The 57,530-nt window shown below is 56.5% G+C and carries 53 protein-coding genes, 1 tRNA gene, 1 other RNA gene and 1 pseudogene (2 of these 56 running past the window's edge); 29 read left to right on the top strand and 27 right to left on the bottom strand.

What is annotated here, in order from left to right:
• The 3 genes from zapA to N7V53_RS17350 all read left to right on the top strand — a co-directional run.
• Positions 1-93, top strand: partial view of a cell division protein ZapA gene (gene zapA / locus N7V53_RS17360; RefSeq protein WP_023480874.1) — the 3' portion only. Its footprint begins 237 nt before the window's first position; 93 of the gene's 330 nt are visible here — the last part of the coding sequence; its start codon lies off the left edge, out of view; it ends in the stop codon at positions 91-93.
• Between the two features lie 42 nt (positions 94-135).
• A non-coding RNA gene (gene ssrS, locus N7V53_RS17355) (6S RNA) lies at positions 136-319 on the top strand.
• Positions 320-340: 21 nt separating this feature from the next.
• Positions 341-937 (top strand): 5-formyltetrahydrofolate cyclo-ligase, encoded by a 597-nt coding sequence (locus N7V53_RS17350; protein ID WP_034813673.1) that lies wholly within the window; start codon positions 341-343, stop codon positions 935-937.
• Positions 938-978: 41 nt separating this feature from the next.
• Here the strand turns inward: N7V53_RS17350 and serA are convergent, their stop codons facing one another.
• Both serA and rpiA read right to left on the bottom strand, forming a co-directional pair.
• Positions 979-2,211 (bottom strand): phosphoglycerate dehydrogenase, encoded by a 1,233-nt coding sequence (gene serA, locus N7V53_RS17345; protein ID WP_076769179.1) that lies wholly within the window; start codon positions 2,209-2,211, stop codon positions 979-981.
• A 265-nt stretch (positions 2,212-2,476) separates the two neighbouring features.
• Positions 2,477-3,136 carry a ribose-5-phosphate isomerase RpiA gene (gene rpiA / locus N7V53_RS17340; protein ID WP_023480899.1) on the bottom strand — a complete coding sequence of 220 codons (660 nt, stop codon included), beginning with the start codon at positions 3,134-3,136 and terminating at the stop codon, positions 2,477-2,479.
• Positions 3,137-3,298: 162 nt separating this feature from the next.
• Here rpiA and argP point away from each other — a divergent pair, with 162 nt between their 5' ends.
• Complete coding sequence (gene argP / locus N7V53_RS17335; RefSeq protein ID WP_023480875.1) at positions 3,299-4,192, top strand: DNA-binding transcriptional regulator ArgP; 894 nt, start codon at positions 3,299-3,301, stop codon at positions 4,190-4,192.
• Between the two features lie 39 nt (positions 4,193-4,231).
• Here argP and N7V53_RS17330 read toward each other — a convergent pair whose 3' ends face one another.
• The 8 genes from N7V53_RS17330 to tkt form a co-directional block, all read right to left on the bottom strand.
• Positions 4,232-4,990 carry an oxidative stress defense protein gene (locus tag N7V53_RS17330; RefSeq protein ID WP_279794214.1) on the bottom strand — a complete coding sequence of 253 codons (759 nt, stop codon included), beginning with the start codon at positions 4,988-4,990 and terminating at the stop codon, positions 4,232-4,234.
• Positions 4,991-5,082: 92 nt separating this feature from the next.
• A complete protein-coding gene (gene argO, locus N7V53_RS17325) occupies positions 5,083-5,718 on the bottom strand; it encodes an arginine exporter ArgO (protein WP_279794213.1) in 636 nt (211 codons plus the stop codon).
• Between the two features lie 139 nt (positions 5,719-5,857).
• Positions 5,858-6,718: a small-conductance mechanosensitive channel MscS gene (gene mscS, locus N7V53_RS17320; protein ID WP_279794211.1), complete on the bottom strand. Its 861-nt coding sequence runs from the start codon at positions 6,716-6,718 to the stop codon at positions 5,858-5,860.
• Between the two features lie 188 nt (positions 6,719-6,906).
• Positions 6,907-7,986, bottom strand: coding sequence for a class II fructose-bisphosphate aldolase (fbaA, locus tag N7V53_RS17315; protein WP_279794210.1), 1,080 nt, complete (start codon positions 7,984-7,986; stop codon positions 6,907-6,909).
• Positions 7,987-8,072: 86 nt separating this feature from the next.
• Positions 8,073-9,236 carry a phosphoglycerate kinase gene (gene pgk / locus N7V53_RS17310; protein ID WP_023481068.1) on the bottom strand — a complete coding sequence of 388 codons (1,164 nt, stop codon included), beginning with the start codon at positions 9,234-9,236 and terminating at the stop codon, positions 8,073-8,075.
• A gap of 47 nt (positions 9,237-9,283) precedes the next feature.
• Complete coding sequence (gene epd, locus N7V53_RS17305; protein WP_023480986.1) at positions 9,284-10,303, bottom strand: erythrose-4-phosphate dehydrogenase; 1,020 nt, start codon at positions 10,301-10,303, stop codon at positions 9,284-9,286.
• A 412-nt stretch (positions 10,304-10,715) separates the two neighbouring features.
• Positions 10,716-11,465 carry a phage antirepressor KilAC domain-containing protein gene (locus N7V53_RS17300; RefSeq protein ID WP_023480846.1) on the bottom strand — a complete coding sequence of 250 codons (750 nt, stop codon included), beginning with the start codon at positions 11,463-11,465 and terminating at the stop codon, positions 10,716-10,718.
• Between the two features lie 231 nt (positions 11,466-11,696).
• A complete protein-coding gene (gene tkt, locus N7V53_RS17295; RefSeq protein WP_263753971.1) occupies positions 11,697-13,688 on the bottom strand; it encodes a transketolase in 1,992 nt (663 codons plus the stop codon).
• A gap of 276 nt (positions 13,689-13,964) precedes the next feature.
• Here tkt and N7V53_RS17290 point away from each other — a divergent pair, with 276 nt between their 5' ends.
• Entirely contained in the window at positions 13,965-14,723 is a 759-nt protein-coding gene (locus N7V53_RS17290) for a M48 family metallopeptidase (RefSeq protein WP_279794201.1), read from the top strand.
• Positions 14,724-14,842: 119 nt separating this feature from the next.
• Here the strand turns inward: N7V53_RS17290 and speA are convergent, their stop codons facing one another.
• On the bottom strand, positions 14,843-16,819 hold the full coding sequence (gene speA / locus N7V53_RS17285) for a biosynthetic arginine decarboxylase (protein ID WP_071789546.1): 1,977 nt from the start codon (positions 16,817-16,819) through the stop codon (positions 14,843-14,845).
• An 8-nt stretch (positions 16,820-16,827) separates the two neighbouring features.
• Positions 16,828-16,965 (bottom strand): hypothetical protein, encoded by a 138-nt coding sequence (locus tag N7V53_RS22385; RefSeq protein WP_312119146.1) that lies wholly within the window; start codon positions 16,963-16,965, stop codon positions 16,828-16,830.
• A 684-nt stretch (positions 16,966-17,649) separates the two neighbouring features.
• Here N7V53_RS22385 and metK point away from each other — a divergent pair.
• The 8 genes from metK to ruvX all read left to right on the top strand — a co-directional run bounded on the left by metK (position 17,650) and on the right by ruvX (position 24,836).
• Positions 17,650-18,804, top strand: a complete 1,155-nt coding sequence (gene metK, locus N7V53_RS17275; RefSeq protein WP_023480766.1) for a methionine adenosyltransferase — start codon at positions 17,650-17,652, stop codon at positions 18,802-18,804.
• Between the two features lie 403 nt (positions 18,805-19,207).
• Positions 19,208-20,602, top strand: coding sequence for a sugar porter family MFS transporter (locus N7V53_RS17270; RefSeq protein ID WP_023480709.1), 1,395 nt, complete (start codon positions 19,208-19,210; stop codon positions 20,600-20,602).
• Positions 20,603-20,685: 83 nt separating this feature from the next.
• Positions 20,686-21,192, top strand: a complete 507-nt coding sequence (locus tag N7V53_RS17265; protein ID WP_071789543.1) for a SprT family zinc-dependent metalloprotease — start codon at positions 20,686-20,688, stop codon at positions 21,190-21,192.
• Positions 21,193-21,279: 87 nt separating this feature from the next.
• Positions 21,280-21,978 carry a deoxyribonuclease I gene (gene endA, locus N7V53_RS17260; protein ID WP_279794199.1) on the top strand — a complete coding sequence of 233 codons (699 nt, stop codon included), beginning with the start codon at positions 21,280-21,282 and terminating at the stop codon, positions 21,976-21,978.
• A 67-nt stretch (positions 21,979-22,045) separates the two neighbouring features.
• Positions 22,046-22,777 (top strand): 16S rRNA (uracil(1498)-N(3))-methyltransferase, encoded by a 732-nt coding sequence (rsmE, locus tag N7V53_RS17255; protein ID WP_023480745.1) that lies wholly within the window; start codon positions 22,046-22,048, stop codon positions 22,775-22,777.
• Positions 22,778-22,790: 13 nt separating this feature from the next.
• A complete protein-coding gene (gene gshB / locus N7V53_RS17250; RefSeq protein WP_270221498.1) occupies positions 22,791-23,738 on the top strand; it encodes a glutathione synthase in 948 nt (315 codons plus the stop codon).
• 118 nt (positions 23,739-23,856) lie between these two features.
• On the top strand, positions 23,857-24,420 hold the full coding sequence (locus tag N7V53_RS17245) for a YqgE/AlgH family protein (RefSeq protein WP_279794197.1): 564 nt from the start codon (positions 23,857-23,859) through the stop codon (positions 24,418-24,420).
• Positions 24,420-24,836 carry a Holliday junction resolvase RuvX gene (ruvX, locus tag N7V53_RS17240; protein ID WP_023480823.1) on the top strand — a complete coding sequence of 139 codons (417 nt, stop codon included), beginning with the start codon at positions 24,420-24,422 and terminating at the stop codon, positions 24,834-24,836. The genes N7V53_RS17245 and ruvX overlap by 1 nt, the downstream gene beginning before the upstream one ends.
• A 131-nt stretch (positions 24,837-24,967) precedes the next feature.
• Here the strand turns inward: ruvX and N7V53_RS17235 are convergent, their stop codons facing one another.
• Positions 24,968-25,660: a transcriptional regulator gene (locus tag N7V53_RS17235; protein WP_023480979.1), complete on the bottom strand. Its 693-nt coding sequence runs from the start codon at positions 25,658-25,660 to the stop codon at positions 24,968-24,970.
• 67 nt (positions 25,661-25,727) lie between these two features.
• Between N7V53_RS17235 and N7V53_RS17230 the strand changes: the two genes are divergently transcribed.
• The gene (locus N7V53_RS17230) at positions 25,728-27,986 is read left to right on the top strand and encodes an FAD-dependent oxidoreductase (RefSeq protein ID WP_279794195.1); all 2,259 of its coding nucleotides are present in this window, start codon (positions 25,728-25,730) and stop codon (positions 27,984-27,986) included.
• Here N7V53_RS17230 and N7V53_RS17225 read toward each other — a convergent pair.
• Complete coding sequence (locus N7V53_RS17225; RefSeq protein ID WP_279794193.1) at positions 27,983-28,963, bottom strand: type IV pilus twitching motility protein PilT; 981 nt, start codon at positions 28,961-28,963, stop codon at positions 27,983-27,985. The genes N7V53_RS17230 and N7V53_RS17225 overlap by 4 nt on opposite strands.
• A 17-nt stretch (positions 28,964-28,980) precedes the next feature.
• On the opposite strand from N7V53_RS17225, the gene N7V53_RS17220 reads away from it, so the two are divergent.
• Genes N7V53_RS17220 through hemW form a run of 5 tightly spaced genes read left to right on the top strand, consistent with a single transcriptional unit; the run spans position 28,981 to position 32,288 of the window.
• Positions 28,981-29,685, top strand: coding sequence for a YggS family pyridoxal phosphate-dependent enzyme (locus N7V53_RS17220; RefSeq protein ID WP_279794192.1), 705 nt, complete (start codon positions 28,981-28,983; stop codon positions 29,683-29,685).
• Positions 29,686-29,703: 18 nt separating this feature from the next.
• A complete protein-coding gene (locus N7V53_RS17215; protein ID WP_279794190.1) occupies positions 29,704-30,270 on the top strand; it encodes a YggT family protein in 567 nt (188 codons plus the stop codon).
• A complete protein-coding gene (yggU, locus tag N7V53_RS17210; RefSeq protein ID WP_042713571.1) occupies positions 30,267-30,557 on the top strand; it encodes a DUF167 family protein YggU in 291 nt (96 codons plus the stop codon). Before N7V53_RS17215 ends, yggU begins: the two co-directional genes overlap by 4 nt.
• Before the next feature lie 8 nt (positions 30,558-30,565).
• A complete protein-coding gene (locus N7V53_RS17205) occupies positions 30,566-31,159 on the top strand; it encodes an XTP/dITP diphosphatase (protein ID WP_023480913.1) in 594 nt (197 codons plus the stop codon).
• Positions 31,152-32,288, top strand: coding sequence for a radical SAM family heme chaperone HemW (hemW, locus tag N7V53_RS17200; RefSeq protein ID WP_279794189.1), 1,137 nt, complete (start codon positions 31,152-31,154; stop codon positions 32,286-32,288). Before N7V53_RS17205 ends, hemW begins: the two co-directional genes overlap by 8 nt.
• Before the next feature lie 80 nt (positions 32,289-32,368).
• On the opposite strand, the gene wzz(fepE) is transcribed toward hemW, so the two are convergent.
• The 4 genes from wzz(fepE) to trmB all read right to left on the bottom strand — a co-directional run bounded on the left by wzz(fepE) (position 32,369) and on the right by trmB (position 35,629).
• The gene (wzz(fepE), locus tag N7V53_RS17195; RefSeq protein ID WP_279794188.1) at positions 32,369-33,475 is read right to left on the bottom strand and encodes an LPS O-antigen length regulator Wzz(fepE); all 1,107 of its coding nucleotides are present in this window, start codon (positions 33,473-33,475) and stop codon (positions 32,369-32,371) included.
• 335 nt (positions 33,476-33,810) lie between these two features.
• Complete coding sequence (locus N7V53_RS17190) at positions 33,811-34,527, bottom strand: DUF2884 domain-containing protein (RefSeq protein ID WP_023480977.1); 717 nt, start codon at positions 34,525-34,527, stop codon at positions 33,811-33,813.
• Between the two features lie 56 nt (positions 34,528-34,583).
• Complete coding sequence (locus N7V53_RS17185; protein ID WP_023480838.1) at positions 34,584-34,910, bottom strand: YggL family protein; 327 nt, start codon at positions 34,908-34,910, stop codon at positions 34,584-34,586.
• A complete protein-coding gene (trmB, locus tag N7V53_RS17180) occupies positions 34,910-35,629 on the bottom strand; it encodes a tRNA (guanosine(46)-N7)-methyltransferase TrmB (protein ID WP_279794187.1) in 720 nt (239 codons plus the stop codon). The genes N7V53_RS17185 and trmB overlap by 1 nt, the downstream gene beginning before the upstream one ends.
• Before the next feature lie 142 nt (positions 35,630-35,771).
• Here trmB and mutY point away from each other — a divergent pair, with 142 nt between their 5' ends.
• The 4 genes from mutY to N7V53_RS17160 all read left to right on the top strand — a co-directional run bounded on the left by mutY (position 35,772) and on the right by N7V53_RS17160 (position 39,809).
• The gene (gene mutY, locus N7V53_RS17175) at positions 35,772-36,824 is read left to right on the top strand and encodes an A/G-specific adenine glycosylase (protein ID WP_279794186.1); all 1,053 of its coding nucleotides are present in this window, start codon (positions 35,772-35,774) and stop codon (positions 36,822-36,824) included.
• Positions 36,825-36,848: 24 nt separating this feature from the next.
• Positions 36,849-37,124 carry an oxidative damage protection protein gene (locus N7V53_RS17170; protein WP_020455176.1) on the top strand — a complete coding sequence of 92 codons (276 nt, stop codon included), beginning with the start codon at positions 36,849-36,851 and terminating at the stop codon, positions 37,122-37,124.
• Positions 37,125-37,228: 104 nt separating this feature from the next.
• A complete protein-coding gene (gene mltC, locus N7V53_RS17165; protein WP_023480727.1) occupies positions 37,229-38,311 on the top strand; it encodes a membrane-bound lytic murein transglycosylase MltC in 1,083 nt (360 codons plus the stop codon).
• 244 nt (positions 38,312-38,555) lie between these two features.
• Complete coding sequence (locus N7V53_RS17160; RefSeq protein ID WP_279794185.1) at positions 38,556-39,809, top strand: nucleoside permease; 1,254 nt, start codon at positions 38,556-38,558, stop codon at positions 39,807-39,809.
• 408 nt (positions 39,810-40,217) lie between these two features.
• Here N7V53_RS17160 and citG read toward each other — a convergent pair whose 3' ends face one another.
• The 8 genes and pseudogenes from citG to N7V53_RS17120 form a co-directional block, all read right to left on the bottom strand.
• Entirely contained in the window at positions 40,218-41,048 is an 831-nt protein-coding gene (gene citG / locus N7V53_RS17155) for a triphosphoribosyl-dephospho-CoA synthase CitG (RefSeq protein ID WP_279794184.1), read from the bottom strand.
• Positions 41,026-41,565: a citrate lyase holo-[acyl-carrier protein] synthase gene (gene citX, locus N7V53_RS17150; RefSeq protein ID WP_279794182.1), complete on the bottom strand. Its 540-nt coding sequence runs from the start codon at positions 41,563-41,565 to the stop codon at positions 41,026-41,028. Before citX ends, citG begins: the two co-directional genes overlap by 23 nt.
• The gene (gene citF / locus N7V53_RS17145; RefSeq protein ID WP_279794181.1) at positions 41,562-43,091 is read right to left on the bottom strand and encodes a citrate lyase subunit alpha; all 1,530 of its coding nucleotides are present in this window, start codon (positions 43,089-43,091) and stop codon (positions 41,562-41,564) included. Before citF ends, citX begins: the two co-directional genes overlap by 4 nt.
• Positions 43,092-43,101: 10 nt before the next feature.
• Positions 43,102-43,977 (bottom strand): citrate (pro-3S)-lyase subunit beta, encoded by an 876-nt coding sequence (citE, locus tag N7V53_RS17140; protein ID WP_023481022.1) that lies wholly within the window; start codon positions 43,975-43,977, stop codon positions 43,102-43,104.
• Positions 43,974-44,267 (bottom strand): citrate lyase acyl carrier protein, encoded by a 294-nt coding sequence (citD, locus tag N7V53_RS17135; protein WP_042716827.1) that lies wholly within the window; start codon positions 44,265-44,267, stop codon positions 43,974-43,976. Before citD ends, citE begins: the two co-directional genes overlap by 4 nt.
• 19 nt (positions 44,268-44,286) lie before the next feature.
• Positions 44,287-45,306, bottom strand: a complete 1,020-nt coding sequence (gene citC, locus N7V53_RS17130) for a [citrate (pro-3S)-lyase] ligase (protein WP_279794178.1) — start codon at positions 45,304-45,306, stop codon at positions 44,287-44,289.
• A 16-nt stretch (positions 45,307-45,322) separates the two neighbouring features.
• Positions 45,323-46,185, bottom strand: a pseudogene (locus tag N7V53_RS17125) (fumarylacetoacetate hydrolase family protein).
• A gap of 22 nt (positions 46,186-46,207) precedes the next feature.
• Positions 46,208-47,572, bottom strand: coding sequence for a 2-hydroxycarboxylate transporter family protein (locus N7V53_RS17120; RefSeq protein WP_023480841.1), 1,365 nt, complete (start codon positions 47,570-47,572; stop codon positions 46,208-46,210).
• 335 nt (positions 47,573-47,907) lie between these two features.
• Here N7V53_RS17120 and N7V53_RS17115 point away from each other — a divergent pair, with 335 nt between their 5' ends.
• Positions 47,908-49,542: a sensor histidine kinase gene (locus tag N7V53_RS17115; RefSeq protein WP_279794176.1), complete on the top strand. Its 1,635-nt coding sequence runs from the start codon at positions 47,908-47,910 to the stop codon at positions 49,540-49,542.
• Complete coding sequence (locus N7V53_RS17110) at positions 49,532-50,224, top strand: response regulator (RefSeq protein ID WP_042716834.1); 693 nt, start codon at positions 49,532-49,534, stop codon at positions 50,222-50,224. Before N7V53_RS17115 ends, N7V53_RS17110 begins: the two co-directional genes overlap by 11 nt.
• 24 nt (positions 50,225-50,248) lie before the next feature.
• On the opposite strand, the gene N7V53_RS17105 is transcribed toward N7V53_RS17110, so the two are convergent.
• Entirely contained in the window at positions 50,249-52,384 is a 2,136-nt protein-coding gene (locus tag N7V53_RS17105; RefSeq protein WP_279794175.1) for an ornithine decarboxylase, read from the bottom strand.
• A 398-nt stretch (positions 52,385-52,782) separates the two neighbouring features.
• Here N7V53_RS17105 and N7V53_RS17100 point away from each other — a divergent pair, with 398 nt between their 5' ends.
• From N7V53_RS17100 to N7V53_RS17085, 4 genes are all read left to right on the top strand, one after another.
• On the top strand, positions 52,783-53,502 hold the full coding sequence (locus tag N7V53_RS17100) for a DUF554 domain-containing protein (RefSeq protein WP_279794174.1): 720 nt from the start codon (positions 52,783-52,785) through the stop codon (positions 53,500-53,502).
• A 105-nt stretch (positions 53,503-53,607) separates the two neighbouring features.
• Positions 53,608-53,683, top strand: a tRNA-Phe gene (locus N7V53_RS17095).
• 846 nt (positions 53,684-54,529) lie between these two features.
• On the top strand, positions 54,530-54,730 hold the full coding sequence (locus tag N7V53_RS17090; protein ID WP_279794173.1) for an MbtH family protein: 201 nt from the start codon (positions 54,530-54,532) through the stop codon (positions 54,728-54,730).
• Positions 54,731-54,781: 51 nt separating this feature from the next.
• Positions 54,782-57,530 carry the beginning of an amino acid adenylation domain-containing protein gene (locus tag N7V53_RS17085; protein ID WP_347882231.1) on the top strand. The gene runs 10,652 nt beyond the window's last position, so only the first 2,749 of its 13,401 coding nucleotides appear in the window; its start codon is at positions 54,782-54,784; its stop codon lies off the right edge, out of view.

Below are 57,530 nucleotides of genomic sequence, written 5' to 3'. Positions count from 1 at the left end.
GAGCAGCGTATTAAGATGTTACAGCAGACCATTGAACAGGCTTTACTTGATCAAGGTCGCATAACGGAAAGACCGGGGCCGAAGTTTGAATAATACTTCAAGGTCAACTATGGTAGATTGACAGTGAAGTTAAAAAATTCTCTGAGATGTTTGCAAGCGGGCCAGTCCCCTGAGCCGATATTTCATACCAACAGAGTGTGGCGATCCATGGTTGGTGAGCATGCTCGGTCCGTCCGAGAAGCCTTAAAATCATGACGACACATTCACCTTGAACCAAGGGTTCAAGGGTTACAGCCTGCGGCGGCATCTCGGAGATTCCCCTCTTCTACCAACAACGACCATGACGCAACTGCCCGATTCACTTCCGTCACGACAAGCAATACGCAAACAGATTCGTCAACGCCGACGAGAAATCACCAGCGCCCAGCAGCGCCATTTCGCTGAACAAGCCGCACTGCGCATGATGGCCTGGCCGCCTGTTGTCATGGCACGCACCGTTGCCCTGTTTCTCTCCTTTGACGGCGAGCTCGATACACAACCGCTGATCGAACAGCTCTGGCGAAGCGGCAAACGCGTTTATCTTCCCGTATTACACCCCTTCAGTCCCGGTAATCTGCTCTTTTTGCACTACCATCCGCACAGCGAACTGGTGACCAATCGTCTGAAAATTCAGGAGCCGAAGCTGGACGTGCGTGATGTCCTTCCACTGAGCCAGCTTGACGTGCTGATCACGCCGTTAGTCGCCTTTGATGAACAGGGGCAGCGCCTCGGCATGGGCGGCGGGTTCTACGACAGAACGCTGCAAAACTGGCGCGCGTATGGCGTGCAGCCGGTCGGTTATGCCCATGATTGCCAGCGCGTCGAGAAGTTGCCGGTGGAGGAGTGGGATATTCCGCTGCCTGCGGTGATCACACCATCAACGGTGTGGGAGTGGTAGGTTGTTCCCCTCCCGGACGGGAGAGGAACAGCTAACGCAACTTAGAACAGCAGACGGGAACGAATGGTGCCCGGAATCGCTTTCATGCTCTGTAGCGCGGTCTGCGCAACCTCTTCTTCCGCTTCGATATCAACCACTACATAGCCCATATGCGGCGTAGTTTGCAGATACTGCGCCGCAATGTTGATGTTCTGGCTGGCGAAAATCTGGTTAAGTGCCGTCAGCACGCCAGGGCGGTTTTCATGGATATGCAGCAGACGACGACCGCCGTGCAGCGGCAGAGAAACTTCAGGGAAGTTTACCGCCGAGAGCGTGGAGCCGTTATCGGAGTACTTAATCAGCTTACCGGCAACTTCCAGGCCGATATTCTCCTGCGCTTCCTGCGTTGAACCACCGATGTGCGGCGTCAGGATAACGTTATCAAACTCGCAGAGCGGCGAGTCGAACGGATCGCTGTTGGTCGCCGGTTCGGTCGGGAAGACGTCAATCGCTGCGCCCGCCAGGTGCTTACGTTTCAGGGCATCGCACAGCGCCGGAATATCAACCACCGTGCCGCGTGCCGCGTTGATCAACAGTGCGCCCGGCTTCATCAGCGCCAGTTCCTCTTCGCCAATCATATTTTTCGTTGAGGCGTTTTCCGGCACGTGCAGGCTAACCACGTCGCTCATGTTCAGCAGATCGGAGAGATGCTGCACCTGGGTGGCGTTGCCGAGCGGCAGTTTGTTCTCGATATCGTAGAAGAAGACGTTCATCCCCAGCGATTCAGCAAGAATACCAAGCTGCGTGCCAATGTGGCCGTAGCCAATGATGCCGAGCTTTTTGCCGCGCGCTTCATAGGAGCCAACCGCCAGCTTGTTCCAGATACCCCGGTGCGCTTTGGCGTTCGCTTCCGGAATGCCGCGCATCAACAGCAGCAGTTCGCCGATCACTAACTCCGCAACGGAACGGGTGTTGGAGAAGGGGGCGTTAAAGACTGGTACACCGCGTTTGGCTGCTGCTTCCAGGTTCACCTGGTTGGTGCCGATACAGAAACAGCCGATGGCGACCAGTTTTTCCGCCGCGGCGATGACATCTTCAGTCAGTTGAGTACGGGATCGCAGGCCAATGAAGTGGGCGTCGCGGATGGACTCTTTCAACTGCTCGCTGTCCAGTGCGCCCTTGTGGAATTCGATGTTGTTATAACCCGCCGCGCGGAGGCTTTCGACCGCTTTCTGGTGCACCCCTTCGACGAGCAGAAATTTAATCTTGTCTTTCTCCAGTGATACCTTTGCCATTTACCCGACCCTGTTTTATGTCTGACTGTGATGTTGTGCGGAGGAAAACCGCGTTAGCCAACATATCAAAAAAAACTATCGCGGCAATATGAACGTTTGCGTCACCGCTCTGAAGAAATGTCATCCAGCGGGAAATGGCAGAGAAAAATGCTGGAAAAGCAGAAGCTCGCGGCAGGGATGCGAGACGAAGGGGAAAAACGTGACAGATATCACCGAATTTAACGATATCAGATTTTTACCGGGAGACAGCCGTCCCCCGGCCAGATCATTTCACGATGGTTTTGACGCCATCCGGGGTGCCAATCAGCGCCACGTCAGCCCCACGATTCGCGAATAAACCCACCGTGACCACACCGGGAATATTGTTGATGGTGTTCTCCATCGCGATGGGATCGAGAATTTCCAGACCATAGACATCGAGGATGACGTTGCCGTTATCCGTTACCACATTCTGGCGATACTCCGGGCGACCGCCCAGCTTGACCAGCGTTCGCGCGACCGCGCTGCGCGCCATCGGGATCACCTCAACCGGCAGCGGGAATTTGCCGAGGATCGGCACCTGCTTTGAGGCATCTGCGATACAGATAAACTTATCCGCGACTGAAGCAATGATCTTCTCACGGGTCAGCGCCGCGCCGCCGCCTTTGATCATTTGCATCTGATCGTTGATCTCATCCGCGCCGTCGACGTAGATCCCCAGGCGATCGACCGCGTTAAGATCGAAAACGGTAATGCCTAAGCTTTTCAGCTTCTCGGTTGAAGCGTCCGAGCTGGAAACCGCGCCTTCAATCTGCCCTTTCATGGTACCCAGCGCGTCAATAAAGTGTGCCGCGGTGGAGCCGGTGCCTACGCCGACAATGGTGCCGGGTTCAACATAGTGAAGTGCTGCCCAGCCCACTGCTTTTTTGAGTTCATCCTGCGTCATGGTCGTTCGCCTGTGGTGTGAAATTTCAGGCGCATTATAAATAGGCTCTGCCGAAAAGTCCCTGTGACCTGTGTCACAATACGCGACAACCATTTTCGTCTGCCACGACGGGAAATTTATGTCATAGTGCGAAAGACTATTTTTCAGGAGATTGCCCGAGCAATGAAACGTCCGGATTACAGAACACTACAGGCACTTGATGCAGTTATTCGTGAGCGTGGGTTTGAGCGTGCTGCGCAAAAGCTCTGTATTACTCAATCCGCCGTGTCACAGCGTATCAAGCAACTGGAGAACATGTTCGGGCAGCCATTGCTGGTGCGTACCGTACCGCCGCGTCCCACCGAGCAGGGGCAAAAACTTCTGGCGCTGTTGCGCCAGGTTGAGCTGCTCGAAGAGGAGTGGCTGGGCGATGAGCAAACCGGTTCTACGCCGCTGCTGCTGTCGCTGGCGGTTAACGCCGACAGTCTGGCAACCTGGCTGCTGCCCGCACTGGCACCGGTTTTAGTCGACTCCCCGATTCGCCTCAATTTGCAGGTGGAAGATGAAACCCGCACCCAGGAGCGCCTGCGTCGCGGTGAAGTGGTAGGTGCGGTGAGTATCCAGCCTCAGGCGCTGCCAAGCTGCCTGGTGGATAAACTGGGCGCGCTCGATTACCTGTTTGTTGGCTCGAAAGAGTTTGCCGAACGCTACTTCCCCAACGGCGTAACGCGTTCCGCGCTGCTAAAAGCGCCTGCGGTGGCGTTTGACCATCTCGACGATATGCATCAGGCCTTTTTGCAGCAATATTTCGATCTGCCGCCCGGCAGCGTCCCCTGCCATATCGTTAACTCATCGGAAGCCTTTGTGCAGCTGGCGCGCCAGGGAACCACCTGCTGCATGATCCCACATCTGCAAATCGAAAAAGAGCTGGCGAGCGGTGAGCTTATCGACCTGACGCCGGGTCTGCTGCAACGCCGTATGCTCTACTGGCACCGCTTTGCGCCGGAAAGCCGAATGATGCGCAACGTCACCGACGCGCTGCTGGCGTTCGGTCATCGGGTACTGCGACAGGATTAAGAGAGACCCTCTCCCCGAACGAGGAGAGGGAGGCCAGCGTTACTTCGCGGCTGGCGTGGACTGCGGTTGCTGCTGCTGTTGTTGCGCCTGATTAGGCTCAATCTGGAAAACCACATCCACCTGATCGTCAAACTGAATGGTCGGCTGTTCGTAGGTCTCCTGAGCCGCAGTCTCCGCTGGTGCATCAGCCTTCATCATGCGTACCATCGGGCTCGGCTGATAGTTAGAGACATGGTAACGAACGCTGTAGACCGGGCCGAGTTTGGCATTGAAACCGGCAGCCAGCTGCTGCGCCTGACGTGTCGCGTCATCAATCGCCGCTTTACGGGCTTTATCCTTGAAGGATTCAGATTGCGCAACGCCCAGCGAGACGGAGCGGATCTCGTTCAGACCCGCTTTCAGCGCGCCATCAAGCAGCGAGTTCAGCTTGTCCAGTTCGCGCAGCGTCACTTCCACGGTGCGCACAGCGCGATAGCCTTTCAGAATGCTTTTGCCATTCTGGTAGTCGTAATCGGGCTGGGTGCGTAAGTTCGCAGAGTTAATATCTTTACGGGCGATGCCGTTTTGCTCAAGGAAGCTCAGGTATTGCGCAACGCGATCGTCCGCCTGCTTCTTGGCTGAGGCCGCATCTTTCGCGGCGACGTTCACTTCAATCGCCAGGGTGGCGATATCGGGGGTCGCATCCACGCTTGCCGTACCCGTTGTGACAATGTGCGGGCCATCCGGCAATTCACTGGCCTGTACCGCCATTGCGCTGAAACCTACCATTGCCGCCAGGGCTATCACTTTACGTTTCACAGGTACTCCTCCATGTTACTCAATTACGTCCCGTGCACGGACGCCTGGCAGCAAGCTTAGCCACTTACGCCTGATTGTCCATCGGACTTACCTTAACTGAATAATCCTTGCAAATGGTTCACACCTTCCGCCGCCAGTTTCAGCGCGATAAACCACATTACCAGGCCGACCAGAATATTGATAACCCACTGCGCCGTGGCGGTGCGCAAACGCGGCGCGAGCCAGGCGGCCAGTAGCGCAAGGCTGAAGAACCAGAGAAAAGAGGCGCTGATGGTGCCGAGGGCAAACCAGCGTTTCGGCATCTCCGCTAACTGCCCGCCAAGGCTGCCGAGCACCACAAAGGTATCGAGATAGACATGGGGATTGAGCCACGTAACGGCCAGCATGGTGGCGATGATCTGCCCACGCCCCTGGCGAAGCGCCTGCGCATTTTCCAGCTCGATATCACGAGCAAAAGCGGTTTTCAGCGCGCCAAAGCCGTACCACAGCAGAAAAAGCACGCCGCCCCAGGTAACCAGCGCCAGCAGCCACGGCGACTGCATCAGTAACGCACTGCCGCCAAAGACGCCAGCGCAAATCAGCGCAACATCGCTCAGAGTACAGAGCAGCGCCGTCATTATGTGATACTGCCGACGGATCCCCTGATTCATCACGAATGCGTTTTGCGGCCCCAGCGGCAAAATCAGAGCAGCACCCAACATAAGCCCTTGTAAATAATAAGATAACACGTCCAACTTCCATTCGGTTTATTGCAGAAAGCTGACTATAACGCGCAGGGATTATTAGGTGAAATTGATAATTTTAATCCGTCATTAACCAGGCTAATGGCGACAGATATAAAAAAGGCCGACAGCGTCGGCCTTGTGCTTACTCGTCAGGTTGCTCTTTAACCCGTTTTAAATTCACATCCATTTGCGGGAATGGGAAGCTAATCCTTTCCTCATCGAAACGGCGCTTGATGGTCTCCAGTACATCCCAGTAGACGTTTTGCAAATCGCTACTTTTACTCCAGATACGCACCACAAAGTTAATCGACGACGCGCCCAGCTCGTTGAGGCGTACCGTCATCTCACGGTCTTTGAGGATACGGTCATCGGCCTGGATAATCTCGGTGATGAGGCTTTTAACCTGGTCGATATCCGAATCATAGGCCACGCCAATAATCAGCTCGTTACGGCGCACCGGCTCGCGGGAGAAGTTAATGATGTTGCCCGCGATGATTTTACCGTTTGGGATGACGATAATGCGGCCATCCGGCGTGCGCAGGGTGGTCGAGAAAATCTGCACCTGCAGTACCGTGCCGGCAACGCCGCCCAGATCGACATACTCACCAGAGCGGAACGGACGGAAGGTCACCAGCAGCACGCCAGCCGCGAGGTTCGAGAGCGACCCCTGCAATGCCAGACCAATAGCCAGGCCGGCGGCACCGAGCACCGCGATCACCGACGCCGTTTGTACGCCGACGCGCCCCAGCGCGGCAATCAGGGTAAACGCGATAATACCGTAGCGCACCAGCGCGGAGAGGAAGTCCGCAACGGTGGCGTCGATGTGTCTTGCACGCATCACCCGGTTAATGGCGTTTGAAATAACGCGCGCCACAATCATACCGACGATGATGATGGCGATCGCCGCCACGATATTAACGGCATAGCTCAACAGCAGCGCCTGGTTATTTACCAGCCAGGAGCCCGCGTTGTTGATGCTATCGACAACGTGAAGATCTTCCATATTGTGCTTCCTTCTATTGTTCCAAAACGGAAAAAACGCCCCTTGCCAAAAGGACAGCCCCCTAAAGGGTAAACAAAAAGAGGCGCTTTCGCCAAATAGTTAACATTTGCAGGCGAATAGCAGCTTATTGAATTCGCAATAAAAAAGGCCCGCAAAGTGCGGACCTTTTCAGAAAAGAGCGGCGTAAATTACAGAACGTCTACTGCGTTCAGCTCTTTAAATGCCTGCTCCAGACGCGTCACCATGCTGGTCTGCGCTGCACGCAGCCATACGCGCGGATCGTAGTATTTCTTGTTCGGCTGGTCTTCGCCTTTCGGGTTGCCCAGCTGGCTCTGCAGGTAGCCTTCGTTATCTTTGTAGTACTTCAGAATACCTTCCCAGGTTGCCCATTGGGTGTCGGTATCGATGTTCATTTTGATAACGCCGTAGCTTACGGAGTCTTTGATTTCCTGAGCAGAAGAGCCGGAACCGCCGTGGAACACGAAGTTCAGGCTGTTGTGCGGCAGGTTATGTTTCTTAGAAACATACTCCTGAGAGTCGCGCAGGATAGTCGGGGTCAGTTTAACGTTACCCGGCTTGTAAACGCCGTGAACGTTACCGAAAGAAGCCGCGATGGTGAAACGCGGGCTGATGGCGTTCAGCTTGGTGTAAGCGTAGTCCACGTCTTCCGGCTGGGTGTAGAGAGCAGATGCGTCCATATGGCTGTTGTCGACGCCATCTTCTTCACCGCCGGTGCAGCCCAGTTCGATCTCGAGGGTCATGCCCATTTTGGACATGCGCTCCAGGTACTTGGAGCAGATCTCGATGTTCTCTTCCAGAGACTCTTCAGACAGGTCGATCATGTGAGAAGAGAACAGCGGTTTGCCGGTAGCAGCGAAGTGTTTTTCACCCGCTTCCAGCAGGCCGTCGATCCACGGCAGCAGTTTTTTCGCGCAGTGGTCAGTGTGCAGAATAACCGGCACACCGTAGTGTTCTGCCATCTGGTGAACGTGATGCGCGCCAGAGATAGCACCCAGAATAGCCGCGCCCTGAGGAACGTCAGTTTTCACGCCTTTGCCCGCGATGAACGCCGCGCCGCCGTTGGAGAACTGTACGATTACCGGTGCGCGAACTTTCGCAGCGGCTTCCAGAACGGCGTTGATGGAGTCAGTGCCCACGCAGTTAACTGCCGGCAGAGCGAAGTTGTTTTCTTTAGCTACCTGGAACACTTTCTGAACGTCATCACCGGTGATCACGCCAGGTTTTACGAAATCAAAAATTTTAGACATGTTACGTAGTCCTGTATCTTTGGCCTGGAAAAATGCGTGCCTTTTAGCGCGCTGAAATTAAGGCGGGTTACCCCGCCCTGCTGATCTTACTGCTTAGCGCGCTCTTCGAGCATGGCTACTGCCGGCAGAACTTTGCCTTCCACGAATTCGAGGAATGCGCCGCCGCCAGTGGAGATGTAGGAGATCTTGTCAGCGATACCGAACAGATCGATAGCAGCCAGCGTGTCGCCGCCGCCTGCGATGGAGAACGCGTCGCTGTCAGCGATGGCGTTCGCCACGATTTCAGTACCCTTACGGAAGTTCGGGAACTCAAAGACGCCAACCGGACCATTCCACAGAATAGTTTTGGCGTTTTTCAGGATTTCAGCCAGTTTCTGTGCGGAAACGTCGCCCAAATCCAGAATTTGCTCATCATCTTTGATGTCATTAACGGATTTCAGCGTCGCGTTAGCGGTTTCGGAGAACTCGGTTGCCACGCGCACATCGGTCGGAACCGGGATATCGCAGGTGCTCAGCAGACGTTTGGCTTCATCAACCAGATCCGCTTCGTACAGGGATTTACCAACGTTATGGCCCTGAGCCGCAACGAAGGTGTTAGCGATACCGCCGCCAACAATCAGCTGGTCAGCGATTTTGGACAGGGAATCCAGCACGGTCAGTTTGGTAGAGACTTTAGAGCCACCAACGATAGCTACCATCGGACGAGCCGGCTCTTTCAGCGCTTTACCCAGCGCGTCCAGCTCTTCTGCCAGCAGCGGGCCTGCGCACGCGACATCAGCAAATTTACCGACACCGTGAGTAGAAGCCTGCGCGCGGTGCGCAGTACCAAAGGCGTCCATCACAAAGACGTCACACAGCGCGGCGTATTTCTTCGCCAGCGTTTCGTCGTCTTTCTTCTCGCCTTTGTTGAAGCGTACGTTTTCCAGCACGACCAGCTCACCGGCAGCGATTTCAACGCCATCCAGGTAATCTTTTGCCAGGCGAACCGGGTTGGAGAGTTTGTCTTTCAGATAGTTAACTACCGGAAGCAGAGAGAATTCTTCGTTGTATTCACCTTCGGTCGGGCGACCCAGGTGAGACGTTACCATCACTTTCGCGCCCTGTTTCAGCGCCAGTTCGATGGTCGGCAGAGAAGCACGGATACGCGCATCGCTGGTCACTTTCCCTTCTTTAACCGGTACGTTCAAATCCGCACGGATTAGAACGCGTTTACCAGCCAGATCCAGATCGGTCATCTTAATTACAGACATGGTGAATCCTCTCGATGATTCTTAAGTTTTGTAGACACTCGCGTGCCTTACCTGAAACTCACTGCAGCTATTGCTAACGTTGTGTCGAGCATACGGTTAGCAAAGCCCCATTCGTTGTCGCACCACACAAGGGTTTTAATCAGGTGCGAACCACTGACCCGGGTTTGCGTGCCATCGACAATGGCGCTGTGCGGATCGTGGTTAAAATCAATTGAGACCAACGGTAATTCCGTATAGTCAACTATACCATGAAATGTTCCCTGCGCTGCTTTTTGCAGCAACTGGTTGACTTCACTCGCTTTTACCGGCTTTTTCACCGTTACGCTTAAATCAATCGCGGTGACGTTAATGGTCGGTACGCGCACCGCAATCGCTTCGAATTTGTCATTAAACTGCGGGAAAATGCGCGAGATGCCCGCCGCCAGTTTGGTATCGACCGGGATGATTGACTGGCTGGCTGCGCGTGTACGGCGCAGATCGGCATGATAGGCGTCAATCACCTGCTGATCGTGCATCGCCGAGTGGATTGTCGTTACCGTTCCCCACTCAATGCCGTAAGCCTCGTCGAGCAGTTTGATCACCGGAATAATACAGTTCGTGGTGCAGGAGGCGTTGGAGACAAGGTGATCTTCCGGACGCAGCGTCATATGGTTCACGCCAAAAACGATGGTTGCGTCGAGATCGCTGCTGCCGGGATGAGAGAAGAGCACTTTTTTCGCGCCTGCCGCCAGGTGGGCTTCGCCATCTTCACGGCTGCCATAGACGCCGGTGCAATCAAGCACGATATCAACGCCCAGCTCGCGCCACGGCAGCGCTGAAATCTCGCTTTCGTGCAGGATGCGAATGGCATCGTCGCCAATAAATAGCTGCTCCCGCTCCTGGCGCACATCCCAGGCAAAACGCCCGTGGCTGGTGTCGTATTTCAGCAGATGCGCGATCCCCGCGGCGTCCGCCAGTTCATTGATTGCCACCACGGTGATCTCGGCGCGACGCCCTGATTCGTATAGTGCCCGAACCACGTTGCGCCCGATGCGACCGAAACCGTTAATCGCTATGCGTAGGCTCATAACTCTCCTGCAAGGCCAGCCCGCCTGAAGTGGATGACAGAGTAATCCAGTCGCCACCAGAGGGGAATCCTCGCCTGCCTGAACTGCGTCTGTTTGCTTATTTGTCGAACATTTAGCCGACTGAAACGCTTCAGCTAGAATAAGCGAAAGCTGGAATAAAAGGAATGATTGTCCAGACGGATTCGCCAGTAATCTGACTTGCATCACATTTTTGCTGGAATAATTGACGGAAAAAGGCAGGGTTTAGCTGAGGACCAGAAAAGCGAACCAAGGGGAGAGAAAAGCGTCCATGCTGGTTTATCAGACGGGAGAGTGTGTTGTGAAGCATTAAACAAGCCGGGCTGATAAGGGCTACTCTGAACCCGTTTCACTCCCCCACTTCTGCGATAAAACGCCGTGCACTAAACGCGGCTTAAAACCAGCTGCGCTCCGGCACCTGCGGTTCGGTACGATCCGCGCGCGGCATTTCAACTGGCTGCGAAGAGAGCTCTTTCGCCCACAGATCGGCTACCCATTTCACGCCCTTCGCGGTGAAGCGCGCCTGCGACCAGCTGTGGCTATTTTCGCCCACGCCGCCATGCACGGTGAAGTAACCCGCATCGATATGGTACTGCGGCGGCATCAGCGCGCCGTTAACCCGCTGCATGATATTGCGCTCCAGCAAAAAGCGGCGGAACTGCGGCTCTTTCACGCGCAGCATTTTGCACAGCTGGCGGAAACCGAGCGACTCTTCAACCCGCACATACTGGTCGAAAAACTCCGCTTTAGGCGCGGTAATGGCAAGCTGCGCTTCCGCACGCTGGCGTTTTTCATACTGCTCCGCCCAGGCGCGTGCCGCTGCGGCAGGATTGGTAAAATCCGGCAGGCCGACGGTTTTTTCGCGCTCCTGCCAGCGATCGAGCATTTCGGCGGTAAAAGCCGGAGAAAGGCGTGAAACCGTCAACAGTGAGTCGCGCTTATTGAGCAAAAACTCCTGCCGCATTTCGCCCTCGCGCTCGTAAGCATTGGCACTTACCGGCTGGGAAAGACGTTGCGCAGTTTCCAGGCTTTTAACCATCCGTTTGACTTCGGCATGGGTTACGCCCGTCAGCTTCGCGATTTCGCGGCTGCTGATGGTCGACGCGGCAGCCTGCGAATTGAGATGTTCACCAGAGATCAGCATGTTCACTCCTTACTCAAACTCACATCAGTTAAGGTGAGGAAATAGTATACAACTTACTGGATAGATATCCAGTATATTTTTTACACATAGATCAAGGGTGCTTTAAGAGCGTTCAGTAAAAAAAGGAGAGCATGGTGAGGGCATAACGTAGACGTGCCGGAGGGCGATGACGCCAGCTCCGGCACGGGATAGTGCAGACCCGGTAAGCGAAACGCTACCGGGTAATGGGGATTACAGCAGCTCTTTCGCTTTGGCGACCACGTTATCCACGGTGAAGCCAAACTCTTCGAACAGCAGCTCTGCCGGCGCAGACTCACCGAAGGTGGTCATGCCAACAACCGCGCCGTTCAGGCCAGTGTATTTGCACCAGAAGTCGGCGATACCGGCTTCCACCGCCACGCGCGCGCTGACCGCTTTCGGCAGCACCGCTTCACGGTAAGCAGCATCCTGCTTGTCGAAGGTGTCGGTAGACGGCATGGAGACCACGCGCGCTTTCACGCCTTCAGCCGTCAGACGTTCCCATGCAGCAACGGCCAGCTCCACTTCAGAACCGGTGGCGATGAAGATCAGCTGCGGCTGACCGTCACAATCTTTCAGCACGTAACCGCCGCGAGCGATATCCGCCAGCTGCTGCTCGGTACGCTCCTGCTGCGCCAGGTTCTGGCGAGAGAGGATCAGCGCCGTCGGGCCGTCGTGACGCTCAACGGCATATTTCCACGCAACCGCAGACTCTACCTGGTCACACGGACGCCAGGTGCTGACGTTCGGGGTCAGGCGCAGAGAAGCAACCTGCTCAACCGGCTGGTGCGTCGGGCCATCTTCACCCAGACCGATGGAGTCGTGGGTGTAAACCAGCACCTGACGCTGCTTCATCAGCGCCGCCATACGTACCGCGTTACGCGCATACTCGACGAACATCAGGAAGGTGGAGGTGTACGGCACGAAACCGCCGTGCAGAGAGATACCGTTGGCAATCGCGGTCATACCGAACTCGCGCACACCGTAGTGAATGTAGTTGCCTGCGGCATCTTCATTGATCGCTTTCGAGCCGGACCACAGGGTCAGGTTGGAAGGCGCGAGGTCAGCGGAACCGCCGAGGAACTCCGGCAGCAGCGGGCCAAACGCTTCGATAGCGTTTTGGGAAGCTTTACGGCTGGCGATTTTCGCCGGGTTCGCCTGCAATTTGGCAATGAACTCGTTGGCTTTCGCCGCGAAATCTTCCGGCATCTCGCCTTTCATACGACGAGTGAACTCAGCGGCCAGCTCCGGGAACGCTTTCGCGTAAGCGGCGAACTTCTCGTTCCACGCAGACTCTTTCGCCTGACCCACTTCTTTCGCATCCCATTGCGCGTAAATCTCAGACGGGATCTCAAACGGTGCGTGTTTCCAGCCCAGCTGTTCGCGGGTCAGTGCCACTTCCGCGTCACCCAGCGGCGCGCCGTGGGAGTCGTGGGTACCGGCTTTGTTCGGCGAGCCGAAACCGATAATGGTTTTGCACATCAGCAACGACGGTTTGTCGGTGACGCTGCGTGCTTCTTCAACGGCGCGTTTGATGGCATCAGCGTCGTGGCCGTCTACGCCGCGAACAACGTGCCAGCCGTAGGCTTCAAAGCGTTTTGCGGTATCGTCGGTGAACCAGCCTTCAACGTGGCCATCGATAGAGATGCCGTTGTCGTCATAGAACGCAACCAGTTTACCCAACTTCAGCGTACCGGCCAGCGAGCAGGCTTCGTGGGAGATGCCTTCCATCATGCAGCCGTCGCCCATAAAGGCGTAGGTGAAGTGGTCAACAATGTCATGACCCGGACGGTTGAACTGGGCGGCCAGCGTCTTCTCGGCAATCGCCATACCGACTGCGTTTGCAATCCCCTGCCCCAGCGGGCCGGTGGTGGTTTCAACGCCAGCGGTGTAACCCACTTCCGGGTGACCCGGAGTTTTGGAGTGCAGCTGGCGGAAGTTCTGCAGTTCGGTAATCGGCAGATCGTAGCCGGTGAGGTGCAGCAGGCTGTAGATCAGCATCGAGCCGTGACCATTAGACAGCACAAAGCGGTCGCGGTCAGCCCATGCAGGATTCGTCGGGTTATGGTTCAGGAAATCACGCCATAACACTTCGGCGATGTCTGCCATGCCCATCGGGGCTCCCGGATGACCGGATTTGGCTTTCTGTACCGCGTCCATGCTCAGCGCACGAATAGCATTGGCAAGCTCTTTACGTGAGGACATTTTGACTCCAGATCGGACTGTTAAGGGCTAATCCCGTAACGACTTGACGACAGCGCGTTTTGGGCTACGCCGGAAAAAAGTGCCAACAATGTAACCCAAGCGGGTAATCATGTACATGGAGCATCCTTTTGCGCTTCAGAAATCTCTGGAAGCCGCTCGCAAGTTGCGCAATCTCCTCGCCCGTCCAACACTCTCTTCTTTATACTGGCGCTCACCGCCCTCTCGTGTAGAAGAACGGCGGAGCAAAAACGACTCAACCATTGCGGAAGATAATAAATGAAAATTCGCCCAGCCCTCCTTGCTCTGGGAATGACAACCCTGCTTGCCGGTTGTCAGAACATGGATTCAAACGGTTTTCTCAGCTCCGGCGCAGAAGCCTTTCAGGCTTACACCCTGAGCGATGCGCAGGTTATTGCCCTGAGTGACGACGCCTGTAAGCAGATGGACAGTAAAGCGACCATCGCACCAGCAAGCAGCGAATACAGCCAGCGTGTGAACAAAATTGCCGCCGCCCTTGGCGACAACATCAACGGCCAGCCGGTGAACTACAAGGTGTATGTCACTAAAGACGTTAACGCCTTTGCCATGGCGAATGGCTGCATCCGCGTTTACAGCGGCCTGATGGATATGATGACCGACAATGAAGTCGAAGCGGTAGTTGGCCACGAAATGGGCCACGTTGCGCTCGGCCACGTGAAGAAAGGGATGCAGGTCGCGCTCGGTACCAATGCGGTGCGCGCAGCGGCAGCCTCGGCGGGCGGCGTGGTCGGTAGCCTGTCCCAGTCGCAGCTTGGCGCGCTCGGGGAAAAACTGGTCAACTCACAATTCTCCCAGCGTCAGGAGTCGGAAGCGGATGACTACTCTTACGACCTGCTGCGCAAGCGCGGCATCAACCCGGTTGGTTTAGCCACCAGCTTCGAAAAACTGGCGAAGATGGACCAGGGCCGTCAAAGCTCAATGTTTGACGATCACCCGGCCTCAGCAGCCCGTGCCCAGCACATTCGCGACCGTATGGCCGCAGACGGCATCAAGTAAAGAATAAAGGAGGCGCTTGCCTCCTTTTTATTACGCTCCGTCAGCGGAGATAAAAAAATCCCCTCCGGGCAAGGCCGGGAGGGGATTAATTTCATTGCGGCTTACGCCGTGAGGTGAGGTTACTCATCTTCCAGATAGGTATAGCCGTAAAGACCCGCTTCGAACTCTTCGAGGAACTGCTGCTGCAGCGCATCGTCCAGCCCGGTCTCTTTAACCTGATCGCGGAACTGGGTTAACAGCTTGCCCGGATCGAGCTGCACGTACTCCAGCATATCGGCCACGGTATCGCCTTCGTCAGAAAGCTCCACTTCCACGCTGCCATCCGGGAAGACAAACACGTCAACCGCTTCGGTATCACCGAACAGGTTGTGCATGTTGCCGAGGATCTCCTGATAGGCGCCGACCATAAAGAAGCCCAGCATAGGCGGGTTCTCCGGATCGTACTCCGGCATCGGCATCGTTGTGGCAATGCCGTCGCCGTCGACATAGTGATCGATAGCACCGTCGGAATCACAGGTAATATCCAGCAGCACCGCGCGGCGCTCCGGCGCATGATTCAACCCTTCCAGCGGCAGCACCGGGAAGAGCTGATCGATACCCCACGCATCCGGCATCGACTGGAACAGGGAGAAGTTGACGTACATCTTGTCCGCCATACGTTCCTGCAGTTCGTCGATAATCGGACGGTGCGCGCGATTGCTCGGATCGAGCTGCTTCTGCACTTCATGGCACATGTTCAGGTAGAGCTGCTCTGCCCACGCGCGCTCTTGCAGGCTAAAGGTGCCGGAAGAGTAACCAACGTGAATATCGTGCAGATCCATCTGGCTGTCATGCAGCCACTCGCGCAGCGAACGGCGCGTCCCAGGCTCGTGCATCTCCTGCCAGGTTTCCCACATGCTTTGCAGCGCGCGCGGCGCATCTTCCGCTGGCGGAATAGCCGGGGTGTATTCGTTGCGCTCAACGCCAATGATATTAGAGACCAGCACCGTATGGTGCGCGGTGACCGCGCGGCCCGATTCGGTGATCACCGTCGGGTGCGGCAAACCGTGCTCTTCGCAGGCATCGCCAATCGCCCAGATAATGTTGTTGGCGTACTCGTTCAGGCCGTAGTTAACGGAGCAGTCGGATTGCGAACGGGTGCCTTCATAATCCACGCCCAGACCGCCGCCGACATCGAAGCACTGAATATTTACGCCCAGCTTGTGCAGTTCAACGTAGAAACGGGCTGATTCACGCACGCCGGTGGCGATATCGCGAATATTGGCCATCTGCGAACCGAGGTGGAAGTGCAGCAGCTGAATGCTGTCCAGACGACCGCGCTCACGCAGGATCTCAACCAGTTGCAGCACCTGCGTCGCCGCCAGGCCAAACTTCGACTTTTCACCGCCGGAGGATTGCCATTTTCCGGAGCCTTGCGATGCCAGACGCGCTCGCACGCCAAGGCGCGGAATAACGTTCAGGCGCTCGGCTTCTTCCAGCACGATGGCGATTTCGCTCATCTTCTCGATTACCAGATAGACCTTGTGGCCCATCTTCTCGCCAATCAGCGCCAGGCGGATGTATTCACGGTCTTTATAGCCGTTACAGACGATCACCGAACGGGTCATGCCCGCATGGGCGAGTACCGCCATCAGTTCCGCTTTGGAACCCGCTTCCAGCCCCAGCGGTTCGCCGGAGTGGATCAGGGATTCGATGACGCGACGGTGCTGGTTAACCTTGATCGGGTAAACCAGGAAGTAGTCGCCGTTATAGCCATAGGATTCACGCGCGCGTTTGAAGGCGGCGTTAATCGAGCGCAAACGGTGTTGCAGGATCTGCGGGAAGCAGAAGAGCGCCGGTAAACGCTGGCCCTGCGCTTCACGCGCTTTCACCAGCTGTGCCAGATCGACACGCGCCTCGGGGACATCTGGATCGGGGCACACGCTGATGTGACCCAGCTCGTTGACGTCGTAGTAGTTATTGCCCCACCAGGCAATATTGTAAGTCCGTAGCATCTTGCTGGCTTCCTGGGAGCTCATCGCTACCTCCTGCATGGAACGTAGTGCACCGTGTTCGCCTGCTGACGAAGGCGAAACTGAAGAGATGTCGTCAGACATTGCGAACCTCACTTAAGCAAAGTGTATACCCTGTGAACGTCACGCTGCTCATTGGCAAGGCGAAGCGACACGGGGATGAAATAGTTGACTACTATCGCAGTGACACATAGCGATAACAACCCATAAACAGCCATGATTTTCGGCATAACATGCCAAAGCACCGACTGCGCGACCGGTTTCTGGTTCATATGATAGTAAAACATCTGTCCGGACCCGAGTATGACAGCCCGGCGAAACCACGAGAAAACTCCTGATACTCAGGAGAGCCCTTGTTCAGTTATCACAATGCCTTACCGGCCCTGGAGTCCTGAGAAGCGCCGAAATGGGGATAACATCGGCTGGTTTGCAGATTAGAGATGCGAATGACGGGAAGTGCATGCACGTCAGAACGACGCGGCAGAATATTCGGAAAACGACGGTTCATTATTTCGTATCACCTCCACGCAAGCCATGACGACCCGCGACAAGCCAAAGCCATTAAATACACTGCTTAACCCGGCTGGAAGTGGCGACACAGCAGCGATGCCGTGCGCTTTTTTGATGAGCCGCGCGCGGCGTTTTATACCGATAACCGGGTGAAAAAGCAAAATAAAAAAGCTGTTATTAGCCCTTTGCCGGGAAAATTTTCCGTCACTATAGACCTCAGGTTATGGAATACATCAAAAAACGCTGGCAATGGGATGAATAAGTAACCTAAAATAGCCGTCCAGATGTTAATCCGTCCAGACCGATTAACACTCAGACTTCTTGTGTCATCTTTGCGTAGCCACCGCGAAGAGAGCCGAACACAGAATTCGATCTAACCGAATTACACCAGGTGAAAATTTATTATGGCAAAACACCTTTTTACGTCCGAGTCCGTCTCTGAAGGGCATCCTGACAAAATCGCTGACCAAATTTCCGACGCTGTGCTGGATGCAATCCTCGAGCAGGACCCTAAAGCGCGCGTCGCTTGTGAAACGTACGTGAAAACCGGCATGGTGCTGGTCGGTGGCGAAATCACCACCAGCGCATGGGTGGATATCGAAGAGATCACCCGTAATACCGTGCGTGATATCGGCTATGTTCACTCTGACATGGGCTTTGACGCCAACTCTTGCGCCGTACTGAGCGCAATCGGTAAGCAGTCTCCGGATATCAACCAGGGCGTTGACCGTGCCGATCCGCTGGAGCAGGGTGCGGGCGACCAGGGCCTGATGTTTGGCTATGCGACCAACGAAACCGACGTGCTGATGCCAGCCCCGATCACCTACGCTCACCGTCTGGTTGAACGCCAGGCAGAAGTGCGTAAAAACGGCACCCTGCCGTGGCTGCGTCCGGATGCGAAGAGCCAGGTCACCTTCCAGTACGACGATGGCAAAATCGTCGGCATTGATGCTGTAGTGCTCTCTACCCAGCACTCAGAAGATATCGACCAGAAATCGCTGCAGGAAGCGGTGATGGAAGAGATCATCAAGCCGATCCTGCCGACCGAGTGGCTGAACGCCTCTACCAAATTCTTTATCAACCCGACCGGCCGTTTTGTTATCGGCGGCCCGATGGGCGACTGTGGTCTGACCGGCCGTAAAATCATCGTTGATACCTACGGCGGCATGGCCCGTCACGGCGGCGGCGCATTCTCCGGTAAAGATCCGTCGAAAGTTGACCGTTCCGCAGCGTACGCGGCGCGTTATGTAGCGAAAAACATCGTTGCTGCTGGCCTTGCCGACCGCTGTGAAATCCAGGTCTCCTACGCCATTGGCGTGGCAGAACCGACTTCGATCATGGTTGAAACCTTCGGCACTGAGAAGGTCTCCACCGAGCAGTTAACGCTGCTGGTGCGTGAGTTCTTCGACCTGCGTCCGTACGGCCTGATTCAGATGCTGGATCTGCTGCACCCGATCTACAAAGAGACCGCTGCATACGGTCACTTCGGTCGCGAATCTTTCCCGTGGGAAAAAACCGACAAAGCCGCGCTGCTGCGCGATGCTGCCGGTCTGAAATAATCCACTGACCGCACCGCTATAAAGGCCAGCCTTGCGCTGGCCTTTTTCATTTTTATGCGCTTTGCGACCATCCCCCCCATTTGTGCAGCTATACTCACTCTGCCCGTAACTATTTCATTTGAAAGCGATTACATCAGACGCTCAACGAAATCCTCCCCTTCTCTCACCGGCTGAAACGGTCACGCGTCATAATTGTTACATTACGCTTCGGTTTAGTCTGAAATAACGGCCTGCAATTAACCATTCATTGTCAAGAATCCTATAATCCTCAACACTTTTATTTACATTCGTGGCCTGCCCGAAATGTAACCGATTACACTCATGTGATGCATATCACGACTTTTCGCTTATGAGTGACCTAACTTTTATCACGATAAAATTCATAACATGAATGGAGGGCATAATGCCTGACAATAAGAAACAGAAGCATTCCAACAAGGCCATGACCTTTTTTGTCTGCTTCCTCGCAGCACTGGCAGGATTACTTTTTGGCCTGGATATTGGCGTGATTGCGGGCGCACTGCCCTTCATCACGGAAGATTTTCAAATCAGCTCGCACACTCAGGAGTGGGTGGTGAGCTCAATGATGTTTGGTGCTGCCGTCGGCGCAGTCGGCAGCGGCTGGCTCTCCTGGCGTCTCGGGCGTAAAAAGAGCCTGATGATCGGCGCGGTGCTGTTTGTTATCGGCTCTCTCTGCTCTGCCGCCGCACCGAACGTCGAGTTCCTGATCGTTTCACGCGTGCTGCTCGGCCTGGCGGTTGGTATCGCCTCTTATACCGCTCCGCTCTACCTCTCTGAGATCGCACCGGAAAAAATCCGCGGCAGTATGATTTCGATGTATCAGCTGATGATCACCATCGGTATTCTCGGCGCGTACCTTTCTGATACTGCGTTCAGCTACAGCGGCGCATGGCGCTGGATGCTGGGCGTGATCATCATTCCGGCGGTGCTGCTGCTGATTGGCGTCTTCTTCCTGCCGGACAGCCCGCGCTGGTTCGCCGCGAAACGCCGCTTTAACGATGCTGAACGAGTGCTGCTGCGCCTGCGCGATACCAGCGCCGAAGCGAAAAACGAACTGGATGAGATCCGCGAAAGCCTGAAAGTGAAGCAGACCGGCTGGGCGCTGTTTAAAGAGAACAGCAACTTCCGCCGCGCGGTCTTCCTCGGCGTGCTGCTGCAAATCATGCAACAGTTCACCGGCATGAACGTCATCATGTATTACGCGCCGAAAATCTTTGAACTGGCGGGTTACACCAACACCACCGAACAGATGTGGGGAACGGTAATCGTCGGTCTGACCAACGTGCTGGCGACCTTTATCGCTATCGGTCTGGTGGACCGCTGGGGCCGTAAACCGACGCTGGTGCTGGGCTTTATGGTGATGGCCGCCGGTATGGGTATTCTTGGCACGATGCTGCATATGGGCATCCACTCGCCGTCTGCGCAGTACTTCGCTGTCGCCATGCTGCTGATGTTTATCATCGGCTTCGCCATGAGCGCCGGTCCGCTGATTTGGGTACTCTGCTCCGAAATCCAGCCGCTGAAAGGCCGCGATTTTGGTATCACCCTCTCCACCGCCACTAACTGGATCGCCAACATGATTGTCGGCGCGACCTTCCTGACGATGCTGAACACGCTGGGCAATGCCAACACCTTCTGGGTGTACGGCGGTCTGAACGTGCTGTTCATTATCCTCACCCTGTGGCTGGTGCCGGAAACCAAACACGTTTCGCTGGAGCATATCGAGCGCAACCTGATGCGTGGACGTCCGCTGCGTGAAATTGGTTCCCGTGACTGATTAACGCCCTTCAGGCTTCCTCTGCGGAGGAAGCCTTTTTTGCTTATTGCACTCCCGTCCCGCCCATCCTATTCTCTGCAGTTATGAAAACACCCCGCCTCCCCATCGCCCTCCAGCAAGCTGTTATGCGTAGCCTGCGGGATAAACTCGCCCTCGCTAACCAGAAGCTTGAGCGTGACTACCCCGAACCGAAACTGGTCTATCAACAGCGCGGCACTGCCGCCGGTACGGCGTGGCTTGCCGACTACGAAATTCGCCTCAACCCGGTGCTGTTGCTGGAAAACCAGCAAGCCTTTATTGATGAAGTGGTTCCCCATGAGCTGGCGCACCTGCTGGTGTGGAAACACTTCGGGCGCGTTGCGCCGCACGGCAAAGAGTGGAAGTGGATGATGGAGAGCGTGCTCGGCGTGCCTGCGCGGCGAACGCATCAGTTTGAGCTGGAATCGGTGCGGCGCAACACCTTCCCCTACCGCTGTAAATGCCAGCAGCATCAGCTGACCCTGCGTCGCCATAATCGGGTAGTGCGCGGCGAGGCGATCTACCGCTGCGTGCGCTGCGGCGAGCCGTTAATGGCTGAAGCGGCTAACTGATTCCATTAAGAAGTTTTATGCGCTAACTGATTGCATCAGGAAGCACCTTCCGCTACGTTGCGAGCTCGTTTTGACAGGGAGTTCGCTATGTTCCGTTTTATACCTTTTCTCTTCACGTTGCTGGCAGTGCCTGCCCTGGCCGCCAACGGTATCAACAACTTTTCCCAGGCCAAAGCAGCCGGTGTGAAAGTGAATGCTGACGCGCCGGGTGATTTTTACTGCGGCTGTAAAATCAACTGGCAGGGCAAAAAAGGGGTCGTCGATCTCGCCTCCTGCGGCTATAAAGTGCGAAAAAATGAGAACCGCGCCAGCCGCATAGAGTGGGAGCATGTGATGCCCGCCTGGCAGTTCGGCCACCTACGTCAGTGCTGGCAAGATGGCGGGCGCAAACAGTGCGCCAAAGATCCGGGCTACCGCAAGATTGAGAGCGATATGCATAACCTGCAACCCGCCGTGGGCGAGGTGAATGGCGATCGCGGCAACTTTATGTACAGCCAGTGGAACGGCGGTGAAGGGCAGTATGGTCAGTGCGAGATGAAGGTCGATTTCAAAGCGAAGCTGGCTGAACCACCGGCGCGCGCACGCGGTTCGATTGCCCGCACCTACTTCTATATGCGCGATCAATACCAGCTACCGCTCTCACGCCAGCAAACCCAGCTTTTCACCGCGTGGGATAAGCTCTATCCGGTCACTGCGTGGGAGTGCACGCGCGATGAGCGTATCGCGGCCATTCAGGGCAACCATAACCCGTATGTGCAGCGCGCTTGCATGGCGCGAAAGAGCTAACCTACACTAGCGCCATTGTTAACATCCGCCCTGCCGTGCGGGGCGGTAATCTGAACGGATCTAAAACATGCGCATTCCCCGCATCCATCACCCAGAATGTATTCAGCCGGGCAGTGAAATTGCCCTTAGCGAGGATGCCGCCAACCACGTCGGCCGCGTGCTGCGTATGGGCCCGGGCCAGGCGGTGCAGCTTTTCGACGGCTCCAACCAGGTTTTCGAGGCAGAAATCACCCATGCCGATAAAAAAAGCGTGCGCGTCAGCGTGCTGCGCGGCGAAGTGGACGATCGTGAATCGCCACTGCATATTCACCTGGGCCAGGTGATGTCGCGCGGTGAAAAGATGGAATTCACCATCCAGAAATCGATCGAACTGGGCGTAAGCCTCATTACGCCACTTTTTTCTGAGCGCTGCGGCGTTAAACTGGACGCCGAACGCCTGAACAAGAAGCTGCAGCAGTGGCAAAAGATCGCCATTGCCGCCTGTGAACAGTGCGGGCGCAACCGTGTTCCGGAGATCCGCCCGGCCATGGATCTCGAAGCCTGGTGCGCCGAAGAGGAGAGCGGTCTGAAGCTCAACCTCCATCCGCGCGCCAGCCAGAGCATTAACACCTTGCCTCTGCCCGTCGAGCGCGTGCGTCTGCTGATTGGCCCGGAAGGCGGTCTATCCGCCGATGAGATCGCCATGACCGCGCGCTACCAGTTTACGGATATTTTGTTAGGTCCCCGCGTGCTACGCACCGAGACAACGGCGCTTACCGCCATCACCGCGCTTCAGGTTCGCTTCGGCGACCTGGGTTGAAAGGAGAAGCAGAATGATTAAGCTCGGCATCGTGATGGATCCCATCGCGGACATTAACATCAAGAAAGACTCCAGCTTCGCCATGCTGCTGGAAGCACAGCGCCGCGGCTACGAGCTGCACTATATGGAGATGGCCGATCTCTACCTGATTAACGGTGAAGCCCGCGCCCGCACGCGTACCCTCTCCGTCGAGCAGAACTACGACAAATGGTATGAATTTGGCAGCGAGCAGGATATCGCGCTGGCGGATCTCGACACCGTGCTGATGCGTAAAGATCCGCCGTTCGACACCGAGTATATCTACGCGACCTATATCCTTGAGCGCGCGGAAGAGAAAGGCACGCTGATCGTTAACAAACCGCAGAGCCTGCGCGACTGTAACGAAAAACTCTTTACCGCCTGGTTCCCGGATCTGACGCCGGAAACGCTGGTCACCCGCGATAAAGCGCGGCTGAAAGCCTTCTGGCAGAAGCACACCGACATTATCCTTAAGCCGCTGGACGGCATGGGCGGCACCTCGATTTTCCGCGTCAAAGAGGGCGATCCGAACCTCTCGGTAATCACCGAAACTCTGACCGAACTGGGCACTCGCTACTGCATGGCGCAGAACTACCTGCCAGCCATTAAAGAGGGTGACAAACGTGTGCTGGTAGTCGATGGCGAACCGGTGCCGTACTGCCTGGCGCGCGTGCCGCAGGGCGGAGAAACTCGTGGCAATCTGGCGGCCGGTGGTCGCGGCGAACCGCGTCCGCTGACCGAGAGCGACTGGGAGATTGCGCGTAAAGTCGCGCCGGTGCTGAAAGCCAAAGGGCTTATCTTCGTCGGTCTCGATATCATCGGCGATCGCCTGACCGAAATTAACGTCACCAGCCCGACCTGCATCCGTGAAATCGAAGCCGAATTCCCGGTCTCCATCACCGGTATGCTGATGGACGCTATCGAAAAACGTCTGGCTAAATAAGTGCCACACAGGGTGCGAGCGAGAGCCCGCGCCCTTCCCGCTTTATCTCGTGACAGCACCCTGCTTTCCCCCCATACTACGTTGTCGCTTTTTTGAACCAGGAACAGAACCTCTGACAATGAATTTACAGCATCACTTTCTTATTGCCATGCCTGCTCTCCAGGATCCCCTCTTCCGGCGCTCCGTTGTCTATATCTGCGAGCACAGCGAGGAAGGGGCGATGGGGCTTATCATCAATAAGCCGCTGGAAAACCTGACGGTAGAGGGCGTGCTTGAAAAACTGAAAATCGAGGCCGTCGATCGCGACCCGGCGATCCGTCTTGATAAACCGGTGTTGCTTGGCGGCCCGCTGGCGGAAGATCGCGGCTTTATCCTGCACACCCCGCCAGGCGGTTTTGCCTCCAGCATTCGCGTCTCGGACAACACCGTGGTCACCACCTCGCGTGACGTGCTGGAGACGCTCGGCACCAGCGAACAGCCTGCTGAGGTGATGGTCGCGCTGGGTTACTCGTCGTGGGATAAGGGGCAGCTCGAAGAGGAGATCCTTGATAACGCGTGGCTTACCGCGCCGGCGGATCTCAACATCCTGTTTAAAACCCCCATCGCCGATCGCTGGCGCGAAGCGGCAAAGCTTATCGGCATCGATATTTCGACCATGCCGGGCGTCGCGGGGCACGCCTGATGAGCGGCACACTGCTGGCGTTTGATTTTGGCACCAAAAGCATTGGCGTGGCCATCGGGCAGCGCATTACCGGGACGGCGCGCGCGCTGACGGCGCTAAAAGCGCAGGACGGCACGCCGGAGTGGAAGCGGATCGAAAACCTGCTCAAAGAGTGGCAGCCGGAAGCGGTGGTGGTTGGTTTGCCGCTTAATATGGATGGCACCGAGCAGCTGCTCACCGCCCGCGCCCGCAACTTTGCCAATAAAATCCACGGCCGTTTTGGCGCAAAAGTGATCCTGCATGATGAACGGTTAAGCACCGTTGAAGCGCGTTCGGGGCTGTTTGAACGCGGCGGATTCCGCGCCCTTGATAAAGGCAGCGTCGACTCAGCGTCGGCGGTGATTATTCTCGAAAGCTACTTCGAGCTGCACCCGTAACCCTGCCCGTTCTCCCCTCTCTTTTCTCTTAGCCGCGATCGCCTCGCGGCTTTCTGCCGATCCTTCTCACACTTTCCAGTCCCGCTTTTTGCATTCCCGCCAATGTTTCTATAAAAGAAACATAAAGGCCATCAGGGTTTCTCGGTTAAGCGCTGAGCCAGTTCGTGCAGGGCGTCTAAGCGCGTCTCAACAACCGCATCGTCAACCTGCCACAGACCGGCAAACGCGAGCGCTGCGGAGTGGGCGCCAAGCGGTTTCGCCATCGACACTTCACCGTCGTCGTGATGCCACACCACGTGCCCCTGCGCGCGCTGCTGGGCAACATGCGGGCCAAGCTGCTGCCACTGCTCCGGCGTAAAGCGCTGTTGCAGCGCCTCGTCGCTCTCTGCCGCCAGCAACGACATGCCGATGACCGACTGCCAGGCAGGCAGCATATGGAAACCGGCCAGCGCCTGGCTCACCTGGCTGCCGGGTTCAGAGTGGTAGATATAGATCACCTGATCCTCCCACAGCACGCCCATCGCCACGACGATATCTTTCGGGGCGTAGCTTTCCAGCAGCGGCAGCGCGTGGGAGAAGAGCGCCGAACCACGAATGGCCTGCGCCGCCAGCGCATGAATGCCGGGGCCGGGAAGGTAGCGACGCTGCGCATCCTGCATGGTCAGGCCAATGGAAGCCATGGTCATCAATAACCGGTTTACGCGGGTGGTGTTAATGCCCATCAGACGCGACAGCTCACGACAGCCAATGGCGCGATCGCTGGAGACGAGGTACTGCAGGCAGCGAATGCCATCAATCAGACTTTGGTTCGGTTGAGAAGACATTGCAGGGTTCGCTTTTCAGTTGGCTGGAAAAAACGATTCTACCGTCAGTCAAAAAGGAAACAAGATAATGAAAATCTTTCCTCACACCGATGCCAGAGCTTTTCCGACCCGGCAACTGCACGCCGATCTGGTCGTCGCGGGCGGCGGGCTGGCAGGGCTGTGCGCCGCGCTGGCAGCAGCGCGCGACGGTTTGGATGTGGTGCTGATCCAGGACAGACCGGTGCTCGGCGGCAACGCTTCCAGCGAAGTGCGCCTGTGGGCAAACGGCGCAACATCGCATATGGGCAACAACAACCGCTGGGCGCGCGAAGGCGGCATTATGGGCGAGATCATGGAGGAGAACCTCTGGCGCAATAAAGAGGGCAACCCGGTGATGTTTGACCTGGTGCTGCTCGACCTTGCCAGAAGCCAGCTGGGCCTGACGCTACTGCTCAATACCGCCGTGTTTGAGGTGGAAAAAGAGGCGCAGACCATCACTCAGGTGAAAGCCTTCAACCCCATCAATGAGACCTTTTATAGCGTCAGCGCCGCACAGTTTTGTGATGCCACCGGCGACGGCGTGCTCGGCTATCTGGCGGGTGCCGAATATCGTGAGGGCGCAGAAGAGGCAGAGGAGCTCGGGGAGAAAATGGCACCCGGCGACAACTTCGGCCACAAGCTCGGCCACTCCATCTACTTCTACACCAAACAGACTGACGGGCCGGTTAACTTTGTTCCCCCCTCCTTCGCGCTGAAAGATATTACCGCCATCCCACGTTATAAACGCCTCACCTCCACCCTTAACGGCTGCGATCTCTGGTGGCTTGAGTGGGGCGGGCGTCTTGATACCGTGCATGAGAGCGAAGAGATCAAATGGGAGCTGTGGAAGATCGTCTGGGGCGTTTGGGATCACATCAAAAACTCCGGCAACTTCCCGGAAGCGGAGAAGATGACCATCGAGTGGGTCGGCGCGATCCCCGGCAAGCGCGAAAGCCGCCGCTTCGTGGGCGACCATCTGCTGAGCCAGCAGGATATTATCGAGCAGCGCGACCACTATGACGCTGTGGGCTATGGCGGCTGGTCGATCGATCTGCATCCGGCGGACGGCGTCTACAGCACCCATGACGGCTGCCGTCAGTTTCACAGCAAAGGCACCTACACCATCCCGTTTCGCAGCATCTACAGCCGCTCGCTGGATAACCTGCTGCTGACCGGGCGGATTATCTCCGCATCCCACGTCGCCTTCGGCAGCGCCCGCGTGATGTGTACCTGCGGCCTGCTCGGCGAGGTGGTGGGCCGCGCCGCCGCGCTTTGTCATGCGCGCGGCCTCACACCGCAGGCCCTGGCACAGCGTGAGCATATCGGCGCGCTGCAACAGCAGTTGCAGCTTAACGGCTGCTATATCCCGCGCCAGTGGCTCAACGACCCGGCGGCAGGTGCCAGCGTCACGGCCAGCAGCGAGTACAGCCTGACGGCGCTCGCGCCCAACGGCAACTGGCATCCGCTGGCGGAGAGGATGGCACTGCTGCTGCCTGTCCCGGCGGGCCATACCGTGCCCTCCATCACCCTGCGGCTGCGGGCAAAGCGGCCGACGGAGCTGACGGTCTCGCTGCTCGGCAGCGTCCGTGCCGGTAACTTCACGCCCGATTGCCACTTTGAGGAGCAGGTGCTGAGCGTGGCTGGCGAAGGCGAGCAGACCATCACCTTCCAGTGGCAGAGCGAACGCAACCAGTACGTTTTTCTCGCCTTCGCCGCCCATGAAGAGGTTGAGATCGCGCTTACCGATGCGCGTCTGCCGGGCATCATGACGGTGTTTAACAGCCTTAATGCGCGCGTTGCTAAACACACCCGCCAGGTCGCCGATGGCGATTACGGCGTCGACGAATTCGACTTCTGGCTGCCTCGCCGCCACCCTGCGCAGATCATGCCCGCCCTGCGCTGCGATCCGCCGATTGCCGCCTGGGGCATGCAGAATGTGCTCAACGGCCGCCTGCGCCCCGAGCAGCAGATCAACGCCTGGTCCCCGGCGATGGATGACGCCGCACCGGAGATCGTCTGGCGCTGGGATAGCCCGCAGGCGATTAACCAACTGACGCTGGTGCAGGACAACGATTTCGATAACGCCATGGAGTCCGTGCAGATGGGACACCCGCTTGCCGTCACGCCGCACTGCATTACGCACTATCGCCTGTGGGCTGACGAGTGGCTGCTGGCAGAGGTTGATGATAATCACCACTCCGTCTGCCAGCACCGTTTCACCCGCCCAATCACGGCAAGCAGCGTCAGGCTGGAGATCATCGCCACCGCAGGCGCGCTGCCCGCAGTTTACGCACTGCATCTTCACTAAAGCCGCCCTTCGCGCACCCGCTGCTGCTGGCTCTGCGCGAAGGTCTGCATCCCCTGCTGCTGCCCGGTTTGCATCACGCCGGGCAGCTGATGGGTTTTGCCTTCGCGAATAAGGTTCGCCACCGCCGGGGTGTTAATCAGCAACTCAAACAGCGCCACGCGCCCGCCCTGCTTATCTGCCTCCAGCCTCTGCGCCAGCACCGCCTGCAAGCTGCCCGCCAGCTGGCTGCGCACCGGCTCCTTTTCTTGTGCCGGGAAACTATCCACCAGCCGCTCGACGGCCTGCGCCGCGCCGCGCGTGTGCAGGGTCGCCAGCACCAGATGCCCGGTTTCGGCGGCGGTCAGGGCCAGGCGGATCGTCTCGCTATCGCGCAACTCGCCAAGCAGGATCACATCCGGATCCTGGCGCAGCGCTGCACGCAGCCCGTCGGCAAACGAGGCGCAGTGTTGACCTATCTCGCGCTGCTGGATCAGGCTGTTGCCGCTCTGGTGCACGAACTCAATGGGATCTTCCAGCGTCACAATATGCCCCCCGGCCTGATGATTGAGGTGTTGCACCATCGCCGCAAGGGTTGTCGATTTACCGCTACCGGTCGCGCCAGTGACGAGGATCAGACCGTTCTCCCGCGCCAGCAGTTCAGTCAGCGCCGCCGGAGCAGAGATATCGCTAAGCTGCGGGCAGCGCTGTGGCAACAGGCGCAGCGCTAATGATATGCCGCCGTGGCGGGCAAACGCGCCTGCGCGCAGCCGCCTGCCGCCAGCGGTGGTGAGCGCAAAATCCACCTGTCTCGTTTCGCGCCACTGCTGCTGTTGCAGGGAGGTCAGCTGCCCGCTGAGCAGTGCGCTGATGTCGGGCTGGTCAAAAGGCGCAGCGGTAAGCTGCCCGTGCTGTCGCCAGCGCGGTGGACAACCACTGCACAGGTGTAGATCCGAGACATTATGCTTTACACTAAGCGCCACTATTTCTTCTATATCCATTACGCCATCCTGGAATCATGAACGATATCGCGCATAACCTGGCACAGGTCCGGGACAAAATCTCCGCTGCGGCGGCACGCTGCGGCCGGGCTTCAGAAGAAGTTGCGTTACTTGCAGTGAGTAAAACCAAGCCTGCGAGCGACGTCGCAGAAGCGATCGATGCCGGACAACGTGCGTTTGGCGAAAACTATGTGCAGGAGGGGGTGGAGAAGATCCAGCACTTCCAGCAGGCGGGCATCAGCGGGCTGGAGTGGCACTTTATCGGCCCGTTGCAGTCCAACAAAAGCCGTCTGGTAGCGGAGCACTTCGACTGGTGCCACACTGTCGACCGTCTGCGCATCGCCAGCCGCCTTAGCGAGCAGCGCCCGGCAACGCGCGCGCCGCTAAATGTTCTTATCCAAATCAACATCAGCGATGAGCAGAGCAAGTCCGGTATCGCCCTGAGCGAACTGGATGAGCTTGCCGCGCAACTCGTTGAACTGCCGGGCATCTGCCTGCGCGGGTTGATGGCGATCCCGGCACCGGAAGCGGAGCACGAACGGCAGTTTGCCGTGGCACGGCAAATGGCTGTAGCATTTGAGGCGCTTAAAACGCGCTATTCAACGGTCGATACCCTGTCGTTGGGCATGACGGATGATATGTCCGCAGCCATCGCGGCGGGCAGTACGATGGTGCGCATTGGTACCGCCATTTTTGGTGCGCGCGATTACACAAAAAAGTAAGAGAAACTGAGGAACGCCATGAAGACGTTGACTTTCCTGCTCTCAACAGTGCTTGAACTCTACACCATGGTTCTGCTGTTGCGCGTCTGGATGCAGTGGGCACGCTGTGATTTTTATAACCCTTTTTCGCAATTTGTCGTTAAAGCCACCCAGCCGATTGTCGGGCCGCTGCGCCGCATTATCCCGGCGATGGGGCCGCTGGACAGCGCCTCGCTGCTGGTCGCTTTTGTGCTGAGTTTTATCAAGGCGATCGTGCTGTTTATGGTGGTCACCTTGCAGCCGATTATCTGGATATCTGCCCTGCTGATTCTGGTCAAAACCATCGGCCTGATGATTTTCTGGGTGCTGCTGGTAATGGCAATCATGAGCTGGGTCAGCCAGGGCCGCAGCCCGGTTGAGTACGCGCTGATCCAGCTGACCGAGCCGCTGCTGCGCCCGATCCGCAATCTGCTACCAGCAATGGGCGGCATCGACTTCTCGCCGATGATCCTCGTGCTGCTGCTCTATGTGCTCAATATGGGGATTGCCGAACTGCTGCAATCTACCGGTGATATGCTGCTGCCGGGGCTGTGGATGGCACTATGAGTGCCGTTGTATCCTCTCAGGACGGGCTGGTTTTACGGCTTTATATACAGCCGAAAGCCAGCCGCGACGCGATTATCGGTTTGCATGGCGACGAAGTAAAAGTCGCCATCACCGCCCCGCCAGTGGATGGCCAGGCCAATGCGCACCTGGTGAAATTTCTCGCTAAACAGTTCCGCGTTGCGAAAAGCCAGGTGCTGATCGAAAAGGGCGAACTGGGCCGCCATAAACAGATTAAAATCGTTCATCCGCAACAGATCCCGACGGAAGTCGCGGCGCTGATAAATTAGGATCCGCTATGCAAAAAGTTGTCCTCGCCACCGGTAATGCCGGTAAAGTGCGCGAGCTTGCCTCGCTGCTCAATGATTTCGGCCTCGATGTGGTCGCACAAACCGAGCTGGGCGTCGAATCCGTTGAAGAGACCGGGCTGACCTTTATTGAAAATGCCATTCTGAAAGCCCGCCATGCGGCAAAAGTGACCGGTTTACCGGCCATTGCCGATGATTCGGGGCTGGCAGTCGATGCGCTGGGCGGCGCGCCGGGGATCTACTCCGCACGCTACGCTGGCCTTGAAGCCAGCGATCAACAGAACCTGGAAAAACTGCTCGACGCGCTGCAGAGCGTGCCGGACGGCGAGCGCCAGGCGCAGTTCCACTGTGTGCTGGTCTATATGCGCCACGCCGACGATCCGACGCCGCTGGTTTGCCACGGTAGCTGGCCTGGCGTCATTGCCCGCGCGCCTGCGGGCAGCGGCGGCTTTGGTTACGATCCTATCTTTTTCGTCCCCTCCGAAGGCAAAACCGCCGCGGAGCTGACGCGCGACGAGAAGCGCGCCCTCTCCCATCGCGGTCAGGCGTTAACCCTGTTACTGGAAGCAATGCGTAATGGCTGATTTGCCGCCTCTGAGTCTCTATATCCACATTCCCTGGTGCGTGCAGAAGTGCCCCTACTGCGACTTCAACTCCCACGCGCTGAAGGGTGAAGTGCCGCACGACGACTATGTCCAGCATCTGCTTGCTGATCTGGATCGTGATGCCGCATACGCCCAGGGACGGGAAATAAAGACCATCTTTATCGGCGGCGGTACGCCAAGCCTGCTCTCCGGCCCGGCGATGCAGACCCTGCTTGACGGCGTTCGCGCGCGTCTGCCGCTGGCGAGTGATGCGGAAATTACCATGGAGGCGAACCCCGGCACCGTTGAGGCTGACCGCTTCGCCGACTACCAGCGCGCCGGCGTTAACCGTATTTCGATTGGCGTGCAGAGTTTCAGCGAAACCAAGTTGCAGCGCCTCGGGCGTATTCACGGCCCCGAAGAAGCTAAACGTGCCGCACATCTGGCAAGCGGGCTGGGGCTGCGCAGCTTCAACCTCGATTTAATGCACGGCTTGCCGGATCAATCCGTTGACGAAGCGCTCGACGATCTGCGCCAGGCCATCGCCTTAAACCCGCCGCATCTGTCGTGGTATCAGCTTACTATCGAACCCAATACGCTCTTCAGCTCGCGCCCGCCGGTGCTGCCGGATGATGACGCGCTGTGGGATATCTTCGAGCAGGGGCACCAAATCCTGACGGCCGCCGGTTATCAGCAGTATGAAACCTCGGCCTATGCCAAACCGGGCTATCAGTGCCAGCACAACCTGAACTACTGGCGCTTTGGCGACTATCTCGGTATCGGCTGCGGTGCGCACGGCAAAGTGACCTTCGCGGATGGGCGCATTTTGCGTACGGCGAAAACGCGTCATCCACGCGGCTATATGCAGGGAAATTACCTTGATAAGCAGCATGATGTAGAAGAGCAGGATAAACCGTTCGAGTTCTTTATGAACCGTTTCCGCCTGCTGGAGGCAGCCCCGCGGGCAGAGTTTTCCGCATATACCGGGCTGGATGAAGAGATCATTCGTCCGCAAATTGAGCGGGCGGTGGCGCTCAATTATCTGACCGAGAGCGCAACGCACTGGCAGATTACCGAGCACGGTAAGCTGTTCCTCAATTCATTGCTTGAGTTGTTTCTTAATGAGTAACATGAAGTGAGAGACAAAATTAAGGGGAAATATTATTTCCCCTTAATTATTTTAGCGATGTGATTATTTACAGATCAAGATTACAGCAATTTCCGCTGCTGCATACCGTGGCGCAATAAGACGATGCCAGAGGAGATAATGCCACCAAGAATGATCGCCAGCGCGATAACAATGGCTTTACCTGGGCCATCTTTTTTCATCGGGAACGACGGTGAAAGTTGATATTTAAAAGGAGAGAACTCCACATCTTTAATATTCACTTTCTCAAGCTGCGCCAGATGATACTCACGGTTACGGAAGTCTGCATTCAGCTCGGTAAAATCTTTCATCGACTGCTCAATGCGCAGTTTTTCAGAGATACCGTCAGCACCCAGCGCAATAGAGAAGTCCGGATCGTCCTGTACCGCCTGGCCATTGCTGTAGACCGGACGTTTGATGCCGGCAGCATTCGCCACTTCAAGCGAGTAATTCAGACGCTTTAGTTTTGCCTCGTGAACGTTGGCAATGCGGGCGCGATCCATCTCCAGCACATTTTTCTCGACGTTTTTCCTCAACTCAATATCGTTACGCACGGTTTCAAGCGTTTCGCTCACCACTTTGGCGGTAATGAAGTTGATGTAATCTGTCAGCACCTGCTGCGCTTCATCGGCCTTTGGCGCCGTGAAACTGAGCGACCATGAGGCGTACGGGGTATCTGTAGGACTTCCCGATTTATCGTTATTGGTAATTTTGAGATTGCCAGCCACCAGCGCCAGTGCGCGCCGCAAATCATACTGATCGAGATTGCTCTGCTCAAGTTGGCCCAGCACCAGCGGAGATGTCGCCAGGAACTCCTCTTTCAACGACTGTGAAGCAAATTTCTTCAGGAAGAGGTTATAGACATCATCCGGCGAAACGGAGCTCTTCACATCAAGCACTTGCAGGGTCATTAACGCTCGCTGCAGTTCAGCCCACTGAATCTTTTCTGCCGGCGTAATCTCGGCCTGGCTGGTCCATTTTTGCGGCAATAACGCGCTAATAAAGAAGCCACAGACGGCGAAAAGTATCACGGTCGCAATAATGAATTTTTTGCCTCGCCATAAAAGGCTGAAGAGATAAAGCAGATCAACCTCATTCTTTTTAAGGTTAAGAGCAGAGTCTTCATAAAACGAAGCGTCGCTTCGCGGCTGTAAGTTTATTGATGACATAGATTACTTATGCAGGAGAGATATCCGTAATTGAGGCGGCGATATTAGCATCAACAAGAACATTCTGAAAGTATGAAAATGGTACGCTGCTCACGAAAAAGATTTATATCTTAAGTAAAACCCCAAGATATGGTAGGTAAAAATAGAGCATTTGCAGTTGCTTTTATCTTAAAGCATTTATTAGCAGCGGCGGCGTGTATAAAACATCAGCGTAATTAGATTATTGCGCAATGGGATAGCGCGAGAGATAAAAATAAACAGAAGTTAAACAACTAAGAATATATTTCGCGAAACGGCGACTTTTTGCGAATGCAGAAAAAAGCCGCCGTGAAAAGTTACTTCAGGGAGGAGGTTAACGCTTTGCGGCTCTCTTCAAGCGAAACCACGCGCTGACAGACATCTTTGCCAAACTGCTGGAAGTCAGCTTCCTGATTTTTCCATTCGTTCTGGATAGAGGTTTGTAAGCCGCCGAGATTGCCGAGCACATTCTGCAACGGGTTGCCGCCGCTCTTCATCACCGCTTTCGCGCCCATTTCGTTAATGCTGTCCTGCAGAATGCCGCCCATCGCCTGGTTGACTAACTGCTGACCATCGGCGCGCACTTGTTCAATCGCCTTGTAGTGGAACGTCAGGCCGTCACTGCGATGCTCGATAATGCGATTCATCTGCTCTTTGAGCTGCGCGTCGAGTTTGGTGAGGCGGTTACGCATGCTGCTGCTCTCCCCCACCTCTTTGACGATGATCTTATCCAGCGCAATGCGGTTTTTCTCTACGCGAGTCAGCGCGCCGTTGTCGATCCACGGCAGGGCGCTGCGTAACTCGGCCTGATAATCTTTTGCCTGCTCGCGCTGGGCAGCGCTAAGGGAGGGCTGTTTGCCGTTAAACATCACATTGCCCTCTGGCGTGATCACCAGATTGCCGTTTTCGCCCTTCACCTGCACGGTTTGCGGGCTGATAATCACATCGTCACGCGGCGTGACGCTGCACTGATAATCTGCCTGCGCCGCGAAAGCTGTAAGGGTGAGCGTTGCCGCCAGCAGCGTTTTACGCATTCTATTAACTCCTGTAGAGACAAAATGGGCCAGCAGATGCTGGCCCTTATGTTTGTTTAGTCCCACCAGACGTCGAAAAGTTCGCTGGTGCGTACCGCTTCGAGCTTCTGCTCCTCCAGCCACTTACGCACAAGGGCCTGATGCTCTTCGGTGCATTTGCCAATCTCTTGCAGGCAGATTAACCCTTCCCACGCCAGATAGCCGCTGCCATCAAACGCCAGTTTATTCGGCGCAATCACCTGCTTAATGAAGTTATCAACGGTGCTGTCGATCTGCTCTTCGGTGGTACCTTCCGGGAAACGCCACGCGACGGAGAAACCCACTTCCTGGAATTCGTCGATATGCATCTTTTTACGCAAGCGACGGCTGCGGTTCTTTGCCATTATTTCACCCTCTCGAACATTAAGTCCCATACACCGTGACCAAGACGATGGCCACGCTGTTCAAATTTCGTTACCGGGCGCGATTCCGGGCGCGGCACATAGTCGTTGCTGGCCGACAGGTTCTTATACCCGTCGATGGAGTTCATCACCTCCAGCATATGTTCTGCATAGGCTTCCCAGTCGGTCGCCATGTGGAACACGCCGCCCAGCTTGAGCTTGCTCTTCACCAGCTCGGCAAAGGGTACCTGCACAATACGGCGCTTATTATGACGCGCTTTATGCCACGGGTCCGGGAAAAAGAGTTGCACCATGTTTAAGGAGTTATCCGGGATCATGGTGTGCAGCACTTCTACCGCGTCGTGACACATTACGCGCAGGTTCTCGACGCCCTCTTCGTGAGCGGAAGAGAGGCAGGCACCGACGCCCGGCGAATGCACTTCAATGCCGAGGAAATCCTGCTCCGGGCGCGTTTTCGCCATTTCGACCAGCGAAGCGCCCATGCCGAAACCGATCTCCAGCGTTACCGGCGCGCTACGACCAAACAGCGCGGTAAAATCGAGCGGCTGTTCGGTAAACTCAACGCCCATCACCGGCCAGTAATTGTCCAGCGCGTGCTGCTGACCCTTCGTCAGACGCCCCTGGCGACGGACAAAGCTACGAATGCGGCGCAGCGGGCGGCCATTTTCATCAAATTCCGGTGAAATGACGTCGTTATTCATAAAGTTTTCTGCTCGTGAGAGTGTTCAGGAAACGGGCATTATCCAAAGTTCATGGCATGATGCAAGCACCGGAAAGTTCCGGTTTACAGTGCATCGCCGCTGTGCTGCAATCTTCGCCCCTGATAAAGCGATTCTGGTGACCATGCAAGCGTCTCAATTCTCAGCCCAGGTTCTGGACTGGTACGACAAATTTGGGCGGAAAACCCTGCCCTGGCAAATTGAAAAGACGCCCTACAAAGTATGGCTGTCAGAAGTGATGTTGCAACAAACCCAGGTCGCAACGGTGATCCCCTATTTCGAGCGCTTTATGGCGCGCTTCCCGACGGTGACTGATTTAGCCAACGCGCCGCTGGATGAAGTGCTGCATCTGTGGACCGGGCTCGGTTACTACGCCCGCGCGCGCAATCTGCATAAAGCCGCGCAGCAGATCGCCACGCAGCACAATGGCCGTTTTCCTGAAACCTTCGAAGAAGTTGCCGCGCTGCCAGGCGTTGGCCGCTCGACGGCGGGCGCGATCCTCTCTTTATCCCTCGGCAAGCACTTTCCCATTCTCGATGGCAACGTGAAGCGCGTGCTGGCCCGCTGCTATGCGGTGGCTGGCTGGCCGGGTAAGAAAGAGGTGGAGAAACGGCTGTGGGAGATAAGCGAACAGGTGACACCGGCGAAAGGCGTCGAGCGCTTTAACCAGGCGATGATGGATCTTGGTGCCATGGTCTGCACCCGCTCAAAACCGAAGTGCGAACTCTGTCCGCTGCAAAGCGGCTGTATTGCTTACGCCACGCACAGCTGGAGCAGCTATCCGGGTAAAAAGCCGAAGCAGATCCTGCCCGAGCGCACCGGTTATCTGCTGCTGATGGAGCATGAAGGCACGGTTTATCTTGAACAGCGCCCGCCGAGCGGGCTGTGGGGCGGCCTCTTCTGTTTCCCGCAGTTTAGTGATGAAGCGGCGCTGCGCGACTGGCTGGCGCAAAGAGGGATTAGCGCGGATACTCTCAGCCAACTTGTCGCGTTCCGCCACACTTTTAGCCATTTCCACCTCGATATTGTGCCGATGTGGCTTCCTGTGTCCTCCTTTGCCGCGTGCATGGATGAAGGCGCAGGTCTTTGGTATAACTTAGCGCAACCGCCATCCGTCGGTCTGGCGGCTCCGGTGGAACGCCTGATACAGCAATTACGCGCCGAAGCGGCATCTTAACGGCGCGCAAAAAGAGGAATGATTATGAGCAGAACCATTTTTTGTACCTTCCTGCAACGCGAAGCGGAAGGGCAAGACTTCCAGCTCTATCCGGGCGACCTGGGTAAACGCATTTATAACGAGATCTCGAAAGAGGCCTGGAAGCAGTGGCAGCAGAAGCAGACGATGCTTATCAATGAGAAGAAACTCAACATGATGAACGTCGAGCACCGTAAATTGCTGGAAGAGGAGATGGTCAATTTCCTGTTTGAAGGCAAAGACGTGCACATTGAAGGCTACACGCCACAAGAAAAAAAATAGGCGTCGTGGTTTAAACCCGCCGGCAGTGCCATAAATCCAGGGAAGGCATTGCCGGTTCGCGAGCGTCTCAGGCGCTGTAATCAAACACAACTGCATCCGGAATGATGAAAAAATTTTTAGCGCTAGCGATGATCGCGCCGTTGCTGATCTCTTGTTCCAGCTCTAATAAATCCGGCGAAGACTACAACGAAGCCTGGATCAAAGACACCAACGGTTTTGACATTTTGATGGGCCAGTTCGCCCACAATATTGAGAATTTATGGGGCTTTAACGAAGTACTGATCGCAGGCCCAAAGGATTACGTTAAGTATACCGATCAGTACCAGACGCGAAGCCACATCAACTTTGATGAAGGGACGATTACGGTTGAGACCATCTCGGCGACCGATCCGGCGGCGCACCTGCGCGCGGCGATCGTTAAAACGCTGCTGATGGGCGACGATCCCGGCTCTATCGACCTCTACTCCGATACCGACGACATCACGATCTCCAAACAGCCCTTCCTCTATGGCCAGGTGCTGGATAACAACGGCGAAGCGATTCGCTGGCAGTGGCGCGCGGAAAAATATGCTGATTATCTGCTGCAAACGCGGCTGAAAACCCGCACCAGCGGCATCCGCGTGATCTCCAGCATCACCATAAACCTGGTGCCGAACCACCTCGATAAACGTGCGCATAAATATATGGGCATGGTGCGCAAAGCGTCGCATAAGTATGGCGTCGAAGAGTCGTTGATTCTGGCAATTATGCAGACGGAATCCTCCTTCAACCCCTATGCGGTGAGCCGCTCCGATGCGCTCGGTTTGATGCAGGTGGTGCAGCACAGCGCCGGAAAAGATGTCTTCCGCGCGCAGGGTAAATCCGGCACGCCGGACCGCAGCTATCTCTTCGATCCGCAGAGCAATATTGATACCGGCACCGCTTATCTGGCGATGCTGAACAATATCTATCTTGGCGGTATCAGCAACCCGACCTCACGGCGCTATGCGGTGATCACCGCCTATAACGGCGGCGCGGGCAGCGTACTGCGCGTCTTCTCGGCGGATAAAGTGCAGGCGGCGAATATTATCAACACCATGTCACCGGGCGACGTGTATGAAACCCTTACCACCCGTCACCCTTCTGCTGAGTCACGCCGCTATCTCTACAAAGTGAACGCCGCGCAGAAAACCTACCGCCGGAATTAACGCCCCTTGTGGTTTATGCCTTTTACCTTCGCGGGTAAAAGGGCATAAGCCCGCCTTCTGGCCCTCGCAATCGGTTGCGTAAAAGCGTGATCAAGATCACTTAATAAGAATGCAATCAGACGAAGATTGCATTTTTCTGTCGTACGTAACAAACAATGCCGCCGCAAAGTGATAAAGTGCCGCCGAAATTCGCAGTATATCTGCCCATTACAACGACAACCGTCTCCTTTGCGAGGAAATTAGCATGAATCTTAAGCTGCAGCTGAAAGTAATCATCTTTCTGCAGTTCTGCCTGTGGGGCAGTTGGCTGACGACACTTGGCTCTTACATGATCGTGACCCTGAAATTCCAGGGCGCGGAAGTCGGCGCGGTCTACAGCTCCCTCGGTATCGCCTCGCTGTTTATGCCAACGCTTTTAGGCATCGTCGCCGATAAGTGGCTCAGCGCGAAATGGGTTTATGCCCTCTGTCATCTGGTCGGTGCGATCACGCTGTTTATCGCCGCAGGCGTCACCACGCCGGGCGCGATGTTTGCCATTATTCTGCTCAACTCGCTGGCCTATATGCCGACGCTGAGCCTGGTGAACTCCATCTCCTATTTCCGTCTTAAATCCGCCGGGCACGATATCGTCACCGATTTCCCGCCGATTCGTATCTGGGGCACCATCGGCTTTATCCTCGCCATGTGGGCGGTGAGCTTCTCCGGCTTTGAGTTAAGCCATATGCAGCTCTACATTGGCGCGGCGCTGTCGCTGCTGCTGAGCGTGTTTGCGCTGACGCTGCCGCACATTCCGGTAGCTAACAGCAAGCAGAAGCAGACCTGGGTGGAGATGCTCGGCCTGAATGCCTTTGCGCTGTATAAAAACAAACGTATGGCGATCTTCTTTATCTTCTCCATGCTGCTGGGCGCGGAGTTGCAGATCACCAATATGTTCGGCAACACCTTCCTGCACAGCTTCGACTCGAACCCGCTGTTCGCTAACAGCTTTATCGTTACCCACGCGTCGGTAATGATGTCGATTTCGCAGATTTCGGAAACCGTCTTTATCCTCGCCATTCCGTTCTTCCTCAGCCGTTACGGCATTAAGAACGTGATGATGATCAGTATCCTCGCCTGGGTGCTGCGCTTTGGTCTGTTCGCTTATGGCGACCCAACGCCGTTCGGCACCGTGCTGCTGGTGCTGTCGATGATCGTGTATGGTTGCGCCTTCGACTTCTTCAACATCTCCGGCTCGGTGTTTGTTGAGAAAGAGGTTAACCCGGAAATCCGCGCCAGCGCGCAGGGTATGCTGCTGATGATGACCAACGGTTTCGGCTGTATCCTCGGCGGGATGGTGAGCGGCAAAGTGGTGGAGATGTACACCACCGCCGGTCTTACCGACTGGAAAACCGTGTGGCTGATCTTCGCCGGTTACTCGCTGGTGCTGGCCGTCGCCTTCGTGATGCTGTTTAAGTACAAGCATGTGCGCGAGCCATCTGGCGTGACGCAGAAAGCGTAAACAGAAAACCCGGCCAAGCGCCGGGTTTTTTTATGGGTATCATTTTGTGGGCCTGATAAACGTAGTTTTTGTAGGCCGGATAAGCGCAGCGCCATCCGGCATTTGTACCCATTGCCGGATGGCGGCGATGCCTTATCCGGCCTACGAAACCACATCTTCCGGCACGGTGCCATTGCACCACCCGTAGGCCTGATAAGCGCAGCGCCATCAGGCATTTGTACCCATCGCCGGATGGCGGCGATGCCTTATCCGGCCTACATAACACCGCTATCAGGCATTGCCACCCATTGCCGGATGGCGGCGATGCCTTATCCGGCCTACGTAACACCACCATCAGGCATTGCCACCCATTGCCGGATGGCGGCGTTGCCTTATCCGGCCTACGGAACCATCGGATACCTTGGCGGGTTACGGGATCATCGCCAGCACATATGCCACCGCCAGCAGATCGGCGCTGCCGCCGGGGCTTAAATGCCGTGCGATCAACGCCTGGTCCATCTGGCGTAAATCATCGGCCTCCCATCCGGTGGCTAATAGCTGCTGCGCATAAGCCTGCACATAACGCAGCCCCGCCAGGCCGCCGCGCGACACCAGGTTGCTGTCGCGGTTAACCGCCATCAGCCTGAGCAGCGCGTGCTGCAAGCGCCGCTCCCCCTGCTCCTGCTGCCAGAAGGGCAACACCGCACGACGCACGGTAATAAACCCCTGCTCCGCCTCGCCGCGCGCGCCGGTCAGACCATAGTCGCGAAACTGCTTTTCCCCGGCCGTGATCGCCTGTGCCCGCCCGGCAAGCTCGCGCGCCACCAGCCCGCAGCAAATCGCGCTCACCTCATCACAAAGCGCATCCGCGCTCAGTTGCCAATCCAGCCCCCGCAACCGCCCGGCGGCAAACGACAGCAACCCGAGTGAGAAGATGCCGCCCTTGTGGGTATTCACCCCATGGGTGGCGGCAAACATCGCCTGCTCACAAGCAATCCCCATCGGTCGAATCAGCCGTAACTGCGCCGCCGCCGGTTTATGGGCATTATCAAAACCCGCCTGCTCGAAGCGGGCAAACCACGGCGTAATGGCGTCGATACTGGCGAGAAACAGCGCGTAATCCATATCGCGGTGCGCGCCGCTGTTTGCCCTGTCCACCAGCCCCGGCTTCGGGGTGAGATCCAGCTCCATGCGCAGCGCCCGCGCCGCCAGCGCAGGCACAAACGCCACCACGGGTTTAGTCGCGAGTAAACCAGCCATTGATCAGCTCCTCAACGCGGCTCACTACCTCATCCAGCGGATGACGGCGGGAGCGGGCGCAGCTGTGCGCCGGTTCATCGCACACCAGACAGCGGCGGGTGCTGCGATCCAGTGAATGGCGGCCAACCTGGCCGTTTTGCGGGCAGAAGATATCAAAATCCCACAGCCTGCCGAGCGGATGGGTCTGCTCCAGCTCAATGCACTGCGCTTTCAGCTCCGCCGCCGGATGGGCCACGCACCACATTGCTTCTGCGCCGGTCGGCAACCAGAGCACCTGGCGGTCGAGCATCTGCCAGCCGCGCTGCCACAGCATCTGGTCGCAGGCCTGTAACGCCACGCCCATAGTGTTGCGATAGCGCATCGTATCTTTCACCGTGCCCGGGGTAACCAGCGTCAGGGAGATAATCGGTTGTTGATAGTGGCGAAGCCACTCAGCCTGGCGCGCGGCGCGATTCTCTTTCGCCGCCAGCAGCGCCTCAAGGCTGACACCCGCACGCTCGGGAGTCATCGTGGTCATAGCTCCTCCTCTTTTACCTGGCGCACAACGTCAATCACGCTGCCGTCGCGATAGCGGATCACCCCGACAATGCGGTCGGTAAAGGCGATCGGTTTTGGCTCGCCGGTAAGCGAAATCGCCCGCTGATGGAGCGCCTCGATATCGACCACTTTCAGCCCTGCCGCCACTAAACGTTCGCGGACTTCCGGGCGCGCCGGGTTGACCGCAATGCCGTGATCGGTGACCAGCACATCAATACTCTCCCCCGGCGTCAGGCGGGTGGTCACGCGCTTCACCACCGTCGGAATGCGGCTGCGCAGCAATGGGGCTACCACAATGGTCAGGTTCGCCGCCGCTGCCACATCGCAGTGGCCGCCGGACGCGCCGCGCATCACGCCATCCGAACCGGTAATGACGTTGACGTTAAAATCGATATCGATCTCCAGCGCGCTGAGGATCACCACATCTAACTGGTCGCAGCTTGCCGCTTTACCGCCGGGATTGGCGTAAACGTTGGTCGAGATCTCCACATGGTTGGGATTACGGCGCAGCGAAGCCGCCGCTTCGCCGTCAAAGCACTGGGTATCCAGCAGCTTCTCAATCAGCCCCTTCTCATGCAGTTCTACCAGGCTGCCGGTAATGCCGCCGAGGGCGAAACGGGCTTTTACGCCGTGGCGCTCCATCTTCTCGGCCATAAAGCGGGTCGCCGCGGTCGATGCCGCACCGGAGCCGGTCTGCATCGAGAAGCCGTCGCGGAAATAGCCGGAGTGCTCAATCACATCCGCCGCATAGCGGGCAATCATCAACTCTCGTGGATTACTGGTGACGCGCGCGGCGCCGACGCTGATTTTCACCGGATCGCCCACGCTCTCCACTTTGACAATCAGATCCACCCGATCCTGGCTCAAACTGGCGGGCATATTGGGAAACGGCACCACTTCTTCGGTCAGCAGCACCACTTTATCGGCAAATTCAGCGTCAACCATCGCGTAGCCGAGCGAGCCGCAGCAGGATCTCCCCTGCGTACCGTTGGCGTTACCGAAGGCATCGCTGCACGGCACGCCGAGAAAGGCGACATCGATCTTCAGCTCGCCATCCTGCAAAAGTTTTACCCGTCCGCCGTGGGAGTGGATCTGTACCGGCTCCGCCATCAGCCCGTGGGAGATGGCATCCGCCAGCTTGCCGCGCATGCCGGAGGTGTAAATTTTGCCGATCACGCCGCTCTGAATATGCTCAATCAGCTCATCGTTACAGGTCATCAGCGAACTGGAGGCGAGGGTCAGGTTTTTGAAGCCGAGGCGCGCAAGGGTTGCCACCACGGTATTGATCACCCGGTCGCCTTCGCGAAAGGCGTGATGGAAAGAGATGGTCATGCCATCGCGCAGGCCGCTGCGCCTAATCGCCTCTTCCAGCGAGGCGCAGAGTTTACGGTTTAGCCTGGCGTCGTCATCCGCCAGCCACGGTGTGGCGCTGTGGGCGGTATCGAAGGGTTTTAATTCACGCAGATGGGGAAAGTTGACGTGAAGCAGCTCAGTTTGGTGGTTCATGGTTTTCTCCTTAACGACGCACGCCGGACGCCGCCGCGCGTTCCAGCACCATCTGCGCATGGTTAATAATGGGGGCGTCGATCATTTTGCCATTCAGGGAGACGACGCCAAGGCCGTTACGCTCCCCCTCCTCTGCCGCTTCAATCACCACTTTGGCGTGATCGACTTCCTGCTGCGTCGGCGCATAGGCGTTATGCAACAGGTCGATCTGGCGCGGGTTAATCAGTGATTTACCGTTAAAGCCCATCTTGCGCACCAGCTCCACTTCACGCAGGAACCCGGCTTCATCATTGACGTCTGACCACACCACGTCGAAGGCGTCGATACCGGCAGCGCGGGCGGCGTGCAGCACCGCGCAGCGGGCATAGAAGAGTTCGGTGCCGTCGCCGCGCTCGGTCTGCATATCCATCACATAATCAAAGGCCGCCAGCGCAATGCCGATCAGCCGCTGCGAACTGCGGGCAATCGCCACGGCGTTAATCACGCCAATTGCCGACTCAATCGCCGCCATCACGCGGGTCGATCCCACTTCCCGCCCGCAGGCAAGCTCAATGCGCTCCAGGTGGCGCTCGAGTTCGTAGATATCCTCCGGACTGTCGGTTTTCGGCAGGCGCACCACATCAACGCCCGCGCGCACCACCGCTTCGAGATCCGGCAGGCCAAACGGGGTATTCAGCGGGTTGATGCGTACCACGGTTTCAATATCCTGATACATGGGATGTTGCAGAGCATGAAAGACCAGCAGGCGCGCGGTATCTTTTTCGCGCAGGGCAACCGCATCTTCGAGGTCAAACATGATTGAATCGGGGCGGTAGATAAAGGCGGTGGAGAGCATGGCAGCGTTAGCGCCCGGCAGAAACAGCATGCTACGACGAAGTTTTTTCACAGCAGTGTCCCCCACGCGATCTCCTTCTCTTCCGCAGCGCGCAGCACGGCGCTTTGCAGACGGGCGCGGATCACGCAATCCAGCGCGCCTTTATCTTCAATAATGATTAAGCCCTGGCGAATCTCCATCGCGCGCAGCGTCTCATTCACCACGCGGCGGATCTGATCGCCAAACTGCTTGATCACTTCACTGCGCACCACCACCTCCAGCTCACCGTCGGTAGGGGCGATTTTCACCATCAGGTCGCTGGATTCGAGGGTCCCCGCCAGCGCCTCCCGTACAATTTTCATAGTTATAAGTCCTGATTTTTTAAGCGACTTCCACGCCGTAATGGGCTTCAAGATGCGCGAAAGTGGTATCTGGTACGATTTCCCGAATGCGGGAAAACTGGTGTGTTTTTAATAAACGGCGCACTTCGGACGCCGAAATTGCCGTGCCCGCGGCTTTAATGCGTGGGATCTCCACCACCTCAACCGCGCCCGCCAGCATCTGGTGCATGGTGTTGTTGTACTGGCGAGTAACGGTGCAAAAGGGTTCGCTGCCGATAAAGCGGTGGGTAATGCCAAGCGCGGGGGCGATATGGTTACGAAAGATAAGCAGGTCGATTTCGCTCCACGCCTGCTGCACTTTGCCGGTCTCTTTCAGAAAGTAGGCCGGAAAGGTGGCGCGGGAGATGATGTACTGCGAGCCTTCATGCACCGTGACATTTGCCAGATGCGCCACGCCCGCTTTCACCATCTTCAGCCGCGCGGCGAAGGGGAAGAACGAGGCATCTTCACGCACCACAAACAGATGCAGGGCATCGCAGGCTTTCGCCGCCTGCTCCACCAGATGGCGGTGGCCGAGGGTAAAAGGGTTGGCGTTCATCACGATGGCACCAGTGCGTTTACCCGCCAGCCGTTTTGCCCGCAGCGATCGGCAGTAGCGCTCAATGCCCGAGGGTGTGTTCTCCATCAGCACCGCGTTATTGCCGCTCTGGACGATGGGCCAGAAACCGCTGTGCTGAAAGCGCTCCCGGTTGCAGGGGCGCGTGCAGAGAAAGAGGTGGAAGTGGCCGCGCGCCAGCGCCAGGTTCTCCACTTCCGCCAACAGCCGGGCGCTGAGGTTTTCGCCGCGAAGCTGCGCATCAACCGCCACGCATTTGATGACGTTCGCGGCAAGGCCTGCACACCCCACCAGTTGCTCTCCCGACCAGGCTTCAACGAAGGTCGTGATGTCGCTGTCCATGCCTAACCCGCTGTCGGCTAATAGCGAGCGGATGCGCTCAAGCCTTGGCGTGTTACCGTTGACTTCCGCAATGCGGAAGTCGATGGAGGGTCGTGTGTGCATCTGTTGGCCTTCGTCCTTAGTGCGCTGCCGCCAGCGCCTGCTCCGGCGCTTCCACGATCACATTGCTGAGATGCCCGATCTTCTCGATCTCCACTTCGATGCGATCGCCCGCCTTCATAAACAGCGGCGGGGTGCGCTTTTTACCCACGCCGCCCGGTGAGCCGGTGATGATCACATCACCCGGCGTCAGGCTGGTGAAGGTGCTGATGTATTCAATAAGCTCAGCGACCTTGTGGATCATGCTGGCGGTGGTGTCATCCTGCACCATGCGGCCATTGAGCCAGGTGCGGATGGCGAGCGTGTGCGGGTCGGGGATCTCATCGGCGGTGGTCATCCACGGGCCAAATGCCCCGGTCTGGCGCCAGTTTTTGCCGGCGGTAAACCAGCTGTGCTGCCAGTCCCGCGCTGAGCCATCCATATAGCAGCTGTAACCCGCCACATGGCTTAAGGCCGTTTCGCGGGCAATATTCTCCCCGCCTTTACCGATAATCACCGCCAGTTCGCCTTCGTAATCGAACTCGCTGGAGTGGCGCGGTTTCACCACCGGTGCGTTATGGCCGGTTTGCGAATCGGCAAAGCGCACAACAGCGTCGGTGCCGAATTATGCTGGTCGAACTCTTTGCGCTTTTCGGCGTAGTTCATCCCGACACAGAGGATTTTCCCCGGGTTATCAATCACCGGCAGAAAGTCGATCTCATCAAAACGCAGATCGGCGGCTTCTTCGCTGTAGCGCGCGGCCTGCGCCAGCCCATCTGCGGCGAGCAGCGCTTTTAAATCGGCGTAGCGGTCACCCAGGCGCTGGCCGAGGTTGATGACGCCCTCCGCGCTGACGATGCCGTAGCTGCGGATACCCTGGTGAACAAAGCTTGCGAGTTTCATATCAGTTCCTGTAATTCCTGAATCAGACGAGGAAGTTGCCGAGCACCAGCAGCGAGATGGAGACGTTGATGGCTCCACCGATGCGGGTAGCGATCTGTGCGAACGGCATCAGGCTCATACGGTTACCTGCGGTAAGAATGGCGACGTCGCCGGTGCCGCCCTGCCCGCTCTGGCAGCAGGAGACGATGGCGACATCAATCGGATGCATGCCGATCTTTTTACCGACGAAAAAGCCGGTCGCGACCAGCGCGGAGACGGTGCTGACAATCACCAGCAGGTTGTTGATGGTGAAGGCGTGAACCAGCTCTTCCCACGGCGTAATAGCCACGCCAACGGCAAAGAGGATCGGGTAAGTGACCGAGGTCTGGAAGAATTTGTAGACCACCTGCGAACCTTCCAGCAGGCGCGGCGAGACGCCGTGTGCAAGCTTAATCAGCACCGCGACAAACAGCATGCCGACCGGTGCGGGCAGGCCAATCAGTTTGTGGCCGAGCATACCGATCATATAGAGCAGCACGGCGAGCAGCGCGCCTGCGGCAATGGTCGTGACATCGGTTTTACCGGAGAACGCCGGGGTCGCAGAGGCCGGTTCGTCGCCGTTACTGCGGTTTGGCATCAGCTGGCCTTCGCCAGTCAGGTGCGGGAAGCGTTTACCGAGCTGGTTGAGGCAGCCGGAGATAATGATCGCCGTCAGCCCGCCGAGCATCACCATCGGCAGCACGCGACCCAGCGCAACGCCCTGATCCATATGCAGCAGCGTGGCGTAACCAATCGACAACGGTATCGCGCCTTCGCCCACACCGCCCGCCATGATCGGCAGAATGATAAAGAAGAAGATCTGGAACGGCTCCATGCCGAGCGCCATGCCAACGCCCATGCCAACCAGCATGCCGACGATTTCACCGCACAGCATCGGGAAGAAGATGCGCAGGAAGCCCTGAATCAGCGTGGTGCGATTCATGCTCATAATGCTGCCGACAATAATGCAGCAGATGTAGAGATAGAGAATGTTGGTCGATTTGTAGAACTTGGTGGTGGACTCAACCACCACATCCGGCAGCAGGCCGTAATAGACCATCGCCGAGGGGATAAAGGTGGCGCAAATCGCCGCCGCGCCCAGCTTGCCGACAATCGGTAGCCGCTTACCAAACTCGCCGCAGGCGAAGCCAAAGAAGGCCAGCGTAGCGACCATGACTACGATATCGCTCGGCAATTTACCGCCCAGGCAGTCGACGGCAATTAATGCCCCCGCCAGCAGAAACAGCGGCAGCGGAATAATCCCGACTTTCCAGCTATCCATAATGTGCCACCACTTATCTTTCAGTGATGTCTTATCAAGCGTTCGCGACTTTCCGGGTACAGAGAATGAATCGTCAGTTGTGCTCATAATTAAGCCCCTTCGTTATTTTGTGCTTACAGCGTAGTGGGCTAAATACGCACTTTATGTGAGGGCAAGCATAATAAAACCAGAGTTTTTAAGGCATCTATGGTTTTTATGGTTTCTTCTATTTTGCGTGAGCCGGCTCTTATTTATTGCCGTGGTTTTTATGGTTTTTTTAAAAGGAAATACAACTTAATAACAAATCGTAACAGGAGGTTGTAACGGCTTGTTTTTCAACAGCAACATGCGCTGTGTAAGGGATCACAAGTTTCCCGCAAACTGCTCACGCATAGTGGGAAAAGTGATACATTGAGCCTTTCCTTATTGCTGCGCGTGTCGTTATGAAAGTCTCCTTTCAAATCAAACTGTTTATCTCGCTGGTGCTTTTCTTCTCCGGCCTGTTCGTCCTGCTGGGCGTTTATTATTACAAGGACGTCGGCCGCCAGCTCTATCAGGAGATGAGCGCACGCGCGAAAATACAGGCGGAAGAGATCGCGATTATTCCGAATTTACGTCGTTCCGTTGCCGATAAGAATATTCCCGCTATTAATCAGTTTATGCATAAAGTGGTTTCCCACAGTGACGCCAGCTTTATTGTGATTGGTGATAATAAAGGCCTGCACCTATTTCACTCCGTACATGAAGATGTGGTGGGAAAAACGCTGGTCGGCGGCGATAACGCGGAAGTATTACAGGGCAAAAGCACCACGACCATTCGCAAAGGCGGGCTGGGCATTTCGCTACGCAGTAAAGCGCCGATTTTTGATGATAATGGCCGGGTGGTTGGCATTGTCTCCGTTGGGTATCTGACCAGCTATCTGGATGCCATCACCCTCGGCAAAGTGATTAATATCTTTATCGCCGCCGTGCTGCTGCTCGTCGCGCTGTTTGTCTTCTCCTGGTTTTTTACCCGCAGCATTAAAAAGCAGATCTTCTCCCTTGAGCCGCGCGAGATTGGCCTGCTGGTGCGCCAGCAGAAGGCAATGATGGAGTCGATCTACGAAGGGGTGATTGCCATCGATAGCGAGTCACGCATTGAAGTGATCAACCAGGCGGCGCGTAAGCTGCTCGGTTTAAGTCAGCCGACCCGCGCCCTGCGGGGCCATGCGATTAGCGATGTGATTGCACCGGTGCCCTTTTTTGCCGCCGGGACGATGCTGGAGAGCGACACCCATGATGAGATTTGTCGCTTCAACCACCTGACGGTGATCGCCAGCCGGGTGCGCATTATGCTCGAAGATAGCCTGCAAGGGTGGGTGATCACCTTTCGCGATCGCAATGAGATCGACAGCCTGAGCGCGCAGTTAAGCCAGGTGAAGCGCTATGCCGACAACCTACGCATTATGCGCCACGAGCAGCTTAACCGCATGACCACGCTCTCCGGCCTGCTACATATGGAGCGTTACGACGAGGCGGTGAACTATATTCAGGCCCAGTCGGAACATGCTCAGGAGTTGCTGGACTTTATCTCCTCGCGTTTTACCTCGCCGACCATTTGCGGCCTGCTGTTGGGCAAAGCGGCGCGCGCGCGGGAGAAGGGCGTGGAGCTAAACTTCGATCCTTTAAGCCACATGGATCGCCCATGCCGGGGGCTGGCGGAAGCGGAGCTGATCTCCATCATCGGCAACCTGCTGGATAACGCCATTGAAGCGACCCAGCGCGCCACCCTGCCGCACGATCCGGTTGATGTGCTGATCCTGCTTAACGAGCGTGAGCTGATCATTGAAGTGGCGGATCGCGGGATTGGCATCGATCCGGCGATTGCCGATCGCATTTTTGAGCGCGGGGTGACCACCAAACGCCGCGGCGATCACGGCATTGGCCTCTATCTGATCGCCAGCTATGTCACCCAGGCGGGCGGCTCGATCGAGGTCTCGGCCAACGCCCCGCGCGGTACGGTCTTTTCTCTGTTTATACCTGAAACGGGCAGCGCACAGCGCCCCGTCGCCACCGTGGATGAGATGTATGCAACATGAACCGATAGACGTGCTGATCGTCGAAGATGAAGAGACGCTAGCGCAGCTCAATGCTGAATTAGTGAGTAAACATCCGCGCCTGCGGCTGGTGGGGATGGCGTCATCGCTGGCGGAAGCGAAAACACTCCTTAGCCAGCGACAGCCGCAGCTCATCCTGCTGGATAACTACCTGCCGGATGGCAAAGGCATCACGCTGATTAGCGACCCCGAGATTATCAACGCTAACTGTTCGGTGATCTTTATTACCGCCGCCAGCGATATGGACACCTGTAGCCAGGCGATCCGCAACGGTGCTTTCGACTACATTCTCAAACCGGTGTCGTGGAAGCGCTTAAGCCAGTCGCTGGAGCGCTTTGTGCAGTTCACCGAGCAGCAGCGGGTGTGGAAGATTGTCGACCAGCAGAACGTCGACACCCTCTATCAGCTACAGTCGAAAAATTACCGCCAGGATAACGGCAGCAAAGGGATTGAAGAGAGCACGCTGGCGCTGGTGCAGAAGCTATTCGCCGACGACGAGGCGCGCTGTTTTTCCGTTGATGAGGTGGTAAGCGAAACGGGACTAAGCAAAACCACCACCCGCCGCTACCTTGAACACTGTGTCGAAGCGGGCTTTCTGGCGGTGGAGATGCAGTATGGCAAGATTGGTCATCCGCGGCGCATTTACCGCCGCGCGGCCGCCTGAGAAGCATCCCAGGCGGCACGGTGATTACTTCAGCACGTAGCCGTAAAGGCGCTTGATGCCATCGGCATCGGTTTCCGAGTAGACGCCCTGTAGCTCCGGCGAAAAGCCGGGCAGCAGGTTAACCCCCTCCTCCAGCGCGAGGAAGTAGCGCTGCACCGCTCCACCCCACACTTCACCCGGCACCACACAGAGCACGCCCGGCGGATAGGGCAACGCGCCCTCTGCCGCAATGCGCCCTTCCGCCTCGCTGATGCGCACCAGCTCGACGTTGCCGCGAATAAACTCGCTGTTGGCATCTTGCGGATTCATCGCCACCGCCGGGAAGCTCTCTTTGCGGAACATCGCTTTTTGCAGATCTTTAACGTCAAAGCTGACGTAGAGATCGTGCATCTCCTGGCATAGCTCGCGCAGGGTGTAATCGCGGTAGCGCACCGGGTATTTGTTAAAGATGGTCGGCAGCACGTCGGCCAGCGGCGTGTCATCTTCAATATGCTGCTCAAACTGGGCGATCATCGCCACCAGTTGCGCCATCTTCTCCGCGCTTTCAGCAGGGGTCAGCAGGAAGAGGATCGAGTTGAGATCGCACTTCTCCGGCACAATGCCGTTTTCACGCAGATAGTGCGCCAGAATGGTCGCCGGAATGCCGAAATCGGTGTATTCACCCGTTTCCGCATCAATGCCCGGGGTGGTCAGCAGCAGCTTGCAGGGATCGACAAAGTATTGATCTTGGGCGTAACCGGCAAAACCGTGCCACTTGTCACCCGGCTCAAAACTGAAGAAGCGCCGCTTGCGGGCGATAAGCTCGGTCGGATGATCCTGCCACGGGCGACCGCCGATCACCGGCGGCACAAAGGGCTGGATCATTTTGCAGTTGGCGATGATCGCTTTGCGCGCCTCAATGCCCAGCTCGACGCACTCCGCCCACAGCCTGCGCCCGCTCTCGCCCTGGTGAATTTTGGCGTTGATATCCAGCGCGGCAAACAGCGGATAAAACGGGCTGGTCGAAGCATGCAGCATAAAGGCGTTATTCAGCCTCTTGTGCGGGCAGAAGCGCGCCTGGCCGCGCAGGTGGTTATCTTTTTTGTGGATCTGCGAGGTTTGCGAGAAGCCCGCCTGCTGCTTATGCACCGACTGGGTGACGAAGATCCCCGGATCGTTCTCATTCAGATCGAGCAGCAGCGGCGAGCAGTCGGCCATCATCGGGATAAACTGCTCGTAACCGACCCACGCCGAATCAAACAGGATGTAGTCGCACAGGTGGCCGATCTTGTCGATCACCTGGCGGGCGTTGTAGATCGTGCCGTCATAAGTACCAAGCTGGATCACCGCCAGGCGGAACGGGCGCGGCTGTTTGGCCTTATCGGGCGCGACATCGTTAATAAGTGTGCGCAGATAAGTTTCATTAAAACAGTGATCGTCAATGCCGCCGATAAAGCCAAACGGATTGCGCGCCGCTTCCAGATAGACCGGCGTCGCTCCGGCCTGAATCAGCGCGCCGTGGTGGTTGGATTTATGGTTATTACGATCGAAGAGCACCAGATCGCCGCGCGTCAGCAACGCATTGGTCACCACTTTATTAGCAGCGGAGGTGCCGTTAAGCACAAAGTAGGTTTTGTCAGCGTTAAACACTTTGGCGGCAAACTTCTGCGCGTGCTTGGCGGAGCCTTCGTGGATCAGCAAATCGCCAAGTTTCACGTCGGCGTTACACATATCGGCGCGAAAGACGTTCTCACCGAAAAAGTCATAAAACTGGCGGCCTGCCGGGTGCTTTTTGAAAAATGCGCCGTGCTGGTGGCCTGGGCAGGCGAAGGTGCTGTTCTTCATCTCAACATATTGACGCAGCGTATCGAAGAACGGCGGCAACAGCGTCGCTTCATAATCACAGGCGGCGGCTTCCAGCTCCAGCCACTCCTGATCGCGCCCGCTAATCACCGCCGTCACGCCTTCGGGCGCGGTGACCGGTTCGCGGGAGAAGAGAAAGACCGGCAGATTAAAACCAGTGCGTTTGAGCAGCGCGAGAATGCCGCTGCGGCTCTCCGCTACCGTCATGACGACTGCCGCCACATCCGTGAAATCGGTACTCTCAAGGGAGATCACCTCGCGGTGGGTTGAGAGTGTGGAGAGCAGCTCGCGGCTGACGGCAATTTTCAGTGAGTTCATAAGCACGAATACCCGTTTCAGGGGAGTAAAAAGCCCCGGACGAAGCGGTGGCTTCGCCCAACGAAAATGTCTGGCTGGGATCAGCTCCGGACGCCAGACATCAGTAAAAGCAGAAAACCGCTGATCTTACTGTTGTCCTGCGGTGAGCATGCGCTACCCTCACCGCATGGTGAGAAAGAGTGACGATAAGCGGGGGCGAGTGGCCTTGGCACGGGCGTGAAACGCAGTGTCAGCGGCTGAAATGTACAGCATCAGGCGGCCCCGTCAGATGGATGAAAATTCGCGCAATCATGTCATTTTTAACCCGCAGGCGCAACCTGGGTGGCACTTCGCCGCGCATAAAAATGCTATGGTATGCGCCTTCTTATTCATTTTTATGGCACTTCAGGAGTGTGAACGTGCTGACAGGTCCTTTTATTAACGCGGCTGCCGTGCTGATCGGCGGCACGCTCGGTGCGCTGATGAGCCACCGTTTACCGGAGCGCGTGCGCTCATCAATGCCCTCCATTTTTGGTCTCGCTTCGCTGGGCATCGGCATTTTACTGGTGGTCAAATGCGTCAACCTGCCGGTGATGGTGCTGGCGACGCTACTCGGCACGCTTATCGGCGAGCTCTGTTATGTTGAGCGCGGCATAGGCGGCGGCGTTAACGCCCTGCGCAAGCTGGCGCAGAAGCGCAAGGCGGTTGAGTCAGCGTCCAGCGCCCATGAGTCGTTTATTCAGAGCCTGGTGGCGATCATTATTCTTTTTTGCGCCAGCGGGACCGGGATTTTCGGCGCCATGCGCGAAGGGATGACCGGCGATCCCAGCATTCTGATTGCTAAAGCGTTTCTCGATTTCTTTACCGCGCTGATCTTTGCCACCTCGCTCGGTTTCGCCGTGGCGATCATCTCGGTTCCGATGCTGATTATTCAATTAACGCTCGCCACCTGCGCGACGCTGATTCTGCCGCTCACCACCCCGGCGATGATGGGGGATTTTACCGCCGTCGGCGGAATTCTGCTGCTGGCGACCGGGCTGCGCATCTGCGGGATAAAGATGTTTGCCGTGGCGAATATGCTGCCGGCGCTGGTGCTGGCGATGCCGATTTCCGCCCTCTGGACGGCCTTTTTTGCCTGAGTGCGCGTGCAATGGGCAGAAAGTGGTGATAGATTGTGCACTCTGTGACGAAATGAAGAAATTTCGTTGACGGAGCGCAGTGAATCAGGTTTAATGCGCCCCGTTGCCCGGATAGCTCAGTCGGTAGAGCAGGGGATTGAAAATCCCCGTGTCCTTGGTTCGATTCCGAGTCCGGGCACCACTTATTCTTAACCCTCGCCTTCGGCGGGGGTTTTTCGTTTCTGGCGTACGGACTCTCCATCGAACTTCGTTCGATTATTCGCCGCAAGCGGCTCACCCCTTCGGGGCCAGCGCGACAAGCGCGCTGTTCAACGCCTTCGGCGTTAGTCCGGGTCCGGGCACCACTAATTTAAAGAAACCAGCCTACGGGCTGGTTTTTTGCTTTCTGGGGTATGGACTCTCCATCGAACTTCGTTCGATTATTCGCCGCAAGCGGCTCACCCCTTCGGGGCCAGCGCGACAAGCGCGCTGTTCAACGCCTTCGGCGTTAGTCCGGGTCCGGGCACCACTTATTCTTAGCCCTCGCCTTCGGCGGGGGTTTTTCGTTTCTGCGACCGGACTCTCCATCGAACTCCGTTCGATTATTCGCCGCAAGCGGCTCACCCCTTCGGGGCCAGCGCGACAAGCGCGCTGTTCAACGCCTGCGGCGTTAGTCCGGGTCCGGGCACAACTTATTCTTAATCCTCGCCTTCGGCGGGGGTTTTTCATTTCTGGAGCATGGACTCGTCATCAAATTTCGTTCGATTATTCGCCACACACCGCGCTTCATATTAATTAATACCTATGTGTGCATTTTAAAAATTAATATTATTCAAAAAAGGGAAATGCTATTTATTTTATCTATAGTATTTAAACCTTAACGCGAGAATAAAATTCTTATTTATTCACGCTATTATTAATTCACAATAAAACGTGAGATAGATCACAACAAGGAGTTCTCCCTTTTACAGCCTTCTATTACAGATTGCCTTAAAGATTTTTATTCTATAAATATTACCCTCGTTTTTATTATTACAGGGGCAAGTAAATGAGCAATCCATTCGAAAATGAAAACATTACTTTTTTAGTATTAGTAAACGCAGAGAATCAGCACTCTTTATGGCCGGAATTTATGGTTGTACCCGATGGCTGGGAGGTGGTGTGCGGGCCCGCCAGCCGCAAGGAGTGCGTTCAGTACATTGAGGAAAACTGGAAGGATATCAAGCCGAAAAGTTTACAAAATCTATAACCCCTTGTTGCCCACTCGTTATCCTATTTCGCTTTAATATTGAGGTTTTATATGTCCGCACCAGAAGACATGGAATATTTCGCTTTAACGTCGGCTCAGATGGGCATGTGGTTAGCGAATGAAGTCGCACTGAATCAAGCAAATAATAATATTAGTGAGTATTTAATTATTGATGGCACAATTGATCCATCACTATTTAAAGACGCTATAAAAACAATGATTGCTGAAACTGATGCCATACATGGCCGTTTTTTTCATGTAAATAACGTTGTCAGGCAATCATTGACGCCTGTTAATGATTATGAAACAGGCTTTTGTGATTTCAGTATGATGGACGACCCGTGGGCAACCGCCATTGAATATATGACGGCGCAGACAAACAGAGCATACTCGCTCTCCGAAAAGTATCTGTTTACCTTTTACCTGATTAAGATCGCCGAAAACAAACATCTCTATTATCAGTGCAGCCATCACATTATTTCCGATGGTTTTGGTGCCGCGATGCTGCTCAGCCGCACCATTGAGATCTACAACTGTTTAATCGCCGGCGAGCCGGTCTCCCCCTCCCCTTTAGGCAGCTTTAAAACATTGATGGCAGATGATGTCGAGTATCGCCACTCAAAGCGTTTTGCGCGCGACAGGGAATACTGGGTATCGCGCTTTAGCGATCTGCCAGAACCGGTGAGCCTCGCCGGGCGCGCCGCCCCCTGCAACCAGCTTATCCGCCAGCGCATCTCGCTGGAAAAACCTTTCCACGACGCCATCATGCAGCGGGCCAGCGACTCCGGCTTTACGCTGCCACAGCTGCTCACCGCCCTGAGCGCGATCTACCTCTACCGCATTAGCGGTAATGAAGATTTAGTGATTGGCTTTCCGATGGCGGCACGCGTTGGACGAGTACAGCGCAGCATTCCTGGCTTAATGTCCAATATCATGCCGCTGCGCTTAAACCTCTCCCCGGCGCATACCCTTAACGACGTGATGGCGCAGGCGATGAAAGAGATGATCTCCTCGTTGCGCCATCAGCAATACCGCCATGAAGATCTGCTCCGCGAGCTTAACGTCACGCGCCCGCTGTTCAACACGGCAATTAACGTTGAACTCTTCGGCGAAAACCTGGCGCTGACAGGGGCGAAAACCTTATCCGTTAATCTCTCCAATGGCCCGGTGGAAGACTTAAGCATCTTCTTCTTTGGCTATGGCAATGAACGCACAATGGTGCTTGGCTTCGATGCCAACAGCGCGCTCTATAGCGAACAGGAGCTGCTTGCCCATTATGAAAGAATGACGGCGCTATTCAGTGAACTGATTGCTAACCCTGAAATGGCCATCGGCGTTCCCGCTTTACTGAGCGCCAGTGAGCAGCAGCAGATTGCCCTGCTGAATGAGAAAACCGCCGCGCCGACACCCTCACTTACGCTGGCGGAGTGCTTTGAAAAACAGGTTCACCTTACACCCGATGCCCCGGCTATCTTTTACGAGGAGAGCGTGCTGAGCTATGCCCAGCTAAATAGTCTGGTCAACCAGATGAGCCACTATCTGCGCCAGCAGGGGGTAAGGCCGGGCGACATTGTCGGGCTGCTGCTGCCGCGCACGGATAACCTGGTGATCGCCATGCTGGCGATTATGAAAGCCGGTGCGGTCTATATGCCACTCGATCCCGATCACCCCGGCGAGCGGATAAAACATATCCTCGCCACCGCCGCGCCGACCTGCCTGTTAACCACCTCCGAAACGTCAGCGCTGGTTGCTCAATTCCCGCAATATCAAATTGATGATAACGACATTATTGCCGGTATTATTTCGCAGCCAGAAACAGACCCTGTCGTATCGCCCGCCCAGCGGCAGCAGGCGGCATATGTGCTCTTTACCTCCGGCTCGACCGGTGCGCCGAAAGGGGTGCTGATCCCCCATCACGCTTTGACCAATTTTATGGTGGCGATGCAGGAACATGTTCAGCTCTCGGCGGAACACCGTTTAATGGCCGTCACCACGGTCGGGTTTGATATTGCCGCGCTGGAGCTTTTCCTGCCGCTGCTCAACGGCGCAGCGGTGGTGATCGCTTCACGCGAAGCGGCGCGCGACCCGCACCTGCTGGCGAACGAGATTAATCGCTGGAACATTACCCATCTGCAGGGTACACCAGCCTTGTGGCAGGGCTTAGTCAGCTACCAGCCACAGGCGCTGGCAGAGCTTACCGCGCTGGTGGGCGGCGACGCGCTGGCGGCCAATCTGGCCGAACAGATGGTGGCGCTGGCGTCGAGAGTGATTCAGGTTTACGGGCCAACGGAGACGACGATCTGGTCAACCCTGCGCGAGCTGACTGCCGATCGCGTGGCTCCTTCGATCATTGGTCTGCCGATCAACAACACCCAGGTTTATATCCTCGACAGCGCGCTGCAACCAGTGCCGGTGGGCCAGCCAGGCGAGCTCTATATCGCTGGCGACGGTCTGGCGTTTGGCTACCTGAAACGCGCCGATCTCACCAGCGAGCGCTTTGTCGCTAACCCGTTTGGCCCTGAGGGTTCGCGCATGTACCGCACCGGGGATATCGCCTTCTGGGAGCACGATATGCAGATCGGCTTCCTCGGGCGCGCGGACAACCAGGTGAAGATCCGCGGTTACCGCATTGAGCTCGGCGATATCGAAAACGCGCTGCTTGGATCAAAGACGATCAAGCAGGCGCTGGTGCTCGCGCATGATGAAAAAGCCTCCGGGCAAAAACGGCTGGTGGCCTACGTGGTGCCGCACGATGGCGCGCACTGTTCGCCGGAAACGCTGCGCGCCGACTTAGGCAAAC

The sequence above is a fragment of the Kosakonia sp. HypNH10 genome, from assembly GCF_029850615.1.
Classification (GTDB): Bacteria; Pseudomonadota; Gammaproteobacteria; order Enterobacterales; family Enterobacteriaceae; genus Kosakonia; species Kosakonia cowanii.
The sequence above is the reverse complement of the archived record's forward strand: the minus strand, read 5'-3'. Positions and strand labels throughout refer to the sequence as shown.

Coding starts and splice junctions, on each gene's coding strand:
- N7V53_RS17215 (WP_279794190.1), top strand. CDS start 29,704: ATGAAGACGTTGACTTTCCTGCTCTCAACAGTGCTTGAACTCTACACC.
- citF (WP_279794181.1), bottom strand. CDS start 43,091: ATGAACCACCAAACTGAGCTGCTTCACGTCAACTTTCCCCATCTGCGT.
- citC (WP_279794178.1), bottom strand. CDS start 45,306: ATGCACACACGACCCTCCATCGACTTCCGCATTGCGGAAGTCAACGGT.
- N7V53_RS17120 (WP_023480841.1), bottom strand. CDS start 47,572: ATGAGCACAACTGACGATTCATTCTCTGTACCCGGAAAGTCGCGAACG.
- mltC (WP_023480727.1), top strand. CDS start 37,229: ATGAAAAAATTTTTAGCGCTAGCGATGATCGCGCCGTTGCTGATCTCT.
- rsmE (WP_023480745.1), top strand. CDS start 22,046: ATGCGCATTCCCCGCATCCATCACCCAGAATGTATTCAGCCGGGCAGT.
- N7V53_RS17270 (WP_023480709.1), top strand. CDS start 19,208: ATGCCTGACAATAAGAAACAGAAGCATTCCAACAAGGCCATGACCTTT.
- N7V53_RS17350 (WP_034813673.1), top strand. CDS start 341: ATGACGCAACTGCCCGATTCACTTCCGTCACGACAAGCAATACGCAAA.
- trmB (WP_279794187.1), bottom strand. CDS start 35,629: ATGAATAACGACGTCATTTCACCGGAATTTGATGAAAATGGCCGCCCG.
- N7V53_RS17105 (WP_279794175.1), bottom strand. CDS start 52,384: ATGAACTCACTGAAAATTGCCGTCAGCCGCGAGCTGCTCTCCACACTC.
- N7V53_RS17160 (WP_279794185.1), top strand. CDS start 38,556: ATGAATCTTAAGCTGCAGCTGAAAGTAATCATCTTTCTGCAGTTCTGC.
- citD (WP_042716827.1), bottom strand. CDS start 44,267: ATGAAAATTGTACGGGAGGCGCTGGCGGGGACCCTCGAATCCAGCGAC.
- N7V53_RS17185 (WP_023480838.1), bottom strand. CDS start 34,910: ATGGCAAAGAACCGCAGCCGTCGCTTGCGTAAAAAGATGCATATCGAC.
- N7V53_RS17190 (WP_023480977.1), bottom strand. CDS start 34,527: ATGCGTAAAACGCTGCTGGCGGCAACGCTCACCCTTACAGCTTTCGCG.
- serA (WP_076769179.1), bottom strand. CDS start 2,211: ATGGCAAAGGTATCACTGGAGAAAGACAAGATTAAATTTCTGCTCGTC.
- mscS (WP_279794211.1), bottom strand. CDS start 6,718: ATGGAAGATCTTCACGTTGTCGATAGCATCAACAACGCGGGCTCCTGG.
- N7V53_RS17235 (WP_023480979.1), bottom strand. CDS start 25,660: ATGTCTTCTCAACCGAACCAAAGTCTGATTGATGGCATTCGCTGCCTG.
- N7V53_RS17110 (WP_042716834.1), top strand. CDS start 49,532: ATGCAACATGAACCGATAGACGTGCTGATCGTCGAAGATGAAGAGACG.
- epd (WP_023480986.1), bottom strand. CDS start 10,303: ATGAGCCTACGCATAGCGATTAACGGTTTCGGTCGCATCGGGCGCAAC.
- N7V53_RS17220 (WP_279794192.1), top strand. CDS start 28,981: ATGAACGATATCGCGCATAACCTGGCACAGGTCCGGGACAAAATCTCC.
- N7V53_RS17265 (WP_071789543.1), top strand. CDS start 20,686: ATGAAAACACCCCGCCTCCCCATCGCCCTCCAGCAAGCTGTTATGCGT.
- ruvX (WP_023480823.1), top strand. CDS start 24,420: ATGAGCGGCACACTGCTGGCGTTTGATTTTGGCACCAAAAGCATTGGC.
- gshB (WP_270221498.1), top strand. CDS start 22,791: ATGATTAAGCTCGGCATCGTGATGGATCCCATCGCGGACATTAACATC.
- fbaA (WP_279794210.1), bottom strand. CDS start 7,986: ATGTCTAAAATTTTTGATTTCGTAAAACCTGGCGTGATCACCGGTGAT.
- speA (WP_071789546.1), bottom strand. CDS start 16,819: ATGTCTGACGACATCTCTTCAGTTTCGCCTTCGTCAGCAGGCGAACAC.
- N7V53_RS17290 (WP_279794201.1), top strand. CDS start 13,965: ATGAAAATTCGCCCAGCCCTCCTTGCTCTGGGAATGACAACCCTGCTT.
- endA (WP_279794199.1), top strand. CDS start 21,280: ATGTTCCGTTTTATACCTTTTCTCTTCACGTTGCTGGCAGTGCCTGCC.
- citG (WP_279794184.1), bottom strand. CDS start 41,048: ATGGCTGGTTTACTCGCGACTAAACCCGTGGTGGCGTTTGTGCCTGCG.
- argP (WP_023480875.1), top strand. CDS start 3,299: ATGAAACGTCCGGATTACAGAACACTACAGGCACTTGATGCAGTTATT.
- mutY (WP_279794186.1), top strand. CDS start 35,772: ATGCAAGCGTCTCAATTCTCAGCCCAGGTTCTGGACTGGTACGACAAA.
- metK (WP_023480766.1), top strand. CDS start 17,650: ATGGCAAAACACCTTTTTACGTCCGAGTCCGTCTCTGAAGGGCATCCT.
- tkt (WP_263753971.1), bottom strand. CDS start 13,688: ATGTCCTCACGTAAAGAGCTTGCCAATGCTATTCGTGCGCTGAGCATG.
- hemW (WP_279794189.1), top strand. CDS start 31,152: ATGGCTGATTTGCCGCCTCTGAGTCTCTATATCCACATTCCCTGGTGC.
- N7V53_RS17225 (WP_279794193.1), bottom strand. CDS start 28,963: ATGGATATAGAAGAAATAGTGGCGCTTAGTGTAAAGCATAATGTCTCG.
- N7V53_RS17300 (WP_023480846.1), bottom strand. CDS start 11,465: ATGCTGATCTCTGGTGAACATCTCAATTCGCAGGCTGCCGCGTCGACC.
- N7V53_RS17245 (WP_279794197.1), top strand. CDS start 23,857: ATGAATTTACAGCATCACTTTCTTATTGCCATGCCTGCTCTCCAGGAT.
- N7V53_RS17170 (WP_020455176.1), top strand. CDS start 36,849: ATGAGCAGAACCATTTTTTGTACCTTCCTGCAACGCGAAGCGGAAGGG.
- N7V53_RS17090 (WP_279794173.1), top strand. CDS start 54,530: ATGAGCAATCCATTCGAAAATGAAAACATTACTTTTTTAGTATTAGTA.
- N7V53_RS22385 (WP_312119146.1), bottom strand. CDS start 16,965: ATGCCGAAAATCATGGCTGTTTATGGGTTGTTATCGCTATGTGTCACT.
- rpiA (WP_023480899.1), bottom strand. CDS start 3,136: ATGACGCAGGATGAACTCAAAAAAGCAGTGGGCTGGGCAGCACTTCAC.
- yggU (WP_042713571.1), top strand. CDS start 30,267: ATGAGTGCCGTTGTATCCTCTCAGGACGGGCTGGTTTTACGGCTTTAT.
- citX (WP_279794182.1), bottom strand. CDS start 41,565: ATGACCACGATGACTCCCGAGCGTGCGGGTGTCAGCCTTGAGGCGCTG.
- N7V53_RS17205 (WP_023480913.1), top strand. CDS start 30,566: ATGCAAAAAGTTGTCCTCGCCACCGGTAATGCCGGTAAAGTGCGCGAG.
- pgk (WP_023481068.1), bottom strand. CDS start 9,236: ATGTCTGTAATTAAGATGACCGATCTGGATCTGGCTGGTAAACGCGTT.
- N7V53_RS17230 (WP_279794195.1), top strand. CDS start 25,728: ATGAAAATCTTTCCTCACACCGATGCCAGAGCTTTTCCGACCCGGCAA.
- N7V53_RS17115 (WP_279794176.1), top strand. CDS start 47,908: ATGAAAGTCTCCTTTCAAATCAAACTGTTTATCTCGCTGGTGCTTTTC.